Annotated in this window: 56 protein-coding genes and 1 rRNA gene (1 of these 57 cut by a window edge); 30 read left to right on the forward strand and 27 right to left on the reverse strand. The window is 51.3% G+C overall.

The features are described from left to right. The 4 genes from ACO2Q8_RS28515 to ACO2Q8_RS28530 all read right to left on the reverse strand — a co-directional run. Positions 1-119, reverse strand: a 16S ribosomal RNA gene (locus ACO2Q8_RS28515); the annotation flags it as partial. A 431-nt stretch (positions 120-550) separates the two neighbouring features. Beyond that, positions 551-1,837, reverse strand: a complete 1,287-nt coding sequence (tyrS, locus tag ACO2Q8_RS28520) for a tyrosine--tRNA ligase (protein WP_423348370.1) — start codon at positions 1,835-1,837, stop codon at positions 551-553. A gap of 110 nt (positions 1,838-1,947) precedes the next feature. Beyond that, positions 1,948-3,141, reverse strand: a complete 1,194-nt coding sequence (locus tag ACO2Q8_RS28525) for an S-adenosylmethionine:tRNA ribosyltransferase-isomerase (protein WP_423348313.1) — start codon at positions 3,139-3,141, stop codon at positions 1,948-1,950. Positions 3,142-3,152: 11 nt separating this feature from the next. After that, the gene (locus ACO2Q8_RS28530; RefSeq protein WP_423348314.1) at positions 3,153-3,662 is read right to left on the reverse strand and encodes a hypothetical protein; all 510 of its coding nucleotides are present in this window, start codon (positions 3,660-3,662) and stop codon (positions 3,153-3,155) included. Positions 3,663-3,812: 150 nt separating this feature from the next. On the opposite strand from ACO2Q8_RS28530, the gene ACO2Q8_RS28535 reads away from it, so the two are divergent. Next, complete coding sequence (locus tag ACO2Q8_RS28535) at positions 3,813-4,370, forward strand: cob(I)yrinic acid a,c-diamide adenosyltransferase (RefSeq protein WP_423348315.1); 558 nt, start codon at positions 3,813-3,815, stop codon at positions 4,368-4,370. A 159-nt stretch (positions 4,371-4,529) separates the two neighbouring features. Beyond that, positions 4,530-5,603, forward strand: a complete 1,074-nt coding sequence (locus tag ACO2Q8_RS28540; RefSeq protein WP_423348316.1) for a branched-chain amino acid aminotransferase — start codon at positions 4,530-4,532, stop codon at positions 5,601-5,603. Positions 5,604-5,760: 157 nt separating this feature from the next. On the opposite strand, the gene ACO2Q8_RS28545 is transcribed toward ACO2Q8_RS28540, so the two are convergent. From ACO2Q8_RS28545 to ACO2Q8_RS28555, 3 genes are all read right to left on the reverse strand, one after another. Then, positions 5,761-6,324 (reverse strand): hypothetical protein, encoded by a 564-nt coding sequence (locus tag ACO2Q8_RS28545; RefSeq protein WP_423348317.1) that lies wholly within the window; start codon positions 6,322-6,324, stop codon positions 5,761-5,763. Positions 6,325-6,424: 100 nt separating this feature from the next. Beyond that, positions 6,425-7,201, reverse strand: coding sequence for a ThuA domain-containing protein (locus ACO2Q8_RS28550; protein WP_423348318.1), 777 nt, complete (start codon positions 7,199-7,201; stop codon positions 6,425-6,427). 79 nt (positions 7,202-7,280) lie between these two features. Beyond that, on the reverse strand, positions 7,281-7,895 hold the full coding sequence (locus tag ACO2Q8_RS28555; RefSeq protein WP_423348319.1) for a hypothetical protein: 615 nt from the start codon (positions 7,893-7,895) through the stop codon (positions 7,281-7,283). 140 nt (positions 7,896-8,035) lie between these two features. Between ACO2Q8_RS28555 and ACO2Q8_RS28560 the strand changes: the two genes are divergently transcribed. Beyond that, complete coding sequence (locus ACO2Q8_RS28560; RefSeq protein WP_423348320.1) at positions 8,036-9,142, forward strand: hypothetical protein; 1,107 nt, start codon at positions 8,036-8,038, stop codon at positions 9,140-9,142. A gap of 63 nt (positions 9,143-9,205) precedes the next feature. On the opposite strand, the gene ACO2Q8_RS28565 is transcribed toward ACO2Q8_RS28560, so the two are convergent. Then, the gene (locus tag ACO2Q8_RS28565) at positions 9,206-10,981 is read right to left on the reverse strand and encodes a RagB/SusD family nutrient uptake outer membrane protein (RefSeq protein ID WP_423348321.1); all 1,776 of its coding nucleotides are present in this window, start codon (positions 10,979-10,981) and stop codon (positions 9,206-9,208) included. Positions 10,982-11,002: 21 nt separating this feature from the next. Then, positions 11,003-14,188 carry a SusC/RagA family TonB-linked outer membrane protein gene (locus tag ACO2Q8_RS28570; protein WP_423348322.1) on the reverse strand — a complete coding sequence of 1,062 codons (3,186 nt, stop codon included), beginning with the start codon at positions 14,186-14,188 and terminating at the stop codon, positions 11,003-11,005. Between the two features lie 386 nt (positions 14,189-14,574). On the opposite strand from ACO2Q8_RS28570, the gene ACO2Q8_RS28575 reads away from it, so the two are divergent. Next, positions 14,575-15,153, forward strand: coding sequence for a hypothetical protein (locus ACO2Q8_RS28575; protein WP_423348323.1), 579 nt, complete (start codon positions 14,575-14,577; stop codon positions 15,151-15,153). Positions 15,154-15,201: 48 nt separating this feature from the next. On the opposite strand, the gene ACO2Q8_RS28580 is transcribed toward ACO2Q8_RS28575, so the two are convergent. The 5 genes from ACO2Q8_RS28580 to ACO2Q8_RS28600 all read right to left on the reverse strand — a co-directional run bounded on the left by ACO2Q8_RS28580 (position 15,202) and on the right by ACO2Q8_RS28600 (position 20,025). Continuing rightward, positions 15,202-16,710, reverse strand: a complete 1,509-nt coding sequence (locus ACO2Q8_RS28580; RefSeq protein WP_423348324.1) for an esterase/lipase family protein — start codon at positions 16,708-16,710, stop codon at positions 15,202-15,204. Positions 16,711-17,062: 352 nt separating this feature from the next. Beyond that, positions 17,063-17,545 (reverse strand): hypothetical protein, encoded by a 483-nt coding sequence (locus ACO2Q8_RS28585; RefSeq protein WP_423348325.1) that lies wholly within the window; start codon positions 17,543-17,545, stop codon positions 17,063-17,065. Positions 17,546-17,629: 84 nt separating this feature from the next. Further along, entirely contained in the window at positions 17,630-17,983 is a 354-nt protein-coding gene (locus ACO2Q8_RS28590) for a nuclear transport factor 2 family protein (RefSeq protein WP_423348326.1), read from the reverse strand. Between the two features lie 653 nt (positions 17,984-18,636). Continuing rightward, positions 18,637-19,164, reverse strand: coding sequence for a hypothetical protein (locus ACO2Q8_RS28595; protein ID WP_423348327.1), 528 nt, complete (start codon positions 19,162-19,164; stop codon positions 18,637-18,639). A gap of 606 nt (positions 19,165-19,770) precedes the next feature. Further along, a complete protein-coding gene (locus tag ACO2Q8_RS28600; RefSeq protein WP_423348328.1) occupies positions 19,771-20,025 on the reverse strand; it encodes a hypothetical protein in 255 nt (84 codons plus the stop codon). Between the two features lie 91 nt (positions 20,026-20,116). Between ACO2Q8_RS28600 and ACO2Q8_RS28605 the strand changes: the two genes are divergently transcribed. After that, positions 20,117-22,081: a sialate O-acetylesterase gene (locus ACO2Q8_RS28605; protein WP_423348329.1), complete on the forward strand. Its 1,965-nt coding sequence runs from the start codon at positions 20,117-20,119 to the stop codon at positions 22,079-22,081. Between the two features lie 106 nt (positions 22,082-22,187). Here the strand turns inward: ACO2Q8_RS28605 and ACO2Q8_RS28610 are convergent, their stop codons facing one another. The 3 genes from ACO2Q8_RS28610 to yidD all read right to left on the reverse strand — a co-directional run bounded on the left by ACO2Q8_RS28610 (position 22,188) and on the right by yidD (position 23,387). Then, positions 22,188-22,574 (reverse strand): DUF4174 domain-containing protein, encoded by a 387-nt coding sequence (locus ACO2Q8_RS28610; RefSeq protein WP_423348330.1) that lies wholly within the window; start codon positions 22,572-22,574, stop codon positions 22,188-22,190. Between the two features lie 105 nt (positions 22,575-22,679). Beyond that, positions 22,680-23,057 carry a co-chaperone GroES gene (locus ACO2Q8_RS28615; protein WP_423348331.1) on the reverse strand — a complete coding sequence of 126 codons (378 nt, stop codon included), beginning with the start codon at positions 23,055-23,057 and terminating at the stop codon, positions 22,680-22,682. Positions 23,058-23,177: 120 nt separating this feature from the next. Then, the gene (yidD, locus tag ACO2Q8_RS28620; protein ID WP_423348332.1) at positions 23,178-23,387 is read right to left on the reverse strand and encodes a membrane protein insertion efficiency factor YidD; all 210 of its coding nucleotides are present in this window, start codon (positions 23,385-23,387) and stop codon (positions 23,178-23,180) included. Between the two features lie 136 nt (positions 23,388-23,523). On the opposite strand from yidD, the gene lgt reads away from it, so the two are divergent. Both lgt and ACO2Q8_RS28630 read left to right on the forward strand, forming a co-directional pair. Next, positions 23,524-24,351, forward strand: coding sequence for a prolipoprotein diacylglyceryl transferase (gene lgt, locus ACO2Q8_RS28625; RefSeq protein WP_423348333.1), 828 nt, complete (start codon positions 23,524-23,526; stop codon positions 24,349-24,351). Between the two features lie 101 nt (positions 24,352-24,452). Further along, entirely contained in the window at positions 24,453-25,082 is a 630-nt protein-coding gene (locus tag ACO2Q8_RS28630; RefSeq protein WP_423348334.1) for a transposase, read from the forward strand. A gap of 83 nt (positions 25,083-25,165) precedes the next feature. Here ACO2Q8_RS28630 and ACO2Q8_RS28635 read toward each other — a convergent pair whose 3' ends face one another. After that, positions 25,166-26,476 (reverse strand): MFS transporter, encoded by a 1,311-nt coding sequence (locus tag ACO2Q8_RS28635; RefSeq protein WP_423348335.1) that lies wholly within the window; start codon positions 26,474-26,476, stop codon positions 25,166-25,168. Positions 26,477-26,678: 202 nt separating this feature from the next. Here ACO2Q8_RS28635 and ACO2Q8_RS28640 point away from each other — a divergent pair, with 202 nt between their 5' ends. The 8 genes from ACO2Q8_RS28640 (at position 26,679) to ACO2Q8_RS28675 (ending at position 33,069) form a co-directional block, all read left to right on the forward strand. Then, positions 26,679-28,085, forward strand: coding sequence for a BamA/TamA family outer membrane protein (locus ACO2Q8_RS28640; protein WP_423348336.1), 1,407 nt, complete (start codon positions 26,679-26,681; stop codon positions 28,083-28,085). Positions 28,086-28,099: 14 nt separating this feature from the next. Further along, complete coding sequence (locus ACO2Q8_RS28645) at positions 28,100-29,923, forward strand: ABC transporter ATP-binding protein (RefSeq protein WP_423348337.1); 1,824 nt, start codon at positions 28,100-28,102, stop codon at positions 29,921-29,923. 137 nt (positions 29,924-30,060) lie between these two features. Continuing rightward, entirely contained in the window at positions 30,061-30,624 is a 564-nt protein-coding gene (locus tag ACO2Q8_RS28650) for a Crp/Fnr family transcriptional regulator (RefSeq protein ID WP_423348338.1), read from the forward strand. Positions 30,625-30,699: 75 nt separating this feature from the next. Then, positions 30,700-31,197, forward strand: a complete 498-nt coding sequence (locus ACO2Q8_RS28655) for a hypothetical protein (protein ID WP_423348339.1) — start codon at positions 30,700-30,702, stop codon at positions 31,195-31,197. Then, positions 31,184-31,552: an iron chaperone gene (locus ACO2Q8_RS28660; RefSeq protein WP_423348340.1), complete on the forward strand. Its 369-nt coding sequence runs from the start codon at positions 31,184-31,186 to the stop codon at positions 31,550-31,552. The genes ACO2Q8_RS28655 and ACO2Q8_RS28660 overlap by 14 nt, the downstream gene beginning before the upstream one ends. An 18-nt stretch (positions 31,553-31,570) precedes the next feature. Beyond that, on the forward strand, positions 31,571-32,149 hold the full coding sequence (locus ACO2Q8_RS28665) for a Crp/Fnr family transcriptional regulator (protein WP_423348341.1): 579 nt from the start codon (positions 31,571-31,573) through the stop codon (positions 32,147-32,149). A gap of 60 nt (positions 32,150-32,209) precedes the next feature. After that, on the forward strand, positions 32,210-32,689 hold the full coding sequence (locus ACO2Q8_RS28670) for an SRPBCC family protein (protein WP_423348342.1): 480 nt from the start codon (positions 32,210-32,212) through the stop codon (positions 32,687-32,689). Continuing rightward, a complete protein-coding gene (locus ACO2Q8_RS28675) occupies positions 32,686-33,069 on the forward strand; it encodes a hypothetical protein (protein WP_423348343.1) in 384 nt (127 codons plus the stop codon). The genes ACO2Q8_RS28670 and ACO2Q8_RS28675 overlap by 4 nt, the downstream gene beginning before the upstream one ends. Positions 33,070-33,128: 59 nt before the next feature. On the opposite strand, the gene ACO2Q8_RS28680 is transcribed toward ACO2Q8_RS28675, so the two are convergent. Both ACO2Q8_RS28680 and ACO2Q8_RS28685 read right to left on the reverse strand, forming a co-directional pair. Next, complete coding sequence (locus ACO2Q8_RS28680; RefSeq protein WP_423348344.1) at positions 33,129-34,640, reverse strand: PQQ-dependent sugar dehydrogenase; 1,512 nt, start codon at positions 34,638-34,640, stop codon at positions 33,129-33,131. Between the two features lie 106 nt (positions 34,641-34,746). Beyond that, positions 34,747-35,805: a helix-turn-helix domain-containing protein gene (locus ACO2Q8_RS28685; protein WP_423348345.1), complete on the reverse strand. Its 1,059-nt coding sequence runs from the start codon at positions 35,803-35,805 to the stop codon at positions 34,747-34,749. Between the two features lie 146 nt (positions 35,806-35,951). On the opposite strand from ACO2Q8_RS28685, the gene ACO2Q8_RS28690 reads away from it, so the two are divergent. Both ACO2Q8_RS28690 and ACO2Q8_RS28695 read left to right on the forward strand, forming a co-directional pair. Beyond that, positions 35,952-36,194 (forward strand): hypothetical protein, encoded by a 243-nt coding sequence (locus ACO2Q8_RS28690; protein ID WP_423348346.1) that lies wholly within the window; start codon positions 35,952-35,954, stop codon positions 36,192-36,194. A 49-nt stretch (positions 36,195-36,243) separates the two neighbouring features. Further along, complete coding sequence (locus ACO2Q8_RS28695; protein WP_423348347.1) at positions 36,244-36,792, forward strand: dihydrofolate reductase family protein; 549 nt, start codon at positions 36,244-36,246, stop codon at positions 36,790-36,792. Between the two features lie 23 nt (positions 36,793-36,815). Here ACO2Q8_RS28695 and ACO2Q8_RS28700 read toward each other — a convergent pair whose 3' ends face one another. After that, positions 36,816-37,865: an App1 family protein gene (locus ACO2Q8_RS28700; RefSeq protein WP_423348348.1), complete on the reverse strand. Its 1,050-nt coding sequence runs from the start codon at positions 37,863-37,865 to the stop codon at positions 36,816-36,818. Between the two features lie 175 nt (positions 37,866-38,040). Here ACO2Q8_RS28700 and ACO2Q8_RS28705 point away from each other — a divergent pair, with 175 nt between their 5' ends. The 4 genes from ACO2Q8_RS28705 (at position 38,041) to ACO2Q8_RS28720 (ending at position 40,757) form a co-directional block, all read left to right on the forward strand. Beyond that, positions 38,041-38,925 (forward strand): diacylglycerol/lipid kinase family protein, encoded by an 885-nt coding sequence (locus ACO2Q8_RS28705; protein ID WP_423348349.1) that lies wholly within the window; start codon positions 38,041-38,043, stop codon positions 38,923-38,925. Between the two features lie 82 nt (positions 38,926-39,007). Continuing rightward, positions 39,008-40,039: a hypothetical protein gene (locus ACO2Q8_RS28710; RefSeq protein ID WP_423348350.1), complete on the forward strand. Its 1,032-nt coding sequence runs from the start codon at positions 39,008-39,010 to the stop codon at positions 40,037-40,039. 105 nt (positions 40,040-40,144) lie between these two features. Then, entirely contained in the window at positions 40,145-40,507 is a 363-nt protein-coding gene (locus ACO2Q8_RS28715) for a hypothetical protein (protein ID WP_423348351.1), read from the forward strand. A gap of 97 nt (positions 40,508-40,604) precedes the next feature. Further along, positions 40,605-40,757, forward strand: coding sequence for a hypothetical protein (locus ACO2Q8_RS28720; RefSeq protein WP_423348352.1), 153 nt, complete (start codon positions 40,605-40,607; stop codon positions 40,755-40,757). Here the strand turns inward: ACO2Q8_RS28720 and ACO2Q8_RS28725 are convergent. The 6 genes from ACO2Q8_RS28725 to ACO2Q8_RS28750 all read right to left on the reverse strand — a co-directional run bounded on the left by ACO2Q8_RS28725 (position 40,751) and on the right by ACO2Q8_RS28750 (position 46,368). After that, a complete protein-coding gene (locus ACO2Q8_RS28725) occupies positions 40,751-41,167 on the reverse strand; it encodes a hypothetical protein (protein ID WP_423348353.1) in 417 nt (138 codons plus the stop codon). The two genes, ACO2Q8_RS28720 and ACO2Q8_RS28725, sit on opposite strands and share 7 nt — an antisense overlap. Before the next feature lie 12 nt (positions 41,168-41,179). Continuing rightward, a complete protein-coding gene (locus ACO2Q8_RS28730) occupies positions 41,180-41,851 on the reverse strand; it encodes an SGNH/GDSL hydrolase family protein (protein WP_423348354.1) in 672 nt (223 codons plus the stop codon). Between the two features lie 29 nt (positions 41,852-41,880). Then, positions 41,881-42,990 (reverse strand): D-TA family PLP-dependent enzyme, encoded by a 1,110-nt coding sequence (locus ACO2Q8_RS28735; protein ID WP_423348355.1) that lies wholly within the window; start codon positions 42,988-42,990, stop codon positions 41,881-41,883. A gap of 6 nt (positions 42,991-42,996) precedes the next feature. Continuing rightward, positions 42,997-43,461, reverse strand: coding sequence for a RidA family protein (locus ACO2Q8_RS28740; RefSeq protein ID WP_423348371.1), 465 nt, complete (start codon positions 43,459-43,461; stop codon positions 42,997-42,999). 230 nt (positions 43,462-43,691) lie between these two features. Then, a complete protein-coding gene (locus tag ACO2Q8_RS28745) occupies positions 43,692-45,011 on the reverse strand; it encodes a gluconate:H+ symporter (protein WP_423348356.1) in 1,320 nt (439 codons plus the stop codon). Between the two features lie 94 nt (positions 45,012-45,105). Continuing rightward, positions 45,106-46,368 (reverse strand): McrC family protein, encoded by a 1,263-nt coding sequence (locus ACO2Q8_RS28750; RefSeq protein ID WP_423348357.1) that lies wholly within the window; start codon positions 46,366-46,368, stop codon positions 45,106-45,108. A 58-nt stretch (positions 46,369-46,426) separates the two neighbouring features. Between ACO2Q8_RS28750 and ACO2Q8_RS28755 the strand changes: the two genes are divergently transcribed. The 9 genes from ACO2Q8_RS28755 to cas1 form a co-directional block, all read left to right on the forward strand. Next, the gene (locus ACO2Q8_RS28755; protein WP_423348358.1) at positions 46,427-47,173 is read left to right on the forward strand and encodes a hypothetical protein; all 747 of its coding nucleotides are present in this window, start codon (positions 46,427-46,429) and stop codon (positions 47,171-47,173) included. Next, a complete protein-coding gene (locus tag ACO2Q8_RS28760; protein ID WP_423348359.1) occupies positions 47,170-48,855 on the forward strand; it encodes a hypothetical protein in 1,686 nt (561 codons plus the stop codon). The genes ACO2Q8_RS28755 and ACO2Q8_RS28760 overlap by 4 nt, the downstream gene beginning before the upstream one ends. 131 nt (positions 48,856-48,986) lie before the next feature. Further along, positions 48,987-50,138, forward strand: a complete 1,152-nt coding sequence (locus ACO2Q8_RS28765) for a hypothetical protein (RefSeq protein WP_423348360.1) — start codon at positions 48,987-48,989, stop codon at positions 50,136-50,138. 8 nt (positions 50,139-50,146) lie between these two features. Then, complete coding sequence (gene cas10, locus ACO2Q8_RS28770; protein ID WP_423348361.1) at positions 50,147-51,856, forward strand: type III-B CRISPR-associated protein Cas10/Cmr2; 1,710 nt, start codon at positions 50,147-50,149, stop codon at positions 51,854-51,856. Continuing rightward, positions 51,843-52,988 carry a type III-B CRISPR module-associated Cmr3 family protein gene (locus ACO2Q8_RS28775; RefSeq protein ID WP_423348362.1) on the forward strand — a complete coding sequence of 382 codons (1,146 nt, stop codon included), beginning with the start codon at positions 51,843-51,845 and terminating at the stop codon, positions 52,986-52,988. Before cas10 ends, ACO2Q8_RS28775 begins: the two co-directional genes overlap by 14 nt. Next, complete coding sequence (gene cmr4, locus ACO2Q8_RS28780; protein ID WP_423348363.1) at positions 52,985-53,824, forward strand: type III-B CRISPR module RAMP protein Cmr4; 840 nt, start codon at positions 52,985-52,987, stop codon at positions 53,822-53,824. The genes ACO2Q8_RS28775 and cmr4 overlap by 4 nt, the downstream gene beginning before the upstream one ends. Before the next feature lie 2 nt (positions 53,825-53,826). Further along, the gene (locus ACO2Q8_RS28785; RefSeq protein WP_423348364.1) at positions 53,827-54,225 is read left to right on the forward strand and encodes a type III-B CRISPR module-associated protein Cmr5; all 399 of its coding nucleotides are present in this window, start codon (positions 53,827-53,829) and stop codon (positions 54,223-54,225) included. Continuing rightward, complete coding sequence (gene cmr6 / locus ACO2Q8_RS28790) at positions 54,222-55,499, forward strand: type III-B CRISPR module RAMP protein Cmr6 (RefSeq protein ID WP_423348365.1); 1,278 nt, start codon at positions 54,222-54,224, stop codon at positions 55,497-55,499. Before ACO2Q8_RS28785 ends, cmr6 begins: the two co-directional genes overlap by 4 nt. 24 nt (positions 55,500-55,523) lie before the next feature. Continuing rightward, positions 55,524-56,488, forward strand: partial view of a CRISPR-associated endonuclease Cas1 gene (gene cas1, locus ACO2Q8_RS28795; RefSeq protein ID WP_423348366.1) — the 5' portion only. It continues 25 nt past the right edge of the window; only the first 965 of its 990 coding nucleotides appear in the window; its start codon is at positions 55,524-55,526; its stop codon lies off the right edge, out of view.

Consider the following 56,488-nt stretch of genomic DNA (forward strand, 5'->3'; position numbering starts at 1 on the left):
TAGGTTGCTTACGCGTTACGCACCCGTACGCCACTAATGCCCGAAGGCATCCGTTCGACTTGCATGTATTAGGCCTGCCGCTAGCGTTCATCCTGAGCCAGGATCAAACTCTCCATTGTAAATAAGAATCTAACTTTGTTTGTCAGGTCCCTTGTGTCTAGTCGTGGTTGCTGTACTGTCCACTATGTCAAAGAACGTATTTTCCGCGTTTGGAAAATCGGATTGAAACCAGAACCTGAGGTTCTCCATCAATCGTGTCTGTTTGCTTCCCTTAATTTGGGACTGCAAAGGTAACGGTTTGGTTTGAAGTTTCAAAGAAAAACAGAAAAAATATTTTCGAGACTCTTTTTCTTTTCCACCCCGTAAACACCTGAAAACCAGTCGCTTACTCACCGTCCCCGTCAGGGCCTTCCCTGATTTGGGACTGCAAAGTACCGCTTTTTTTTACCCTTTGTCAAGTATTGATTTTAAAATAATTGGGTAACTTCTTTGAGTCCTTTAGTATGCCATTCGTTCTCAGGAAGTTACCCAATGAAAATTTTTGAAAATTTTACACCAGCTTAATCAGGTGGTTTTTCTTGCCCTTGGCCACCACCAAATAGCGTTCCTGGAGCCATTCCAGTTCCGACAAAGCCGTACTGTCCGTAACTTTCTGTTTATTAACGCCAACGGCATTCTGAGCCAGCGCCCGGCGGGCTTCGCCCTTGGATGCATAGATTTCACCCCGGGTAGCTACGGCCAGCAAATCCACGATGTCTTTGCTCGCTTCCCACTCGGCCCGACTGATTTCGGTTTGCGGCACGCCTTCAAAAATAACCGCAAACTCGTCGGCCTGGATGGTTCGGAGAGTATCAATGGTGGCTTTTCCGAACAAAACTTCCGAGGCTTTCACGGCCAGTTCGTAACCCGTTTGGGAATGGACCCGAATGGTTACGTCCTTCGCAATGGCTTTCTGCAAAATCCGCAGGTGCGGAGCTTCGTTGTGCTGACGCTCCAGGTCTTCAATTTCCTCCCGCGACAGCAGCGTGAACACCCGAATCAGCCGGGGGCAATCGGCATCGGTGGCGTTGAGCCAGAACTGGTAAAACTGGTACGGCGAGGTCATGGCCGGATCGAGCCAGACGTTCCCACCCGCCGACTTCCCGAATTTGGTTCCGTCGGCTTTCGTGATTAGGGGCGTCGTCAGGGCAAAAGCCTGGTATTCCTCGCGGCCTTCTTTCCGGCGGATCAATTCCGTTCCGGTGGTGATGTTTCCCCACTGATCGGAGCCGCCCATCTGGAGCCGAACCCCTTTATTTTTGTAGAGCCAGTAAAAATCGTAGCCCTGTAGTAACTGGTAGGAAAACTCGGTAAAGGACAGCCCGGTTTCCAGCCGCTTCTTGACCGAGTCTTTCGCCACCATATAATTAACAGTCAGGTGGGTTCCGGCTTCGCGCAGAAAGCTCAGGAACGAAATGCCTTTGAACCAGTCGTAATTATTGACCATCTCGGCCGAATTTGGGCTGTCGTCAAAGGTCAAAAACCGGGTCAGTTGCGCCCGAATACCTTCCTGATTATACCGCAGGGTTTCTTCCGACAGAAAATCCCGCTCGGTCGACCGGCCCGACGGGTCGCCAATCATCCCCGTAGCCCCACCGACCAGCGCAATCGGTTTGTGTCCGGCCCGCTGAAAATGCACTAGCAGCATGATGGTCGCCAGGTTTCCGATGTGCAGCGAGGCCGCTGTGGGGTCAAAACCGATATACCCGGCGGTCGGTTCTTTGCGGAGTTGTTCTTCCGTTCCGGGCATCATGTCCTGCAACATGCCCCGCCAGCGTAGTTCTTCAATAAAATCAATCATTATTAATGGTGAATGAGTGAATGAGCGAATGAGCGAATCGGCAACCCGGGTGGCGGAGCCTATTGTCACTCATCCATGACTATAAATCAGGGGGCAAAGATAGGGTTTCAGGGTAAAAGCAGCGAGGAGTCGCCGTAACTTAAAAACCGGTAATCGTTTTCCAGGGCTTCTTGATAAATAGTCCGCCAGTTTTCACCGACCAGGGCCGATACCAGGACGATCAACGTTGAACCGGGCTGGTGAAAATTGGTGATCAATCCGTCGCAAAGCCGAAACCGATAGCCAGGTATACAATAAATGCCGGTATGGGCCACGATCTGCTGCTGGTCGTTTTTTTGCAAATAGTTTAAAACCGCCTTCAGGGACGTTTCTCTCGTCGGCAACTGCTCTTCTACGAACGAATACGGATACTGTTGATCCAGGTAAAAGGGCTCGGACTCCTGGTGGAGCAGCCGAACGCCGAACCAGTACAGGCTTTCGAGTGAGCGCATGGACGTCGTGCCGACCGGAATCACCGGCCCGGTGTGCCGCACCAGATTCTCCAGATTCTGACGCGAGTAAACGACTTGCTCGGTGTGCATGGCGTGCTGGCGAACGTCCGCCGATTTGATCGGCTGAAACGTTCCGGCCCCGACATGCAGGGTCAGAAAGTCGGTTTGGATGCCATGCCGGGTCAGCTCCGACAACAAGGCGGGCGTAAAATGCAGGCCCGCCGTGGGAGCCGCCACGGCACCTTCCATGCGCGAATACACGGTTTGGTACGTTTCCCGGTCAGCATCCGTCACCTCGCGGTTCAGGTAGGGCGGCAACGGAATGTTACCCGCTTCGTGCAGAACGGCCGCAAAGGAGTCGTCGGAATCCCATTCCAGGCGGATGTGCGCCTGTTCGGCATTCTGCCAGTGGGCGTTCAAGGGCACGGTTTGCTCGCCGATCCGCAGCGTTTGCGTCAGGACTTCGTCCGGTTTCCAGCGCTTGCGGTTGCCGATCATGCACTGCCAGACACTCTGCCGGTGATCCTGCATGGCTTCGGTCACCAGCCGGTCGGTGGGCACCGGGTTGAGCAGAAACAACTCGATAACGGCTCCGGTCAGTTTTTGAAAGTGCAGCCGCGCCGGGATCACCCTGGTATCGTTGAACAGCAGCAGCGTGTTGGTCGGCAGCAGTTCCGGCAGTTCGAAAAACGTGCGGTGTTCGATCCGGCCCCGGCGATAGGTAAGTAATTTGGAGCGGTCGCGCTGCGCCAGCGGAAACCGGGCAATACGCTCATCGGGCAAGTCATACTGAAAATCAGTGAGTAGCATCGACTCCATAGTTACTCATCAACAGCGGGTTTCATCGCCAGCCGGATCGGCAGCGACACGACGACAATTACAATAATGGCCGTACAAACCGGCAATAGCCACTCGTGGCCGCTCAGGCTGGTCGAGCCCAACTGCCGGTTCAGTTTGCCGAGCACAAATAAGGCCAGCGCCATGACCGTATTGACCGCAGCCATCAGGCAATAAAACCAGTTCTGGAAGATCTCGTTCAACTGTGTCCGGTTTTGTAACCACAGTTGTTGATTTGGAATCGGCAAAGCGGTGCCGGATGCCTTCGGAAACAGTTTGGTCAGCGTGTTGATGAGCGTGTTGTTAATCAGGAAAATAGCCACGCAGCCGTAAAACAAATAATCACGGCTAATGAACACATCGGGCCGACTATCGGGCGTAAAGCCCACGGCGACCGTGGTTTCCAGCGAAACGTAGGTATAAATCAGTAAGGAGGCAAACCCAATCAGGGAGGCCAGTCTCCATAAACGAATAGCAAAAGTGGTAACTTTCATGCGGTAAATTGGTTGACCTGGAAACAGGCTTTGGGCCGCAAAGGTACGGGCTACGGCGCTGTGTTCCCAAACCCGCCGGAAAGTAGCGCAAGAATTCTTGCCGAAACAGCGGTTTTGGTTCCGATCTTTGCCCAAAAAGACTCGATACTCATGAAAATTTATACGAAAACCGGCGACAAGGGCCAGACGGCGCTAATCGGCGGACGGCGCGTGAGCAAGGCGCATCACCGAATCGATGCGTACGGCACCATCGATGAACTGAATTCCTGGATCGGTCTGGTTCGGGATCAGCCGGTGAACGAGAACCGCAAAGAGTTGCTGAAGGAGATTCAGGACCGGCTGTTTACGATTGGGGCCGAATTGGCCACCGATCCGGAAAAAACCGTAAAAAAACCGCTGCCCGCCATTCAGGCGTCGGACGTAGAATTGCTCGAACAGGCCATGGATGCAATGGATGCCGAACTGCCCGAACTGCGCGCATTTGTGCTACCGGGCGGCCATCAGGCGGTTTCGTTCGGTCATTTGGCGCGCACGGTTTGTCGCCGGGCCGAGCGGTTGGTCATTGGCTTGAACGAGGTAGAACCCGTTGATCCGCTCGTGATTCAATACCTGAACCGCCTGTCGGACTACCTCTTTGTTTTATGCCGAAAAATGACGCAGGAACTGGGCGCCGAGGAAATCGCCTGGCAACCGCGCGTCCAGCAATAAGGCCGTTCATCCCGGTTTTTTGGATTTTCGAAAACCGCTGAAAAAATAATTAGCATAACAACTATTTTTTACTGGACACTTGCGGGAGATTTCTCTACATTTGCTGACTATCAACTTCCTGACGGCTTTTTTAGTTGCTCAGATTTGCCTTATACCATCATGACTACCGATTTAGTAACCATCGCGCTGAGAAAAGCAGAACGCTCCCGGATTGAGGAGGTCGACTTCAACAACCTGCCGTTTGGCAAGCATTTTTGCGACCACATGTTTGTGGCCGATTTTGTGGATGGCCAATGGCATAACCTACAGGTGGTGCCGTTTGGCGATTTCGTGTTCAGTCCGGCGCTATCGTCACTCCACTACGGGCAGTCGATTTTTGAAGGCATGAAAGCCTACAAAAGCCAGGAGGGCGAAGTGTTGCTATTTCGGCCGACAGCCAACTGGGAACGGATGAACGAGTCGGCCAAACGGATGTGTATGCCCACGATTCCGGAGGATGTATTCATGGGTGGTCTGGAAGCGCTGCTTCGGGTCGATGCCGAATGGGTACCAAGCACGCCCGATAGCTCGCTGTACATCCGGCCGTACATGTTCGCAACGGATACGTACCTGGGTGTGGCACCGTCGAAAACCTACCGGTTCTGTATTTTTACCTGTCCGGTGGGCGCGTACTACACCAAACCGCCCAAACTGAAAGTCGAAACCGACTACATCCGGTCGGCGCCGGGCGGGGTTGGCTATGCCAAGTGCGCGGGCAACTACGCGGGTTCGATGTACCCGACAATGCTGGCCCAGCAGGAAGGTTACGATCAATTGATGTGGACCGACGCTACCGAACATAAATACATTGAAGAATCAGGCACGATGAACATCATGTTTGTCATTGATGGCAAACTGGTAACCCCGGCGACTTCTGATTCAATTCTGAAAGGTGTTACCCGCGACAGCATCATTCAAGTCGTCAAAAGCTGGGGTATTCCGGTGGAAGAGCGGAAAGTATCGATTCAGGAAGTGATTGAAGGCATTTCAAACGGCAACCTGACCGAAGCGTTCGGAGCCGGAACTGCCGTGGTGGTATCGCCTTACTCGCTGATCGGTTTTGAGGGCAAAGACTACATGCTGCCCGAAATTGCGAAAGAAAACGCCCTGGCAACCCGTATTTACAACTACCTCAACGATCTGCGGACCGGCCGGATTAACGATATGTTCGGCTGGATGCACAAGGTCCAGTAGTTCAGTGGTTTATAGTTTTTAGTTTACAGTTAAAAGAAGTCTGGTCTAGCTAATAATCAACAGTTAACCCACACAACTTTAAACTAAAAACTGTAAACTGACTCTACGGACTACAATGCAGGAAGGCCCGGTCTGGTTAGATCGGGCCTTCCTATTTTCAGGCGTTGATCATCCGGCCGAACGTCAGCTTCAGGCCAAAATCCTTGCCTTTGGAAACATCTTTTAGCACAATTGGCTGGTCGCCCGGCCCTTTCCAGGTCTGCGCGCCGGAGGGGCCAAACCGGCGGTTGAAGTACGCTGTCAGTTCTTTCAGGTGTTCATCGACCGACGGGCGGTTATTCAGGTAAATATCGACTTCGATGCGGCTTACAGTTTTGGCTTTGTCGAGAAAATACTGAATGTCAACCGATTCCAGGTTGGGGTATTCAATTGTATAACCGATGTGGCTGGCGTCTTCTTCGAAGGGTTCGGCCTCTTCCTTTTCTTTCACGACGGCGACGGCGTCGCCCAGGTTGACGCCCCGAAACAGGCCTTCATCCGAGCCTGCCAGCTTTTTCATCCAGTCGCTCATCGGTGCGTCCGGGTCAGTACCCGGCCGTTCGGCCAGGATTTCGGTCGAATCGGTGGGCGAAGTCGACTCCGCGTTTTGTTGTTTGGTTTGGCAGGCATTGACAAAAAGTGCTGACGCCAACAGCACAGCGTACGTAAAGCGGTTTTTCATCCCGTGCAGGCTAGTGATTACTACAAAGAAAAGCACAAGCGGCCTTTAATGCTATCCTAACCCGGTTTTCCTTTGAAAAGAGAGGAACCGCCCCCGGCTTTTACCGAACAAGATGCTTCTTTTTACAGGTTACCATGTTGAGGATCACCCGGGCGTAGTGCGGGTTTTCGAAATCGCTGACGGCGTGGCCCGGCTGGCTGTAAAAAACCCAGCCTTTCTCCGTCGGCATGTACCACGTCGCCCGGTCCTGCATCCAAAGCTTCCCCGTCGCATCCCGGAATTTGTAACCCATCAGCACGGTTTTCGGGCTGGAAAGCTGGTGATTCAGAAAGCCTTCCGTTTTGTGCAGGACAATGCCGGGATACGCGGTCATCGCGGTTTGTTCCTCGCGCTGGTAGCTCAGCGTCGTGTCGTACCGGATCTGGTGCGTGGTGATAAAATGCCGGGGAGCCAGATTGACCACTTCCATGCTGATGTCACCAACGTATTTGTAACCGCCTTCGTTGACGTCTTTTTGGGGTAAAGTCACGCCCAGAAACGGAAACCATTCGGCGTTTTTCCGCTTGGCCGAGCTAATCGAATGGTGCAGCACCACCAACCGTCCACCATTTCGTGCATACTGGATAAAGGCCCGTTCCGGTTCGGGGTTCAAGTCTTTGTGAATGTACACCAACACGGCTTTGAAAGGGGCCAGCGACGCCGGAAGCTCGGTTTGGGTCACGATTTTGCAGTCCAGTTTTTCCTGCGTCCGGAAGGCCGAAGCGAGTACTTCCATCGCCGGAATTTCATCGGCTACGATCAGAATGTCCTGCGCCTGGAGCGGGTTGATGCCCAAAACCGCCCCCATCAGGATCATTAATACCCAGATTCGTTTCATTTTCTGCTTTGAGCTACGTATCCACTAAAGCAGGAAAACCGGCATTACTAATCGTAAGCAGCGGACCGTTTTTTGCTCATTAAGAGGAAAAACCACGCGAACGACTCCCACCGAAAAAACCGCTGCGTCCCCCGGACGGCCGACTAATGCGTGAACTTCGTACAGTTTCACCGATTCGGCTGGCCCGTTCGTAGGTCTGCGGATTGGTGTAAAAACCGGAGCTGTACCGCCGTTCGTCGGCGATGCGCGGGCTGGTCGAGCGGCCGAGCATGTAGCCCAAACCGCCCCAGAGCAACGCACTGGATAACCCGCTGTGGTGGTGATAAGCGGCCGGGTTGTTGAAATACTGGCTTGTCGACGGATCGGAATGCACCATTTGGCGGGCAGCTTCCACGCTGAGCGTATCGCGGTGGCCGTCGGCGTAATTGACTATGGCCCCAGCCTGCTTCGGGTCTACTTCCACCTCGTCGGTGATTTTGAATTTACCGGGGCTGGTTTCAGTAATGTACGTCCGAACGCCTTTCCCGAACTGCTCCGACGAGCCTGAACCTTCAGCCTGTTCGTAATCCGCGTTGCCGGAATTCCCGCAACTTTGCAAAACCGCCGTTCCGTTTAGCAGGGCTAACCCGAGCGTGGTACTAAGCGTAATATCTTTTACCCGGCGTAAAATGGTGTGTTTCCGAAAGGGTGTCATTGTATTAAATTGGCTATTGTCTTAACGAAACTACGCAGAACCGCAGGTGGTTGCAAGAAGTTAGCGGATGAAAGGTAATCGGAACGCCGATTTAACGGAGTAGACTGATGTTAACGGATTCAACCGTATTTTTGGGCCTTATGGTTTCGTCAACTTCGTTACTAGCCGGGTTCCTAAACCGGATTGCTGCGCTTCAGTCGGAACCGCAGCCTTGTTTCCCGGCGGGGCTGGTTCCCTCCTACCGGCGCAACCCGTTGGTGCTGGGTTATTTGCGGCCGGACACGAATGTCTTTTTTACGGCCAGTACGGTTTTTACCCTTCAGCAGATCAAAAACCGGCTTCCCGTCGATTTACAAAAAACCGTCGACCGGATGGCGGAACAGGCGGTCCGGCATTATCCGGATTTTCAGAACAAGGACGGACTCCAGACGTACAATTTTTACGTTACGCCAAAAAACGGCCGCCCTTCGGGGCATTTTCCCAACGGACGGTTTTTGCACCGGATCGAGCACTTCCGGCTCCCCGACGATGCCGATGACACGGCCATGATTTACCTGACCAGCCAACCTTCGGCGGAGGATCTGCGTTGGTTCAAACACAAACTAACGCTCCACGCCAACCTGGCGACCCGGCAGGTGCAGGATTCGTTTCCGGACGTGGCTCACCTACGGGCGTATTCGACCTGGTTTGGCAAAAACATGCCCGTCGAATTTGATGCCAGTGTGCTGTGCAACATCCTGTTTTGCATTTACCGGTATGATCTTCCGCTGAACGAGTACGACGCCGACAGCCTGATGTTCATCCGGTCGGTGGTTGAAAAAGGCCACTACCTCCGCGATCCGTTCCGGTGTTCGCACTCCTACCCGCGCCCGGCCCTGATTCTGTACCACATTGCCATGCTGCTGGCGGCTTTCCGCCCCAAACCGCTCGAAACCATCGGGCCCTTGCTGATCCGGGATGCATACCAATTACTGAGTGGTGACTTATCGCCACTCGACCGCGTTATTGTTTCGACCTCGCTGCTGCAACTCGGTGAAAAACCGCCCCGGCTGGACGTTGCGGCCATCCCCGAAAAAGCCATTCGGGACTACTCGTTCTTCATTGCCGGAATGCTGACGGCTTCGCAAAACCCGTTGCTGAACCGCATGGCCCAATCGCGGCTGGTGCGGATGGACTGGACCTGCGAAGCGCACTCGTTGGCGCTGCTGACGGAGTATCTGGTGTATGCGGAGGAAATCAGCGAATAATCAACCCGTCCGGCCGTCGAATCAGGACGGCGCAGACGGGTTGATAACACAAGTGAAGCCAGCTTACCAGCCCGGATTCTGCTTGATTTCCGGGTTCTGGGCCAGTGTATTCAACGGGATGGGCCAGAGGTAATGCTTGTTTTCGTCAAAAACCGGGTTGGCCCAGTCGGTGCCTTTGTACACGTCGATGTAGGTTTGGCCCGAAACCGGGTCGACAATGGTCTGGACGGTCGCTTTCGGGTAACGCGCAATGGCGGCCGCATCCCAGCGAATCCCCATCGTCGGGATCAGGAGTTTTTTGCCCTGCTTCCAGCGTTTCAGGTCGTTGTACCGGAAGCCTTCCATGAACAACTCGACGCGCCGTTCACGCCGAATTTCGGCAATCAGCGGAGAAACACCGTCGGCCGTATAACGCGGGTCGACCGGCACTTTGCCCAGTTCGAGGTTCGGCATGGCTACGCGGGCGCGCAGTTTGTTGATGCTGGCGTCGAGATCGGCCTGGGTGATTTTACCCAATTCGGCCTGGGCTTCGGCGTAGTTTAGCAGGGCTTCGGCAAAACGCAGAATGATGGCGGGCGATTCGGCGGTATCGAACGCTTTCCCGATCATGTCATCGGCGTTATAATGCTTGATGATGTGGTACCCAGTGGTGGATAGATAACCGCCTTCCATGCCCTGAATCCGGGGATAGGGACGCCCGTCGGCCAGATGGTACTTGTAGAAAGCCGCATCCTCGGGGTGCAAAACCGTCTGCCGCAGACGCGGATCGCGGTTTTCAAACACATCTTCAATCTTGGCGTCCCCTTTGTAGAGGGGTGACAACGTGATGGGCAACCCGTCGGTACAGAGATAATCTTCGACCAGGCTCTTGGTGGCCCCACCGGCGTACTCAAAATACGATTGTACATGGTTGGTAAAGACGCCCAACTGGTATCTCCGCCAGTACATGACCTCCGGGTTCCCGGCCAGATTCAGCACCCGGTGGAAGGCGTTGTAGTCGGTTTTTGGATTACCGGTACTGTAAAGCCGGTAAGGGCCTTTGTCCATCAATTCTTTGGCGGATTTGGCGGCTTCTTCCAGCCACATCGTGGCGTTGGCTCCCCCGTGGTATTTCCGCCAGGTTCCTTCAAACAGACACACCCGCGACTTCACCAGCAGGGCGCACCAGCGGTTCAGGCGGCCCGGCGCATTGCCGTCGCCCCAGCTATCGGGCAGTTTCGTGGACGCGAAGTTGAGGTCTTCCAGGACTTTGTTCATCGCTTCCTCGCGGGGGGTGCGGGCCGCGTACAGTTCGGGCGAATCGACGTTCAATTCTTTCTCGACAAACGGCACGTCGCCAAACTTCTGCACTTTTTCGGCATAAAACCACCCTCTGAACAACCGGGCCTCGCCGATGTAGCGATCTTTAATAGCCTGCGAGACCGCGGCTTTGTCGTAATTGGCCAGCCCGACGTTGATGGCCCGGACAAAATTCCAGCCCTTGTAGCCAAACTGTTGCGGATCGGTCGGCGTGGTGTGTTTGCCCGACCGGACCTGCTGGAAAAAGGTATGCCGGGCGTGACGCGGAGCCATGTTATCGGCAAATTCATCCTGAAACCAGACACTGCCCCAATGGCTATCGAACCCGTTGAAATGGGCGTGCAGAATGGGCACATTATCGTCGTTGCGGGCCAGGTCATATAGGCTGTTGTTGTACACCCGCAAATCGTTTTCGGTATTCCAGAACGTCTGGTTCGTGATCCGGTCGAGCGGATACCGCTCCAGAAATTCGTCGTTGCAACTACTGAAGACAAATGCCGTCCCGAAGATCAGGCCAGCAAGCAAATTATATCGTTTCATAGTCAATTTCATTTGGGGTTATTAGAACGAGAGATTAAGGCCCAGTGTGCCAATGCGCTGCATGGGATACTCGATAGCCGCCGACTGAATGGTTTCGGGATCGAGCGGTTTGCGCATCTTGGTGTATTCCCAGAGGTTCATCCCGGTGGCAAATACCTGCGCCCGGCTGATGCCGATTTTTTTCATTAGGTCAAACGGCAACTCGTAGCTTAACGTGATGTTTTTCAGCCGAACGTAGGCTGCACTCTGGATGTAGCGGGATTGCACCTGCACGTTCTTTTTGTCGTTCGTGGAAATGTGGGCTGCCGGGAAATAAGCATCCCGGTTTTCTTCGGTCCAGGTGTCGGTGATGTAGTATTTCTCGACGTGTCCGGCGTTGTAGGGGAAAAACCAGGTCCAGTTATCCGAGGTTGGCCAGTGGTCTTTTTTGCCGATGCCCTGGAAGAAAACCGTCAGCCGAAAGCCTTTGTAGCCCACTCCGCCATTCAACCCAAACGAATAGCGGGGCGTCGTGTTGCCGATTATTTTCCGGTCGCCGGGATCGCTGAGGGTGTTTTTACCAAATGTAATGTTGCCATCGCCGTTCAGATCCGCATACCGGATATCGCCCGGACGCCAGTTGGCCCCGATGTTGGTCTGCTTGGCCGATTGGGCTACCTCATCGGTCGTCTGGAAAATACCGGCGGTTTCGAAGCCCCAGATTTCGCCCAGTTTCTGACCCACGTAGTAAATGTTGCTGTTGTTCGGCAGGGCTCCGGTCGGGTTGTTAAATTTGGTGATAGTGGCCGTCCAGTCCGACAAGGCCAGGGTTACATCGTAATTCCAGTCGCGCCGGATTTTGTCCCGCCAGGTCAGCGACAGTTCCCAGCCGTTGGTCCGCAGATCAGCCGCGTTCTCTTTCGGTGCCGCCGTGCCGAGAATGGCCGGGTACGACACATCCATCAACATGTCCTTGGTATCGCGCGAATACACATCAAGCGACGCATCCAGTCGGCCCCGCAGCATCGTAACATCCAACCCGATGTTTTTTGAAACCACTGATTCCCAGGTCAGTGATGGACTCACCAGCCCGGCGGCCGACACAAAGGGAATCTGGGCGTTCGAGAACATGTATGGCGAGAGACCCGTTCCCATCGTGGCCACGTAGGGGTAATAATTGGTACCCAGCAACTGGTTTCCCAGCGTTCCGTACGACGCCCGCAGCTTCAGGTTGTCGAGCCAGGAGCCGGTTCCGGCCATGAAGCTCTCGTTGCTGATCCGCCAGCCCGCCGAGACCGACGGAAAAAAGCCAAACCGGCTGTCTTTCGGAAACCGGGAGGTACCGTCGTAGCGCCCGTTGAATTCGATCAGGTACTTCTCTTTGTAGTTGTAATTCAGGCGGTAAAAAGCCCCGCGCAGCGCCACGTGGGACTTGCTGCCGAAGGTCTGCTGCGTTCCCGTCGTCGCGTTCAGGTCGACCACCTGGGGCGTAATCAGCGCCCGGGCCTGGGCGCCCGTGTAGTTATACAAACCGCGTTCCTGGTTGAAGCCCACCATCGCCGTCAGATTATGACTCACCGGCAGCGGTAATTTGTATTCGGCAAAGGCATTCAGGACGTAATACTGGTTGTAGTTGTTCTCGTTCCGAATCCAGTCGTCCCCGCTAAAACCGTTGCTGACCAGGTTAGCGGCCAGCAGGTTCGCATCTACAATGTCAATTTTGCTCTGCACATCCTGGTAAATCCGGTTGAAGATGTTGTAGGAGAAATCCCCGCGAATCTTCAGTCCTTTGACGGGGGTCAGGGTTACGCCCTGCGTCAGCCAGAGGTCGTTGTTCGTGTAAGTAGTGCGCCCCCCGTCGAGCAGGTACGGGAAGAAGTTGGTCCCGCCGAAATACTTCCCAATGTAGGGCGCGTATTTCTCGCGGTCGCCGGGCGTGATGTAGTATTCCAGATCCGGAAACTGAATCGGCATGATGGGGTTAACGCGGGCCAGCGAGTTGATGTTCACATCCCAGTTGTAGAAGTGCGGTTTATCGCTGTTCTGCGAGTTGAAGATCACTTTTTCGTCCAGACTCAGCCAGTTGTTGACCTGAAAATCTGCCTTCATCATGATGTTGTAGCGCTTGAACTTTTCGTTGTTGTAGCGCAGGTAGCCATCTTTGGAAAAATACCCGAGCGACACCAGGTATTTCGATTTCTCGGAGCCGCCCGATACCGACAAATCGTGCTGACTCGTCGGCGCGTAATTAGTCATGATCTGGTTCTGGTAGTCGTTGTAGCCGTAAAACCGCAACACCCCGTTCACAACCTTCCACTGGGGGGCCGTCGCCGGATTTTCGGAATAGGCTTTGGTACCCGCCACCATATCATCGTCGTAGGCCGGAACTCCGCTGGTCCGGATGTTGGCCTGGTTCCGGGCCGTCACAAACTGATAGGGATCGGTCACGACATCCATGTTGAAAATCGGTTTGGCGAGCGAAAACTGGCTGCTCAGCGAAACGTTGATTTTCCCGCTCTTGCCGCTTTTAGTCGTCACCAGCACCACCCCGAAGGCGGCCCGTGCGCCGTACACCGCAGCCGCCGAAGCATCTTTCAGGACGCTAATGCTCTCGATGTCGTTGGGGTTCACCCGGTTGAGGTCCATCGGTACGTTATCGACCAAAATGAGGGGGGAACCACCATTGATCGACTCATAGCCCCGGATGTTGAAGGTAATCGGCTGGGCCGGGTCGCCGTTCCGGACGTTGACGTTCAGGTTGGGAATCACCCCCTGTAAACCTTCGCCTACCGAGGCAATCGGGCGGTTTTCGAGCCGTTTCCGGTCGGCCAGCCCGACCGCCCCCGTCAGGTTCACTTTTTCCTGCGTTCCATACCCCACAACGACGACTTCATCCAGCGACTTGGTATCGACTTCCAGCACCACATCCACCGTCGACCGGCCGTTGACGGCCACTTCCTGCCGCAGGTAGCCAATAAAGCTGATGACAAGCGTCGCGTTGGGGTTCGGCAACCGAAGCGTGTATTTTCCGGTATTGTCGGTGTTGGTACCCTGCGTGGTTCCTTTAATGACCACACTCACGCCCGGTAGGGGTTCTCCGGATTCGGCGGCTGTGATGCGGCCGGAAACACTCTGCGCCTGGGCCTGGCCTGCCAGGCAGGTTAGCAGCATACTGACCAGCAGCATAGTACACCTGACCCGATGATGGAATGGTAGAAGCTTTTTCATAGAGAAAAAAGTTAGAGATTGGGAATGAAACGGATGAAATGGTACGCGGTACGGCACTCAAACGCACTTGAAACTGCCTATCAGCGAGAAAACCGCCCGGAGAACGACGGGCTTACCATCGCCGTAGGAAAGGAAGCAATGGGTATTCGGATGAAATTTGTATGGAGAAAAGATTAATTTGGCTTGAACCTACTTGAGCTCTCGTCAAAAAAAGTCAATTTATTCATCGAATCAACACATTAGCATTTACAGATTGATTGACTCGCACCAAAGCAAATTAAGTTTTTGCCACTGGATACGGCCGAAGGCAGACGAGTAATTCAGAATCTTGTTAGCTTCGTGATCGATAAATTCATAGCTATCCTTACAAATAGACCTGATTCCGTATGAAAAGGTATTTACGCCTGGTGACGACGATGCTGCTAATGAGCTGGATAACAGCGTGCCAGAGCCTGGAGGGACCGGCCGGACCGCAAGGCCCCCAGGGACCCGCCGGAGCCACGGGCCAAAAAGGCGATAAAGGGGACAAAGGCGATAAGGGTGCCGACGGCACGGCCAATGCCCAGCAGATCAACTATTCGGCCCGCAGCCACGACGGTCAGAACGATTTGCTGCTGCCATTACCGCAGGCCATCAACCGGGATGTGGTCGAAAAGAGTATGTTCTATGTGTACGTCAAGCAGTCGGCCCGGAATGCCAACAACGTGGAAGAACCGTACTGGTTTTCGATCCCCGGTGAAACCATCCGGGGCAACGGCTACACGCATTTCATTGCGCCCGGTGGTGGGCAAACGCTGGCGGGCCTGTTCCTGCGCCGGACGGTCAATTTTCAGACGGGCAGCGAATACTTCGAAGCCATTCGCGTCGTGATGGTCACGGCCAATAATGTCATCAACGGCCGCCGGGCCGCAATCGACTACAGCAATTACGAGGAAGTCCGGAAAGCGTATGGATGGGTTGACTAAGAGAAAATTGATATGAACCAGCCACAAGGTGAATCCTCGGCGTTTTCATTAAAGCGCTTTTTCCCGGAATTCCGTCGTGGCGCCAACATCCGGGTGCGCTTTACCCTGGTAGGTTTGTCCATCCCAGCGGTAGGTTTCAATCCGGGTCAATGTGTTCCTTTCGTCGAGGAAACCCGTGTCCCAGAGGGTATAGGATTTAGGACAAACAATCCGAAACTTCTCTTCTCGGACCTGATGCGAAATCTGTCCGGTTTTGCCCGAAATACTAAAGGGTAATTCGTATTGAATTGAGTATACGCCGGGCACTTTGCACGTAAAATTCATGGCAAACAGTTCAAATTCACCGGGTTGGAGCGTGTAGAATTGGTGTGCATTAAACGAAACCGGAATTCTCTTTTCCGCATTCGCCGGATCAAGTCCGATGACTGTTTTGGTGTAGCGCGGATCTCCACCGTCTCCACATTCTCCCATCAGCACCACATCGACATCCTTCGGTGCAGCCGCCGTGTCGACGCTGAAGGTAATGGCAAATTTATTCTCTAATTTGATCCAGCTATTTTCGATTCCTTTTAACGTACTCTCGATGGTTACAAAGTGATTGTATACACTGTGGATATCGGCAATAATGGGCCAGGTGGGATACCCGGAAGGATGATTATACAACTGATTATTGCTTTGCATTGACCCTTCGATTAGCGGAATGTCGGTCGGCGGAATGTAGTAATCGGGGCATGTTCCGCTCGTTATGCGTACGTCCATGTACCGTTTCCAGTCATTCAATGCCTGTGTTTTTTGCGTAAACACTTCCTCAAACGCACTTTTAAACGCTATATAAGGGATACTCCCGGTATTGGCGGGCTTCACGATATCGATATGGTTGGCGTCGATCGGGTCTAACCGTTTGTTGCATAAATTCGTGGCGCTCTGCTGCTGAACAATCTTCTGTCCATAGGTTTCCCGGACTTCGTAAGCACAATAACAGGGAAATGTAATTCCGGCCGACTGCCAGTCTCGTTGTTTGTCGGCCAAATAGCTATCCGAATCCATCGAAAGCATTTTGCCAAATTGCGGATTATTGCTCAGAAGTTTGGCGATTCCGGCTACTTCACTGCCGGTCGTAGGTGTGGCAAAAAAATAGGCCATGGCTACTTTGGGGATCAAATCCCGGTTTTTCAACAAATAACTGCGGGTAACCAAACCGCCCATGCTATGGCAGAGAAAGACAACCTGCTTATGGTTAAATACTTTATCGTTACTCAGGACAAGCCGCATATTTTCGGCAACCTCGTCGATGTTATAACTTTTTCCCAAAGCGGGGGAAGGATAATTATAAACGTAAACATTAAACCCGTTAAACGCGCTGTCGTTGGCAATCAGGTTAGGCCAATAAGCGCCCGAAACCGGATGAGTCCAGGTGTCTTTGCTGTTGCCCGTAACGCCGTGTACAAATACGATAACGCCCGGATTTTCGGCTTCATTCCGAATGTATTCGGAGGGCGGGCTATCGGATTCCTGGGCTGAGCCTGAGCAACCCAAAAGCAGTATGTGAACAAGCAAGAGAAGAATTACTGTACAAATCCGGGATTTCATAACTGCCGCAGCTTTTGGTTACTGGTTGAGGAGTCAACAAGAATAACCATTTTTTGCCATAAACAAATGCAGTTGACTCAAAATACTGGCTATCAGTATTTTGAACGCTCTAATTTAAAGTTCTTATCTTCAAATCTGACGCGTGCAGCAGCCATGAAAAGAGTTGTAACCGGATCCCTTATCAGATCGAGTGAGCGGCCAACAGAAGCTCGGCAACTCAGCCTAAACCTACGGTTTAGTTATTTTCTTTAGTACCATAAACTGCGTAAGAAAACCGCTGTAAGAACTAAGGTTATACGGACGCCGAAAACCGCCCCTATCATAAGTTCACCGGATTTGTATTGATTCGCAGGTTTTCCAGGCTCCAATCCATTCCGCGTAGAATAGCTTTGCGGTTTGTCTGCATCGAAAAGACCTGGTCTGTATTCCACGTTTTACTTGTTAACTCCGACAGTTTTGTGTGTTTTGTCAGGGACCAACCCGTCAGTTCCGGCGTCGATTTTTTGGTAATTCTTAAATATTTTCGGCCTTTGAAATCATAGTCTTCCAGATGAAAGCCAGCAATGAACTGATCCGACAAATCATAAAGCAGAAACACCTCACTTGTGTCTTCGCTTAACAGCGCCTTCCAATAGTGTAACAGCTCGGCAAATAACTCTTTGATTGATAAATCATATTCACCGTCCTTGTTCTTCTTTATTTCAAGAAAATCGGCGATAAAGTAGGAATCGACTCTTTGAATTGAATTATCCGTAATGACAATAATGTCGGTAGTCTCAATATCCAGCAAAAACCGTATCATGGTAAACGTACAATCGATATAATCAAGAATACTGATGTGTCGAAAATTCGGTTAAAGTTTAGTTTTGCGCTGATCGCAGGCCGTTTAAACCCCGGTTTTAATCACGAAAGCCCGTAACCCGGCGAGTTTGCCATCGCGAAAACGCCAGACATCGCAGTAGTTGTAAAGAGCCTTCTCGCCGTTTTCATCCCGCATGGTTACGGTGCCGACGGCGGTCAGGAAGTCACCCTCTGCAATCAAGTAGTCGACCGTCACCGTTGGCGGCTCGGTGTATGTAGTGGCCATCCATTGGCGCACGGCTTCTTTGCCTTTCAGAACCGTATCGCCGACAAAGGTCCATTCGGTGTCGTCGGTGCAGAGCGCAAGGAATTCTTCATAGTTGCCTTCCATAATCGCGGCATTGCCCCGGAGTAAACTCGCTTTGTTGTCCTCGGTCATACGATCGTGTTGATTGAGCAAACTTGACTATAAAATACTGTCAATCAGTATAGTAAAATGAAATTTTTATAAAATTTGGATAGTTACCTGTCTCCCAAAAAGGTGGCAGCGCAATGCACCATTAAAGCCGTTAATTTCGGTTTGGAGTTCCTTTTTCATGGCCCGTACCGTAGCCAGGTTGATAAAGATAATGGGAGACAGGGAAAAGCAGGTGATGAGAAAAGGGAGTCCAGTGGCAACCTTTGGTTGATGCATAAGTAGATGACAGCAATCAGCAGGACGATAAACATGCCAGCCAGCGTACCCGTTGCGACCTCGGTGGTTTTCTTCTGTTTTCGCAAAGCTCGTTGCTCAACTGTTGAATTTTCTCGCTTTTCATACATACAATTTAGTACAAAAAAGCAAAAGGTGCATCCCGCGTCGGCTGGGATTCTGAATTGGAAGCAGAGGGTCTGTTAGCCGAATGCTTACAATGATAGAAGGGGTCGGGAGGTTTTTGCAGCGTCAACAAGTGTTGATGGTGGGCGGAAATCGGACTAAACACTCGTACCTGCGACCTTTACGCATCCGTGCAGTTGGGCTGAAAACCGTCCTACGTGACGTGCTGCCTGTCGCCCGACAAGCCGTCTGCGCGGAACGAATACTTTTTTGTATTATTCATTCTCGGCGAACTGGTCGGTTAATACTAATTTCATAACTAAGTAGCCACTAATGAATCCCCAAGTTATGAAATACAAAATAATGGCTACACTCACAGTGGTTGCAGCGTCTATTGTCTCAAGTGGGTTTGGGGTTTTTCTAATACCCTGCCCCATAACTTTACCAATTTGTAGAATAAATTTTGGTGAATCTTTAATTTCCACTAACCCTGCGCCTATTAATATTTTGGTCAACCAATCGGATATTTGAGTGAGATTTGTATTTTCTTCTACTCTTCTGGATCTATTTTCGGCAGATAATGCTACTGGTTGTTGGGAAGGTTCAGATACTATTTTCGGGACACTAAAAATAAATCCGATTAATGCTCCGATCACTAAATAAGCAGAAGACCAAAGCAAAAGAAGGAAGTAATTAAATTGCTCGAAAAACGAAAAGGAGACAACAAAGATAAGGCCAATGGAAATGCCTGCTATAATCCATATAGATGTCCATCTGTATCTCAAAAAGTTAGAACTTGGCATTTTGAAAAAAATATTGAAGTTTGTAAAATAGTTTGAAATTCAAAGATTGAGGATGTACTTCAACCGCTTTGTCAGGCCGCAACTATGGAGCGTTTGCCCTGTCGCTAACAAGCCGCCAAACCTTTCCAAGCCCGACTTGTGGGGCGTCTGGTTGTCAACCGGAGCCGCTACCCAAAACCGCTACCCTGTTTGAGCCATGCGACCTGTCGCCGAGACGATGGCAAACACACTATTCTGTTTGCTCCACCCAACCTATCATTGTAGCAAATCCGCCTAATACCAAATCGCTCACAATCAACAAGAACGTATTAAGCGGACTGAGTAAATACTGTAACTTTGCCCACAAAAATGATTTGGTTGCAATCATAGAAAATACCCACAATCATTGCAATCTCAAGGGCTAAAAAAGTTTCTGTTATTCAGCGCATTGAACGGATTTAGGACATTGAAGGTTTTCCCAACTATTTCTTTGGACACGGTAAGCATTTATACCGCCAGGACGCTAGAGGGCCGATCAAAAGCAACAAACGGATTATGATCGGCTGTACCCAGTCAATGCGTGGCAAACGAATGACGCATTCCGTATAAAATTGGCTGAGTTAACACTCACCCCAACTCCTCCAGCAAATCATCCGGCAGGAGCGGCAGATACGGCGTGAGCGGTTCGGTGGAGGTGAAGGCCGACATGCGGAGGAGTTTGCTGTCGAGAGCGTCGTACTGAAGCTCCACGAAGAAGAGGTCCAGGGCGTAGAGTAGGAAAATGTGGGCGTCTTCGTACCGGTTGGCCAGCACCGAGCCCCGGAACCAGAGTTGCTCCTGCTGGTGGCTGTGCGGGAGCCTCAGAAAATCGTCAAGCTTCATGAAGGGGAATGACACGTTCGGCTAAATATCCGTATTTTTCCGACCGATTCAAGCATTTTCGTGAAAAATCCTTCTTCCAAACCCGTTTCGTATGTTCCGCACATTTCGTCAGATTCCCCTTATCGGACTCATCCTGATGACCTGGGCCGCCTGGGCCGACGTTCGCTTACCGAAAGTCTTCGGTTCGCACATGGTGCTTCAACGCCAGAAACCGGTCCCGGTCTGGGGCTGGGCCGATCCCAACGAAAAAGTAACCGTGCTGTTTGGCCCCCAGACCAAAACCGCCAAGGCCGACAAAACCGGAAAGTGGCGGCTGCAACTTGATCCGCTCGAAGCCGGGGGGCCGTTCGTGATGACCGTCCGGGGCCGGAAAAACACCGTCACCTTCGGCGATGTGCTGGTGGGCGAGGTCTGGGTCTGCTCCGGCCAGTCGAACATGGAGTGGACCGTGAAGGCGTCGCGGGATGCGGCCCAGGAAATCAGCGCAGCCGATTACCCACAAATCCGGCATTTCAAAGTACCACACGACCTCAGTCTAACGCCCAAAGACGACATCAAAGGGGGCGAGTGGAAGCTCTGCACGCCCGACAATGCCGGTGATTTCACGGCCGTCGGCTATTTCTTCGCCCGCGAATTGCAGAAGAACCTTCCCAACGTGCCCATTGGCCTGCTCAACACCTCCTGGGGAGGCACGCAGTCGGAGTCGTGGACGAGCCGAGAAGCGATGGAAAGCTTCGAGGAGTTCAAACCGGCGGTGGCGGCCATGCCCAAAAGCCTGGAAGACATCGCGCGCCAACGGCAGGAACAGCTTCTAGCCCAAATCACTAAAGTGCAGGGTGGAGTACCCGCCCCCGACGAGGTGAAACAGTGGTCGTGGACAGACTTTAACGACGCAGCCTGGCCGACGATGCGCCTGCCCGAGTTGTTCGACCGGCGGGCCATCCCCGGTTTTGACGGCGTGGTCTGGTTCCGGCGTGAAGTCACGGTGCCCGACGATCTGGCCGGGAAAGAACTGGTGCTGAATCTGGGGCAGGTCGACGATGCCGACGAAACCTACCTCAACGGCGTGAAGGTGGGCGCTACGGCGGAAGTCGGGCCGACGCGCGCGTACACCATCCCCGCCGGAACGCTGAAACCGGGTCGGAACGTCATCGCCGTGCGCGTCGAGGACACCGGCGGAGGGGGCGGTTTTACGGCCAAAGACGATCAGTTCAAGCTGGCCGGTTTTGGCAAGGAAATCTCGCTGGCGGGCGACTGGAAATACCGCATCGCCGACTACAGCCGGAATGCTGCGCTCGTGAATCCGAACCTGACCGGCACCATTCTGTACAATGCGATGGTGGCTCCGATCATCCCCTATGCGATGCAGGGCGTGATTTGGTACCAGGGCGAAACCAACGCAGGCCGGGCGCATCAGTACCGGAAAGCGTTTCCACTGATGATCAACGACTGGCGCAGCCGCTGGGGGCAGGGCGATTTTCCGTTTCTATTCGTGCAACTGGCGAGCTTCAACGCCGGGAACGGCAACAGCGCCAAAGGCAGTTCCTGGGCCGAACTGCGGGAAGCCCAAACGATGACGCTCACGCTGCCGAATACCGGCATGGCCGTCACCTCGGACATCGGCGAACCGAACGACATTCACCCCAAAAACAAGCAGGATGTCGGCAAGCGGTTGGCGCTCAACGCGCTCAAAACCGTCTACGGGCAAAATCTGGACTATTCAGGGCCGGTTTTCAAGTCAATGCAAATCAACGGCAACAAAGCCCTGCTGACCTTCGACCACGTGGGGAGCTGGTTAATGTCGACCGACAAATACGGTTACCTGAAAGGCTTTGAAGTGGCCGGAGCCGACCAGCAATTCCATTGGGCCAAAGCCGAGATTCAGGGTGATAAAGTAGTGGTGTACGCCAATACAGTAACCACGCCGGTCGCGGTGCGCTACGGCTGGGCCGACGACAACGGCGAGGTGAATCTGTACAATCAGGCGGGATTACCGGCAGTCCCGTTCCGCACCGACACCTGGAAAGGCATTACCGAAGCGGCTCGGTTTAAATGAGAAGTTTGTGGTTTACGGTTTATAGTTTACAGTCTTACTGAGAGCTACACATCTTCTTTTCAGGGACTTAAACTGTAAATTAGAAACCGTAAACCATAAACTATTCCTACTGCTTCTTCGCTTCGGCCTGGCGCATGGGCATGCTGTCGATGATCCGAAAGAGTTCTTTCGGTTCGAGCGGTTTTGAAAACTGGTGTTTCACCCCGCCGTCTTTGCCGATCAGCCAGCCGCGAAAATTGTCGGAGGGCATCAATTCAAACGGTTTGTGCATCATAAACTGCCGATCCGGTTCGGGCAGGGTCGAGGCCACGAGCACAATCACATCCAGGTCGCGTTCGGCAACGCCGTCTTGCTCGGCATGTAATGCTTCCTGTTGTTCAATTAAGAAATGTTGTACGTCGTCGCGGCCATACAGTACCAGCACCCGCCGGTGATCGCGCTTTTCGTCCAAAACCGCTTTCAGCGATTTCGTGATATTCCCGATACTTTCCATCGTTCCTATAAGGGTTATACTAATCAGTATACCTAACAACCATCCCGTGTGCATAGTGTTTACCGGAAGTTTTGAGTTTACGCCGTATACCCTCTAAACCCGTTGTTACTCAAAGAGGTTTTCAGAACGTTCCAGCAACAGAATCGCCGACTGCGGCACGATGCAATACGTTTCGTCTTCGTATTGCAGTTCGACGGCGTTACGTTGTAGATACAGCGCCAGATCACCCTCCTGCGCCTGCAACGGCATGTATTTCACTTTCTCTTCAGTTTCTTTCCAGGGTTCGTCTTCCGCCGGGGCCGGAATCGGGTAGCCGGGCCCTACTTTGATCACGTAGCCACTCTGCACCTGTTCCTTTTCATGAACCGTCGGGGGTAAATATAGCCCGCTGCTGGTGCGGTCGCTGGGGTTTTTGGGTTTGATCAACACCCGGTCGCCCACCACAATTAGTCGTCTCAATCGGTTATCTGCCGTAATTTCCATGTCAATACGTCAATCGTCGTGTGTTTATTCCATTCGGAGTCCAGAGGCAAGAATCAGGCAAGCCAGACCGATGCACATTGAGTCCGCCAAAATGTCAGTTTTTACCCAAAACCGATCTACTTAAGGCACCGGATCATAGCCACTGCCGCCCCACGGATGGCAGCGGGCGATTCGCTTCAGGCCAAGCGCACCGCCTTTGGCCGGGCCGTATTTCTGAATGGCTTCGATCATGTACTGCGAACAGGTCGGCGTGTACCGACAGGCATTCGGCAGGTAGGGCGAAATAGCGCCCTGGTAGATGCGGACAAAACCAATCAGCACGGTTTTCATAGTCGGTATCCAACTCGTTCGTTAAATCTTTTCTATCTTTGCTCGCCTGCCGACGCGTTTTAGCGTTGGCCGTTTGAAACGATTCAAACCTTAAACCACTTGCGCGGGTCTATTCGTTAACTCGTCCATCACTCGAATGCTTTCCTACATCATCTGGGACGTCAATCCCGAACTGTTTTCAATCGGTACATTCTCCGTTCGCTGGTATGGTCTGCTGTTCGCCCTCGGCTTTTTGCTGGGCCAGCAGATCATGATTTACATCTTCAAACGCGAAGGTAAACCGCTCAGCGACATCGACGCGCTCACGCTCTACATGGTTATTGCCACGGTTCTGGGTGCTCGCATCGGCCATTTTCTTTTCTACGAACCCGAGGTTCTCTTCAAAAACCCGCTGGAGGTTATTTTGCCGCCTTACCGTGGACTCGCCAGCCACGGCGCTACCGTCGGAATTCTGACCGGCCTGTGGCTGTATTCGCGCCGGAAATCCAGCCAGGCTACCAACCAGACCTTCCTGTGGGTGACGGACCGCATCGTGATCGCGGTCGCACTGGGTGGCTGTTTCATTCGCCTGGGCAACCTGATGAATTCCGAGATTGTCGGCCGACCGACCGACGTTCCCTGGGGCTTCGTGTTTGTTAACAACACCGAGTACCTGCAAATTCCCCGCCACCCCGCGCAGTTGTACGAAGCCATTTCGTGCCTGATCATTTGCCTGTTTCTGTTCTGGTTCTGGAGCCGCTACAAGGCCAACACCCCACGCGGCAGCTTGCTCGGCATTTTCCTCATCGGCGTTTTCGGCCTGCGGTTTTTCTACGAATTCCTGAAAGAAAATCAGGTTGAGTTTGAAAATTCGCTGGCCTTGAACATGGGCCAGATTCTGAGCATTCCGGCGGTTTTGGCAGGCATTTTCCTGCTGGTTATCAGTTTCCGCCGGCAACCGCCCACACCCGCATCCGGAAAATAACAACCGGGCCGGTTTGCTACCGATGACTCAATAATGGATACAAAGCCGGGAAATTCTGCTTACTTTTTGCCCCACATTCCCGACTTAACCCCGATACCTGCATGAAACTGGTCAAATCTGTATCCATTTGTCTTCTGGCTACCACCCTGCTGACAAGCTGCGGAGGAAACAAAGAAGAAGAAAAAGCGGAGTCGTCGGACGACGGCACGTCCATTTCAGCCTCCGAGAGTGTTGATGCGCTGAAAAAGATGGCCGATCAGGCCGAAGAAATGTCGAAAAACGGCCCGGTCGAAACCGTCGATTTCCGAAAGCTGAAAGACCTGCTGCCCGCTGATGCCGCCGGGCTGGCCCGGAAGGAAGCCTCCGGTGAAAAGAACGGCATGGCCGGTTTCAACATTTCGACGGCCCAGGGCGAATACCGCAACGACGACGGTAGCCAATCCGTCGAGATCAACATCGTCGACGCGGGCGGCACCGGGGCCTTGATGGGTCTGGCCGCCTGGTCGATCATCGAGGTAGACAAGGAAACCGAGAACGGCTACGAAAAAACGACTAAATACGGCGATTACAAAGCCTATGAAAAATACGATAACGCCAGCAAGGATGGTGAAATTGCAGTTTTGATCAACAACCGTTTCATCGTCACGGCCAAAGGCAACGGCATCGAAATGAGCCAACTCAAATCGACACTCGAAGAAGTCGACCTCGATAAAGTAGCCGCGTTGAAGTAACGTACCCACGGACTTTAGTCCGTGTTTTTACCTTGCAATCCGAGTTGATTACTAAAAAACACGGACTAAAGTCCGTGGGTACGTTAGTGCCCGCCCGCGCCGATCGGAAAGGCGGTTTTTTCGGCCTGCTTCGATTCTTTCACCAGAAAACAGGCTCCGGCAGCCAGCAGCAGACACACGCCACACAAAACCAGCGCGTTCCGGGGGTCTCCGTTTAGCAGAGTTTTATACAAAAACGGCACCGTAATCATGTTGACGATTTGCGGTACGACGATAAAACCGTTGAACAGCCCCATGTAAACGCCCATTCGCCCCTGCGGCACCGAAGTCGACAGCATGACGTAGGGCATCGACATGATGGAACCCCAGGCCAGCCCGACCAGCGTCATGCCCACCAAAAAGACGTTTTTGTCGCTGGAAAACAACATCGAAATAAAGCCCAGCCCCCCGATGGTCAGGAACAGGGCGTGCGTGCCCCGCCGACCCAGCCGGGCGGCAATCGGCGGCAGCAGGAACGAGATGCCGAAACAGCCTACGTTGAACAGCGCAAAGCATAAATTGCTCCATTCCAACCCTTTCGCAAACCCCGTCGGATTCGCCGTCGCATCCGGAGCATTGAACGAGTGACGGGCAATCGCCAACGACAGGTACTGCCACATCAGCGGCAGGCCGTACCAGGTGAAAAACTTCACCCACCAGAGTTGTTTCATGGTGGCCGGCATCTCGCGCAGGGCCGCAAAGACTTCTGTAAAAGCGTGAAAAACGCCCTTTTTCTCCTGCTTCATCCGTTCGAACGCTTCCGGGTCGTCGGGCGGGTATTCATCGGTGGTGTACATCGTCCAGAAAACCGCGCCCAGAATCGCTACCGCACCGATGTAAAAAGAATACTTGACAAAGTCCGGAATGGCATTGGCCCCGGCGGTTGCGATGGTAATGCCAAAAACCGGCAGGATAAACGGCATCAGGTTCGCCAGTGTTTGCCCGAAACCGACAAAAAAACTCTGCACGGCAAAACCAAGATTGCGCTGCTGAACGTTAAGCTTATCGCCGATGAACGCCCGAAACGGTTCCATCGTGACGTTCAGACCGGCGTCAAGCAGCCACATCAGGCTGGCCGCCATCCAGAGCGCCGACGAGTTCGGCATCAGAAACAGCGCCAGGCTGGTAATCAGCGCGCCGGTCAGAAAAAACGGTTTTCGGCGTCCCCAGCGCGGTGACCAGGTCCGGTCGCTCAGGGCGCCGATGACGGGCTGAACGAGCAAACCGGTTACGGGACCCGCCAGCCACAGCGCTGGAATGGCGGATTCGTCGGCGTTGAGGTAGCGGAAAATGGGACTCATGTTGGCTTGCTGCAAGCCAAAACCGTATTGGATACCCAGAAATCCGAAACTCATGTTCCAGATTTGCCAAAAGCTGAGACGGGGCTTTTCTTTCATGAAGAAAACAAAACGTGAGATGATAGTAGGTTAGCCTGAGGCCCAAAACCGGGTCTATTCTGACAATAATAAGGATTTTGTTGCAAGATTTGAAGATTGTTTTTACCTATTTTTTTATTGCGGTACTTTTGAAAACGCGTTGGCCGAACACCTTGATTGAATGCTACTTTCCCTGCTTTTCTGTGCTTTGTCACTGACGGATTCAACGGCCAAACAGACCGTCGTTGCCGATTCGGTCGCACCCAGTTACTGGGTGGTGCGTTCGGTAACGATCCAGGGCAACCAGCGAACCCGGGAACGCATCATCCTGCGGGAAATGGAGCTCCAGGCAGGCGACACCATCCCGCGACTGCAACTGACCGAAAAACTGGCCTGGGATCAGCGGAAAATCTCGAACACCAATTTGTTCGTTACTGTCGACGTGCTGGCGAAGGAAGTGGGACCGCAGGAGATTGATCTGGAGGTCAATCTGAAAGAACGCTGGTACTTTTTCATCATCCCGGTGTTCGATCTGGCCGACCGGAATTTCAACGAATGGTGGTATGAACGAGGCCGCAGCCTCCGGCGAACAATCTACGGTGCGCGACTGAGTTACAAAAACGTCACCGGCAACGCCGACCGCATCAACGGGATTTTTGAGCTTGGTTTTACCCGCCGAACGCAACTGGTGTATACCCTCCCCTACCTCGACCGGGCGCAGAAAACCGGCATCAGCGTCGGCGCGTCCTACCAGACTAACAAAGAAATGGCCTATACATCGGCCCGCGACAAGCTCGTCTACTTTCGGAGTGAGGACCTGATGCGCGACCGGTTTTTCGCGAATGTGGTGCTGACACGCCGGAACCAGTTTTACAACTTCCACCGGCTCGAACTCCGCTACGTCCGCAACACCATCGCCGATACCATCGCCCGGCTGAACCCCAACTATTTTCTGAACGGTCAGAACCGGCAGCGGTACTTCCTGCTCAGCTACCTGTTCACGCACGACCGGCGCGACGCCGTGGCCTATCCGTTGCAGGGCCATTATTTCAATGTGACGGCGAACCAATACGGTTTGTTACCCTCCGACAATCTGCGGTTATTTGAGGTAAACGCGGGTTACACCCGCTACTGGCCCCTCGGTGCCAAATTTTACGCCAGCAGCAGCCTGCGCGGCAAACTTTCCTGGCCCGACCGCCAGCCGTATGCCAACCTGCGCGCGTTGGGCTACCAAACGGATTACATCCGGGGCTACGAGCTGTATGTCATTGATGGTCAGCGATATGCCTTATTCAGAAACACGCTCAAATACCAATTGCTGAACATCCGAAAAGAATTTAACTGGAAGCGATTAAAACATTTTAATACGCTTCCGTTGGCACTATATTTGAACCTATTTGGCGATACGGGCTATGTCAACAACACCCGGGCAGAGGAGTACGGCAGTCGGCTGGCTAATTCGTGGCTATACGGGGGAGGAATGGCATTGGACGTGGTAACTTTTTACAACATGGTCGGCCGGATCAGCTACTCCATCAACCGGCAGGGACAGACCGGTCTTTTCTTTACATTTACGTACGATCTATAACCACCGTAACTTCCATGCAAAACCCCTACCTGGCTTTGCTCCGCACAGCCTGGCAATACGCACGTCGTGAAAAACGGCAATTCGTATTGGTGTATGTTCTTTTCATCTTTGCCAACCTCGTGGCCGCCCTACATCCGTTGCTGTTCGGTTGGTTCGTAAATGCCATTCAGGAGAAAAACGCGACCGTTCCGTCCATTATCCTCTGGTATGCCGGGGGTTACCTGGCCCTGCGGCTGGTCGAGTGGTGTTTCCACGGCCCCGCCCGCGTGCTGGAGCGGGAACTGGCCTTTACCCTGAGCCGGAACTTCCTGACCGAAATGTACCACCAGACCCTCAGCCTGCCCGTTAGCTGGCACAAAGACCACCACAGCGGTTCGACCATCAACCGGATTCGGAAGGCCAACGACGCGCTGAAAAATTTCTTCCAGAGCGGTTTTGTCTATTTGCACACGATTTTCAAATGCACGTTCTCCTTTGCCGCAATGGTCTATTTCTCCCCGGTTTTCGGGCTGGTCGGTGTGCTGATGGGCGGTCTGACGGTCTGGATTATCATCCGGTTCGACAAACCATTTATCAAGGCCGTCGACGAATCCAACGAACGCGAACACGAAGTGTCGTCCACACTCTTCGACAGCCTTTCGAACATCATCACCGTCATTACGCTCCGGCTGGAGAAGCAAATGGAAGCCGGTTTGTTGGGCAAAATTAGCGCCGTGCTGCCGCCCTTCAAACGCCATGTGCGCATCAACGAATGGAAGTGGTTTGTCGCCAGCATGATGATTGCGCTGATTTACTGCGTCATCACGGTCGGGTATGTTTACCAGCATTACGTGCCGGGCGAAGTGTTTCTGATCGGTGGACTCGTAACCTTGCTGGGCTACATCAACCAATTTAACAGCGTGTTTACGGATGTGGCATTTCAGTATACCGAAATTGTGCAGTTCAACACCGATGTGCAAACCGCCCGTAGCATTGGTCAGGCCTATGCGCAGCACCACCGCCCGGAAGCCAGCGAAACGCTGCCCGCCCGCTGGCAGTCGATCGAACTCCGGAACCTGAATTTCGAGCACCCGCAAAACTTCGACCTGTCAGGAACCGCCCCCCGTTTCCGGAAAGCTGGTCTGCACGACCTTAGCCTCCGCATCCGGCGCGGGCAACGGATAGCCCTCATCGGCGAAAGCGGCAGCGGGAAAAGTACCTTGCTGGCCCTGTTGCGAGGATTATACAAGGCCGAACCCGGTTTGGAGTTGACCGTCGACGGAAAACCGTATCCGGATCTGAGCCTGATTGCGGACGCCGTGACATTGATGCCGCAGGAACCGGAAATTTTCGAGAATACCATTGCGTACAACATTACGCTGGGCCTGCCCTTCGAGGAAACCGACATTCAGCAGGCTTGCCACACCGCCCGGTTTTCGGACGTGTTGAAGTACCTGCCGAATGGGCTGGAAACGAGCATTCAGGAGAAAGGCGTCAACCTGTCGGGCGGGCAAAAGCAGCGGCTGGCGCTGGCCCGGGGCGTATTGGCAGCCCGCAGCAGCGATATTGTCCTGCTCGACGAACCCACCAGCAGTGTCGACCCGAAAACCGAGTACGAGATTTACCAGAATCTGCTCAACCTGTTTCCGGGCAAGGCCGTCGTTTCGACGCTCCACCGACTGCATTTGCTGACGATGTTCGATTACATTTACATCCTGCGCGATGGCCGGGTGATCGACGAGGGCCGGTTCTCGGAGCTGATGCAACGCAGCCCGGTTTTTCAGGATATGTGGCAACACCAGAAAGTGCAGCAAGCCGAACCGGAACAGGAGCCGGTGGTGATCCCGATGGCGTTGTGAAGCGTGGCTTACGAACGGCCTTCTCCAAGCAACCTCCCCGGCAAGCGACGGCTTTAACCAGGGAGGTTGCGGTTTTTAAAGCGTATCTTACTATTTTTCAACGACTCCGCAGTGTTGTAAACTAGCTGTAGCGTATTATGGACGAATTAGCCACCCTTATCCGATCACAGATCAGCGTTTCCGAACCGGATTTGACGCTTATTCTCTCTCATTTCAAAGAACATCGCGTCGCCAAAGACCGGTTTTTATTGCAGCGCGGCCAGATTGTTACCAGCTATTACTTTATCCAATCAGGCGGTTTGCGGATTTACTTCGACAAAGACGACCAGCAAATCACGGTCTGGCTGGCGTTCGCCAACGAATTTTTCACGGAATTAGGCAGTCTGAAAACCGGCAAACCGTCCCCGTTTACCATTCAGGCTCTGGAAGATACGACGCTATTTCTGATTAGTTCGCAGGATATGGATGCCCTTTACCGCCAACTTCCGGCCTGGCAGCAATTTGGGCGACAAGTCTGGGAAAATGCCTTTCTGAACCTGATCGAAGCCGTCATCAGCCACCAGACCCTGTCGGCCGAAGAGCGGTATCGGCAACTAATGCAGCAGTCTGACCTTCTCCAGAAAATACCGCTGAAACAGTTATCGACTTATTTAGGCATTACGCCAACTTCGCTGAGCCGGATTCGGAAAAACATCCGGTAAATTCGTTCTTGCCAAATGGCAAGTCGGCCCGTTGGTTTGTTCCGGACCTTTGTCGGAAACAAACCAACCAATATCATGTCAGCCAAAATCACCCATCGACTGCTCGTGTTTGCTCTCTTTTTTCTGGCCCACTGGTTTTTCGGAAACCTCTACGAAGAAATTGTGCTGGCCCCCAACCAACTGAGCAACAGCTACCAGGCCCTTCAAAACTGGCAGGAGTACTTCACGATCACCAACCAGATCTATTATTACGTCCCGTTCACGCAATTTGCCGTCATTGCGCTGATTGTTTTGTTTCTCAAATCGACCCATCAGCCGGAGAAAGACCTTCTGAAAAAAGCCAGCATTCACGGTATTCTGGCGATCGTCCTGACGGTGCTGATCGTGACACAACTCAATGTCAAATTATTTTTCGGCGACCTCGACAAATACCGGCAGCAGATTCACACACTTTCCGTAATTTGGCTCATCGGCAACGCCATCCGGTTGTATCTGGTCGGTAGTAGCCTCTATTACACCCTGAAAGTCTGGACGATCCGACAACCCCAACCCGCTTCCCATGAACACGCTTAAACCCGCTACTATCGACGAGTACATTGCCGGTTTTCCGGCGGATGTTCAAACCGTTCTCGAACAGGTTCGGGCGACGGTGAAAGCCGCAGCACCGGAAGCCGAGGAGGCCATTCGGTATGCCATGCCGACGTTTCGGCTGTACAACCAGAACCTGGTACACTTTGCCGCTTTCAAAAACCACCTCGGTCTGTACGCAACGCCGACCGGCCACGAAGCGTTTCGAGACGAGCTTTCGGTTTACAAATCGGGCAAAGGCTCCGTGCAGTTTCCGCTCGATCAGCCCATGCCGCTGGAGTTAATTACGCGTTTAGTCAAGTTTCGGGTTGAACAGAAGCAGCCAAAACCAGCAGTCTGACCACTTTTTCGCTGTTTGATGGAACCTTTCAAACGGTTTATTGAAACGTATACCGAACTTCCCGATGCAGACTGGAACCGGATTGTTGGTTGCTTTGAAAAAACCAGTATCCGGAAAAATGAATTGCTGTTGCGGGAAGGTCAGGTTTGTCGACACCTGTATTTTCTGGAAACCGGTCTGTTGCGGTACTTTCTGATCAAGGACGGCGACGACATTACCAAGTTTTTTACGGTGGCCCCCTACTGCTTTACCTCACAGGTCAGTTTTACCTCGGAAAAACCCGCGAAAGAAAGCATTCAGGCCCTAGAGCCTTCGGTGGTGTGGCTGACTACGCTCCGGCAAGCCAACGAACTGCTGGCCTTGCCTTCCTGGAATACGTTTGTGCGGAAGCTCATTCAGGAAGTGCAATATTTTACGGAAGAACTGTTGCAGGCCCTGCAAACCGAGACCGCCGAGCAACGCTACGAAAAAATGCTTCGGACCAATCCGGCTTTGCTCCAGCGCATTCCGCTCAAATACCTCGCTACCTACTTCGGCATTGCCCCGCAATCGCTGAGCCGGATTCGTAAAAAATTGAGTCAGGCCGACCGAAGTTAACCTGGGTGCAGTAGTTTTTGGTGCCCGACCAGGAAATTTGCTTCATCAACTTTGACCATCATGAAGCTCATTTTCCCAGTCTTTTCCCTACTACTCGCCATGACCGCAACTGCGCAGCCAACCGACCACCGGTTTAGCCAAACCGACAGCACCTCCGCCAGCCCGGACCGAATCTGGCGCATCTGGACCGACGTTCCCAACTGGAACCAATGGGACACCGGCCTGAAAGAAGCCCGGTTGGAAGGTGATTTCGAGTCGGGTACAAAAGGCACCCTGATTCCCGACCGGGGTCCGAAATCCCGGTTTGTCATCAGCCAACTCGTACCGGGGCAATCGTACACCTTCAAAACCCGGATTCCGTTCGGCTGGCTCGTCGTCAAACGCAGCCTGAAAACCGCCGGGGGCCGGACGTATTTTACCCACGACGTAGCATTTACGGGTCTGCTGAAGCGGTTTTGGGGTCGACGGCTGGGTCGGTCCTACCGGGCCATGCTGCCTACGGTTTTACAAACCATCAAACAACTTGCCGAAACCCCATGATACTGCTGTCGGTCGTTTATGCCGCGAATATTCTCGTCGCGGGCTGGATTGGGGTGGTTTCGCTGTTCGCGCCCAAAACCGCAGCGGTCACCATTTTCTCCTATGCCTACCCCGCGACGGACACGATCCGGCTGGTCGGCTGTCTGTGGCTCGCCATCGCCATTTTATCGGCACTGGGGCTATGGCGACCGCTGACGTTTTCGCCGGTTTTGCTGCTGCAACTGCTCTACAAAGGCACCTGGCTGCTGGTGGTTGCACTCCCGGCCATCCGGGCGAACCAGCCGTATCCGGGCGGCATGGCGGTTTTCTTCCTGATCTGGATGCTGGTTTTGCCGTTTGTTATTCCCTGGAACAGTTGGGCGAAATGTGAGCATACCTGATCTATTCATGTAACCCATTGCTCAACGGAGGTCTTTACATCACATCGGGTAACGTACAACTACTGAACCGACGCATTTTTGATTCGAATCAGTTTGCCGTTTACTTCATCGGTAAGCAGGTACAAGTTGCCCGCCGGACTTTGAACCACTTTTCGTATCCTGACCCGGCTGTCCGTAAATAGCTCCTCGGCGCTTTTTATGGTCTCACCCTCCACCACCAGACGCCATAAACTACCTCTGGATAAGCCCCCTACCAGCAGGTTGCCGTTCCACCCTCTAAACTCGCTGCCTGCGTAAAAATGTAACCCAGTTGGCGCTACGGTTTGCAGCCAGTACCACGCAGGATCGGTATACCGCATGGCCGAATCAACTGGCGGGGCGTAGTCCGGGTAGCGGTATTTGCCGGTAGTTTTTACCGGCCAGCCATAATTGGCACCCGCTTTCAACACATTAATTTCATCACCCTGATGCGTACCATGCTCACTGAACCAGAGCTGGCCCGTAGAGGCATTCAGGGTGATGCCCTGGGCGGCCCGGATACCCAGGGCATACAATCCCGGCGCGGCCTTGTCACCAAAAGCAGGGTTATCAGCCGGAATCGTTCCATCGGGGTTGATGCGGTAGATTTTCCCCCGCCTGTCCGCCCTGTTCTGGGCAATCGGAATAGCCGGTTGGTCTTTTTCGTTGAATAACCGTTCGCCGATCGTAAAATACAATTTGCCATCGTTCCCAAAAACTATCCCGCCCCCGTAATGATAGCGCTCGGAGGTATAGGGGTCGGCTACAAACAACGGTTTGATCTGCTGCAACGAGTTTTGGTCGAGCACGGCACGGATGATTTTGGTCGTTTTCAAGCTTCCTTTTTGAGCAGCATAAGATAGATAGATAAAGTGGTTGTTTTTGAAATTGGGATCCAGCACCACCTCGAAGAGCCCCGTATTATCGCCGAAGCCGAGTAAGCTGTCTGCCCGATCGGTGGGAAATCCGCTAATCGCTATTTTCGCTTTCGTGCGTAAATTGATACGCACCAGCTCGCCTTCCTTCTCCGATACGAGGGCTTCCTCGTCCGTGAGAAAGGCAATGCTCCAGGGACGCTTCAGTCCATCCAGGATTATCTCTTTTTCGGCTCGTATGGCCTGGCTTTCGACCGTTCGGTGGGATGAATGAGTGGATACCTTGTCGGCAATTACCCAGCCGTCAGCCGTCTTCATCAGGTTGAAATAGTCGGTAAACAGGTCTCGTTCCGTACTGATCTCCACCTTGGCACTGGCCATGTTATTGGTGATGTCAACCGAGACAATGCGGGTGATTAGGTTTTTGGGCCTTGGATGGGGTTTGAATAAGCCCAGATACTGGCTTCGGGAATAGTCGATGAACTTACCGTCGCGGTAATTTTTCAGATGGCAGGAGGCATGCATGGCTTTTCCTACCTGGGTGGTATCGCCAGTGGCCCATCCCTCGAAATACCACTGAATTGTTGTCTCGATTAATTGCCTTTCGGTGGGCGGGTTCTGGGAAAAGGCAGCGGTGTAAGCCGTAAATAGCCCGATGAATAGACTCAATTTTTTCATGTTGGATCTTGTTTGGCCAGCCGAAGCGGATTCTCACTCCGGCTGGCCAAAACTAGCAACGACCACCCGACTGAACGTTGAATAAACCAGATTCCGTCGTACGGATTTATAAATCGGGAGTCATGGACTGCTGATAAACGCTCGGCGTGGTACCTTTTATCTTTTTAAAGCTGGCAAAGAACGTAGACTTGGAGTTGAAGCCCACTTCGTCACCGACCGCTTCAATGGTCAAGTGGGTTGGGCGAGATAGGATATGGCAGGCTTCATGGATGCGGTATTCGTTGACAAAACGGGTAAAATTCTTCCCCAGCTTGTCGTTTACCAGGCGGGATACATAGTGCCCTGACACATTAAGCTCCCTGGCCAGGTCATCAACCTTAAGGTCCGGATTTTTAAAGAGTTTTTTTTCGGACATAACCGTCAGCAGCCGCTCCAAGAGCCGTTCCGCTTCAGGCAGGTCAGACATCGTCTTAGCGTATTTAGTAGCCGCAGAGAAAAGGTCATGTGTTTTTCGGCGATACAGCAAGGTAAACACGACCGTATAGATGATCAGCGAAAACCAAAGCGCCCCCTGAATATAGCTGCCTTTGCTGATGTTAAGAAGCGCACAGACATACGATCCAAACAATAAAGCGACGGTTCCAACGATGGTCAGAACCCCTTTCTCAAATGGTTTAATGGATTCGCGCAGGGTTATCTTTTTCAGAAGCGGAAGTACAGAACCTACGGACAAGAACACATATACTCCCCATTGGAGGTAGATCAGTGGAATAATTTGTTCCCGCCAACGTTGCGGATAATTTACATACGGGTAAACGATGCCCACCCCGCCGATGATAAACGCCCAGAGTATAAGCTGCCAGCGCCAGGAGCCGGGTAATTTTCGGATCTGGCTGGTTTCTGCCTTTGTATAAAAGTAGGTGAAGGGCCCGATGAAAAAGCAGGCGGTCAGGCCGATTTGCAGGTAGGTTTTGGGTAAATTGTAATCAAAAAAATAAACCACTGATTTGCCGACCCTTATACTGAGAACCAGCAACAGCGCAGCCAACAGATACCCCGACAAGTGTTTTTTAGCGGTCAGAAAAAGAAAGTAAATACCCAACAAGAGGCCATTAAAAGCCCCCAGACAACCGAAAAAGAATACGACTTTGTCACTGGCATTCATACGGACTTCTGGCTTTCTATTCCCAGACAAAAGAAAAAAGAGAATAGGCAAGCGACTGGTTTATTGAAAATCAGAACGTTGATCTCCTGTCTTTTTTCTATCGTCCAGCAGTCTGCTAGATAATGCTAAACGAGCAATTACACTACATGATGAAATTTGAAATCAAGAAAAAAGCTGGAAATTTGCAGCGACCAAGCAACAAAAAACCAGCCCTCGTAATGATTGCGCATTACTCACCAAAGGTAGAAAATATCTTTCGACCACCCAACAAGTCGGTATTCGCCAGCACCTGGCCCCCGCCAGAAAATGACCTTTGCTCTCTTTTTCAGCCTGATAGTTTTACGAAACTTGGTTACTGCCCCCTGAACAGTAGCCGGGTTGTTAACTAAAAACCTTTTTCAGCGTTTCATCCTGAAGACGAACAACAAATACAGAACTATGCGGAAAATCATCCTGGATTTGGCCGTCACCCTCGACGGTTTTATCGAAGGCCCCAATGGCGAAATCGACTGGTGTATCATGGACGATGATATGGGGTTTGACCAGTTTCTAGCCAGCATCGACACCATTTTTTACGGCCGCGTCAGCTACGACCTCTGGGGAAATTACCAGCCCGACGAACAGGCTTCACCCGCCGAACAACACCTCTGGCAAGCGGTGCACAGCAAAACCAAGTACGTTTTTTCCCGCCACCCGAAACCGGGCGATCCGGTTACGTACATCGGCTCCGATCTGGCCGAGCGCGTCCGGGAAATCAAGCAGCAGGAAGGCAACGATATTTGGCTGTACGGCGGAGCCAGCCTGATCACGACGTTCATCGACCTCGGGTTGATCGATCTCTACCGCTTATCGGTTCACCCCGTGGCGCTGGGAGCCGGCAAGCCGTTGTTTGCTTCTCTAAAAAACCGACTCAACCTGAAGCTCAATGAGGTTAAAACGTTTCGATCGGGCGTTACATTGCTGACTTACAGCCCGGCTAGCCAATAAACTAGTCCCACGAAAAGCCGGAATCATTGCCCGATACCGGCTTTCTCGATCAATCCTATTTGCCGGGAGTGGCGGATGGCTTCGGCGCTGTGTCTGAAGTAACAGCACGGCACCCCAGCGGCCACAATCTGGTCGACAAACGCCTGCGTCCGGGCTTCGTTTTCGGGATGAACCCGGCGCAGGTACACGCACCGAATTTGCTTCGGGAAGTGCGACACCAGTGACGTATAAATGTTAGGGTCTTCCTGCGTGTCGTCGCCGAGCAGCACAAACTTCATCTCCGGAAACGCGTCCAGCACCCGCACGATGCGGGTAAACTTCGTCATGTGTTTATTCTGGCCGGTTTTCCAGACCTCCCTGAACCGCTTGATCTGACTCAGCAGGTAAACGCCGTCGGGAATGCTGTTCCTCTCGCAAAAGGTCAGAATGTAATCATACAGATTCCATTCACTACTCGATACATAAAAGAACGGATTAGGCGCATTCTCATCAGTCCCGGCCCGGGCCAGTAGTTGATAATGCGTCACCACTCCTTCAAAGGGATCGCGCGTATAGGCATTTTGGGTCAGCAACACGTGAAGTCGTTTGCGCAGGTCGGCCGAATGTGAAATCAGGAACGTATCGTCGATGTCGGAGATAAACCCGTACTGCGTTGCGTGTGCCCGGAAAACCTCGCCTTCCCCACTGGCAATCGGCGTTTCTGGCCCGATGTTGGCCGTGATCAGATCCACCTTGACGGGATGCCAGCCGGGGGACAGGGGTTCGTCGGGGGTCCATTCCAGCCGAAAAAAACCGTCCTGCTCGGTGACATGCCGCACATCCTGCCGGATACCACTGACTTTGACGGTGACACCCGCCACGGGCTGCGTCATGAACAACCGCAGCAGTGCAAACGTGTTCAGCCAGAAATTCTGCCGGTACTTCTTCCGAGGTAACGGGCTCATTTTCAAAACGTGACCAAAAACGATCACCTTGTTCTGGTGTACATACCCCCGGTAAACCTTGACCACGGGCCGGTCGCTGATCCGCAGCCAGGTGAAGATTTTGTTTTTTATACCGCCACTTGCTTCCATTCTTTGTTTATAGGGTAATGATCCGTTTTCTTCACAACTTCGTTATTCGCAATTCGGTGTTCAATATTCGATATTGAAGCGGCATAATATCGAATAACGAATAATGAACACTGAATATCGAACACCGAACACTGAATACCGAAAACTGTAAACCGTCTACAACAGAATCAGGAACATGCCGGAAGCAAAAAAGTTAAAATTTCTGTTCGCGATCAACCCGATTTCCGGCGGACAGGATAAAACCGAATGGGAAACGGGGATTCAAACGTTCTTCGAAACCCAACCACACTCTGCCGACCTGTTCCTGCTCGATGGCAAAAACGACGACAACGAATTGCCCGCCCGCATCGCTTCCGTCAAACCGGATCGGCTGGTGGCCGTGGGGGGTGATGGCACCATCAAGTTTGTGGCCGAACACGCTCTGAACGCCAACCTGCCACTGGCAATTCTGCCGGCTGGTTCGGCCAACGGCATGGCGAAAGAACTGGGCATCCCGACCACGCTGGAAGAAAGCCTCGCAGTGGTGGTGCAGGGCGTTGAAAAACCGATCGACCTGATTTGCATCAACAACACCGAGCACTGCCTGCACCTGAGCGACATTGGTATGAATGCGCAGTTGGTCAAATACTTCGAACAGGGCAAAATGCGCGGCAAACTTGGTTACGCCCGGGGCGTATTGCGGGTGCTGATGCGCCGACGCCTTTTGCAGGTTCGGATCAACACCGGCCGGGAGGAAGTGCTCCGGTCAGCGTTCATGATTGTGCTCGCCAACGCCCGGATGTACGGCACCGGGGCTATCATCAACCCCGATGGCGACGTGGCCGACGGCCAATTTGAAGTGGTGGTCATGCGCCGGTTGCCGTTTTGGGAGATCGTTAAGATGTTCTTCCGCTTCCGGCCGTTCGACCCCAAGAACATCGAGATTTATTCGGCCACCTCCGTCCACATTGTCACCAAACGAAAAGCCTATTTTCAGATCGACGGCGAATACCGGGGGAAAATCCGGGAGATTACCGCCGAAATCTGGCCGGGGAAGCTGCGGGTGGTCCTGCCCGCCTAGCGTATTGTTAAAAAATCCTAACAAACGTTAAATTGCTTTCAGAAGAACACAATGACGCGCTCTTTTGCGAAAAAAAACCTGCATGAGAGCCTGTTTACTGCTGTACTTTTTGATTTCGGCCCCGGCGGCCTTTTCCCAAACGACCCGACTGGAGGACCTATGTCAGGTATTTCATCTACCAGACGGCAAGGATACGACTACGTTTATCATCTTTGGGTCAAAGACCGACTTAAACATCAAAAAACCGCTGTTTCTGTTTCGGCAGGGTTCGCTGCCCATGCCTTTTATTCATTTCGTTGATGGCAAGTATTATCTGACCGCGCCTTTCCACTTCCGCGACTACAGGGATGAATACCATTTCGTGGTCATTCAAAAACCGGGTGTCAGGCTGGTGGCTGATTCAACCTTTCTCAACGCGTATCCTCAAGCGATCCAGCAACCCAATCCACCGGAGGAATTTGTCAGTAAAACCTACCTGGCCAACAATCACCTTGACCGGTACACGGCTCAATGTCGGCAGGTTCTCGATTATTTAGTCAAACAGCCCTGGATCGACTCTCAGAAGGTGGTTTTTTGTGGCGGTTCGGAAGGATTTACCGTGGGCGCGAACCTGCTTGCCAATTACCCAGCGCCGGTGACGCATGCCATTCTATTTTCAGGGCGCACCGGTCGTCGGTTTGAGCATTTGATTTGGCAAACCCGCCAGCAAATCGACCAGGGCCTGCTAACGTCCGAAGAAGGTCAACGCGAAATTGACAAGTGGTATGCGGTTTGGGAAGACATTTGTAACCATCCCACTGCCATTGATAAAAAGATCGGTGACACCTACTACGCCTGGCACTCGTTTTCGCGCAACAACCTGGCGAACTTACTGAAAATCCGGATTCCGCTGTACATCGCCTACGGCACTGCGGACGAAGAAATGGCCCGCGAACTCGATATGCTTCCGCTGGAATTCATCGCCCAGGGCAAGAAGAACCTAACCCTCAAACCGTACCACCAACACGATCACCAATTTTTTGAACTGAAGAAAGACGACAAAGGATCTGTCGTCGATAAAATTTACCGAGGAGACGAAGTGACCAAAGATTGGATGGAGTGGCTGCGTCGCTAACACCAGTTATTAGCCAATTCCCACCAGTTATTAAATCCGGCTGGTCCGAGCGGTTTTCCCGGCCTACTTTTAAGCCATCGTTTAACACAAACCAACACAACAACAATGGCTAATGTCAAAACCGTCATCGATGAATGGGCAGTCAAAGATCTGGAAGATGGGTCATCGCTCAAAGTGGCCGTGCTCGGCTGTACCGAACTGGGCAACGAATCCCGGCCCGGCATCCAGGTAATTTATATGGGGAACATCATCAACTATGAGCCCTTGTTTGTGGAACGACTGGCCTACCAGGCCCACAAAGCGGGCGTCGATGAATACCTGCTTGAAAGCTATTCCTGGATGGTTCATGACGATCAGTACATCAAAAACTCGCTGGTGCTGGGCTTCCCGCTCAAGGCCAAAGTCGAAGTTAAAACCCGCTCGTCGAAACCAGTCGTCAAAGAATACGAATTACCGTTTGACGTATGATTTTTTACCCCCAACCTCTAAAGGGGCATCACCCGGATTGCCAAAGCCCCTTTAGGGGTTGAGGCTTTTAACCTGGCCACTCCGCTCAACTACTCCTTTGAAACCGCTGTATCCACACCGTTCTAAAAAACAAACCCGGTTGACCACCGTCTGGCGGTCGACCGGGCCTTTTCTGGTCACGCGCGTCGTGGCACCCTTGTATTATTTTTCGCCCACGATCAACTCCTGCCTGGTTTCGGCCATTTACTGAACCGCTTCAAACGGTTTTCGCTGAAACGTAACCTGGCTCATGGCGTCTTTTTCGTACATCGCCAGACAATATGGTTCAAATTTTGCATCAAAATGCGGCCGCCTGGGCGACAACTCCGTTGGTACCGGTTTTCCTTCCGGGAAGAAAAATACTTTGGTGGTTCCGTATTTGGTATAAAGCATCAAATCGCCGTATTTCTGCATGTCTTCCCAACGCGTTGTGTCGCTGACCGTCACGGCATAAATCCGGATGATCGGCCCGGTGTTGTTCTCATTCCGAAACAGGGCCACTTCTTTGTATTGTCCCTTTAGGTCGTCGATACCGGGTTCACTGCCTGCATCGTAAATGATGTAATCAATCAGCGCCACCACCAGTCCGATGAGCAGGTATTTTACGCGTTTACTGAACATGCTCTCTATTCGCTACTTCGCAGCCACCATCAACTTATACATTTCGTCGGCCACCAACTGATTCCCCGCGTCGTTGAGATGGACCCGGTCCGTGGTCAGAATTCCTTTTTCGGCGTTTGTCGGGTTGTTTTTCAGGTTATACTCCAGAAACGCTTTCCGCAGATCGCAAAGGGGCAGGTTGTTGCGGGCGGCCAGGTCTCGAATCAGCTTGGAGTACTGTTGCAAATCGCCGTCCTGATCGTTGGAGTAGTCGGTTTTTTCGCCGATCACAGCGGGCGTACACAAAATCACCTTGCTTCCGGCAGCCTGCAGCTTTTTGATTACCGCTTCGTAAAACTTCACAAATTTGTCCGGATCGGTGCCGGTGCCGTAGGTCCGTTTGTGCCAGACATCGTTGACACCCACGTACACAAACGTGATGTTTGGTTGTTTGGCCAGCACGTCCTCGTCCATCCGCAGAAAAAGATCATAGATCTTGTTCCCACCAATACCGGCTCCGATCAGTTCGTAGTCGTTCGCCCGGTTTTGCGTTTTGAGCATATCGCCGATGCGGGTGATGTAACCGCCCGGTTTTACCGCAGCCTGCGTGATCGAATCACCGAAAAAGACTACCCGAATGGGTTTAGAAGGCGTCAGGGCCATTCCTACAATCGCAAAGATCAGAAAAAGAAGTACTGTACGCATGATAAAAGGTTCAGGAATTAGGGTTCTCGTTAGTATGTAATCCGGCGTTTGCGGGCGTCGATGGCCCAGCGCTCCACCACCTCGCCGTTCAGGATGACCTGGGCTTCGTCGTGCAGGGCCACGGTCGGGCAAATGTGGTACGGAACCCCATACAGCACCTCCCCGATCCGAATGTTGTTCCAATCTGCAACCTGTAGGACCATGTGTTCTTCACTTTGTCCGACAACCTCGTACCCGCTCAGGTTCAGAAACCGGATGCGTTTGTTCAGCGGGTTTTCGGCCGCGACGGCTTTGTGGCCCAGATCGGTCGTGATCAGGCCGGGGGCCGGTTTGGAAATCACCCGGGTAATCAGCAGAGCCGCCCATTCAAAGTGTTGTTCGGGTAATCCATCGCTGTAACCCCAGTCCCAGAGCAAACACGTCCCGGGGCTGCACCAGACGTTCGGACGCCGGGCGTGGTTGGTAAACGTCGGCGTACCACCCACAATGATCACCGGCCGGGGCTCTCCTTCCTGTTCCAGCCGGTCCGCGAAATCTTCCAGCGGTTTCAGGGCTTCGTCGGCCTGACGCTGCCGAACCGCCACATCCGGATCGCGCAGGTGGCCGTCGTAGGCGTGAAAACCGCGCAGATCGAATCGTTCGTCGGCTTTCAGTTCCCGGTAAAACGCTTCCAGACCGGCATCGACCGCATGGCCCGTCCGGTTCATACCTAGATTTACGTCGATGTAAACGACCGGTTTATAAGCAGTTTTCTCGAAACCGGCGGCCAGCTCTTCCGCCGACACCCAGTTATCGATCAACGATGCCCACTCGACCCAGTTGTAGGCCTGCACCAGTTCGCCGAACCGCTGGATTTTAGGGCCGGTTAGTTGGTAAGCCAGCAGGACATGCCGCGCCCCGGTATCGGCCAGCATTTCAGCTTCGGCAATGGTGGCACACTTGAATTTGGTAATACCCGCTTCAACCTGCATTTTGGCGACTTCCGCCATTTTGTGGGTCTTGACGTGCGGAATCAGCTTGTCGGCCTCCCCATCGACCATCGCCAGCATCGTCCGGATGTTGTGAACAATGCGTTCGGGGTAAATCACCAGCGCCGGGGAATCAATCGAGGACGCGTTTTGAATCAGGTAGTCATCCATAAACCCCTACTCGGCCAGTTCGAACATCACTTCAATTTCGACCGGGATGTTTTCGGGTAAGGTGCCCATGCCGACGGCCGATCGCACGCCCACCCCGTTTTCTTCCCCCCAAATGGCCATAAACAATTCGCTGCACCCGTTGATGACGTACGGATGACGCTCAAAATCAGACGTGGCATTCACCATGCCGAGCGTTTTAACAACCCGCTTGATCTTGTTCAGCGTCCCGAATTTGGCTTTCAGCGTTGCCAGAATCGTCAGGCCGACCTGCTGCGCGGCCAGTTTGCCCTCATCAATGTTCATATCGGCCCCGATCCGGCCAATGATCCGGCTTCCGTCGTTTTTGACCGGTCCGTGTCCGGATACGTACGCGAATTTATCGACAATCAGGCAGGGTTTGTACACCCCCATCGGTTTCGGTGCGGGGGGCAGGGTCAGGCCCAGTTGGGCAAATTTTTCGTCAGGAGTCATAGCATTGGGTTCGGGAGAATGTTCGGGTTCTACGTCGGATTCGAGATCAAATTTCAGGTTTTTGTCCGGCTCAAACTCGAAGCCCAGGTACATGTGCGAGGTGTATTCCATACGGTTAAAAGTGGATTTTCGGTTTACAGTATACGGTTTTCGGTTGGCTGACGCATTCCGGCAAGTATAGGCAACCCACCGAGTATTGAAAACCGTAAACCGAATACCGCAAACCGGTTTTACACCACCAAATTTAAGGCTAAAACGCCGAACAGACCGACAATCGAGACAATTGTTTCCATCACCGTCCAGGTTTGGAGCGTTTCCTTTATACTCAGGTTAAAATATTCCTTGAACAACCAGAAACCGCCGTCATTCAGGTGCGACATCATCAGGCTACCCGACCCAATGGCCAGCACCATCAATTCAGGTTTGACGTTAGTTTGGTTCTGAATCAGTGGCAGGATGATGCCGACGGTCGTCAAACCGGCCACGGTGGCCGAACCGACACAGACCCGAATCACGGCCGCAATGCCCCAGCCCAGCAGCAGGGGCGACATATCGACGCCCTGCAATTGTTCGCCGATGTATTTGCTGGTGCCGCTGTCGATAAAAATTTGCTTCAGCGCTCCGGCCCCGGCAATCACCAGCAACACCGGCGATGCGGCTTTGATGGCTTCTTCGAGGTCTTTCATGACGGCTTTCATCGTCAGCCCGCGCCGAATCCCCAGAAAATAAACCGCCACCAGCACCGAAAGCAACATGCCGATGTACGGTTCGGCCAGCAGGGTTACGATCGTATGACCGAACGAACCGATGGGTAACACCGACTTCAACGGTCCGGTCAGCGTCAGCAGCAACACCGGCAGCAGGGCGACAAAGAAGCTAATGCCCGCGCCCGGCAGTTCCTCGTCCGGAATCTGGCGAATTTTGAACAGATCGCGGTCGATACGGGGCTGGTATTTCGTCAGCGTTTTTCCGAAAATTGGTCCGGCGATGATGATGGCCGGGATGGAAACAATAATACCGTAAATCAGTGTACGTCCGATGTTGGCCCCGAGTTGCCCGGAAATGGCGGCCGGTGACGGGTGCGGAGGCAAATACCCATGCGCCACCGACAGAGCCGCCAGCATCGGAACCGCCACGGTCATCATCGGCAAGCCCGACGAAGCCGCAATCGTGATGATCAGCGGAAACACGATGATAAAACCGGCGTTATAAAACAGCGGAATGCCGATGATAAACCCGGCCAGCGCCAGGCCCCAGCGTAGGTTTTTGACGCCAAAGATTTTGATCAGCACGTTGGTGATGCGCATGGCGGCCCCGCTTTCGGCCACCAGACGGCCCAGCATGGCCCCAAAGCCGACAATCAGCACCAGTTCGCCCAGTGTTCCGCCGATGCCGATCTGAATGGACTTCCCGACCGCCGTAACTTCCATGCCCGACGCCAGCCCAATAGCCAGCGACACCAGCACGAACGAAATAAACGTATCGATTTTAACAAACGCAATCAGGAAAATCAGGGCCAGAATGCCCAGAAAGGTGAGTACAAGTGGCATCGAAGAATGTCGACGGTTTAGGTGTTCGGGCTGTAAGATAGCAATGAATAATGAACAATGAATAATGAACGAGCCGCTTTAACGTGTTCATTGTTCATTCTTCATTCTTCATTACTCCCAAAACCGCCTGCTCCAAGGGTACGTTTAACTCGAACGGCACGACGCGCAGGTGGAGGGTTTCGTCGTAGCCGAAGAGGTCCAGCGGTTTTTGGAATTGTTCCGTAGCGGGGTAAATCAGCACCAGGTTGGTCGCTTCGTATTTTTTGCCATACGCATACAACTGATACAGATCGGCCTGGTCGATTCCGTAGTTCCCGGCGGTATGGGCGGCATCGATTTGTTTCCATTTGGTATCCAAAACCGTCGTAATGCCGTTTCGGCGCAGGACAATGTCGGGGCGCAGCCGAAATTTCTGCAAACCACCGTGGTCATTGATCAGGTGCTCGGTCGACTCCTGAAGCACGACTTCGCCCTCAGTTACATACCGGCGAAAACCGGCGGCTACGTAATCTTCAAACACCCGTTCCATCGGAAACAGCAGGGTCAGCGTCAGGTACCGACCTGGCGAAAGACTAAAAACCCGGCCCGTCAGCAAGGCTTCGGCCCAGCGGAGCGCCGGTTGGTAATGTGCAAAAAGCCGGTTGTCGGTAGCCACCGCCCGAAAGTCTTCCGCGATTCGGTTGGATGGGGGAACGTCGTCCAACGCAAATAGCAACTGGCGGATACGGCTTTGATTCGGTACCATTCGGGCCCGTTCCTGCACATAGGTCAGAGCGGTTTTCAGCAGGCGATTGGCGGGCAAATCGGTCGTTTGTTCGTCAAACGTCGTCACGACCCGCTCGGCATGATAGGTGTTCCGCCGGAGGTGTTCGGTATATTCCAGCTTTCCTTTCCAAAACCGCTGATTTTCGGTCTGTGGCACGTACGCCTTTTGCAACCCGCGGGTGACGACCGGCACGACCTCGTCCAGAAACAGCGTGATAAAGACTTCCCATAACGGCAGCCGACTTGTCGCCAGCCGGGCCGATTGAATCTCTCGAAACGGACTGTTTTGCAAATGGCGCAGCATTCGGAGCAAGATTTCCCGGCCCTCTCCGGCCGTAGCGGCTTTCGGCAGAATTTCAAGTTGGGTGCCGTCGCGGGTTTCGAGCAAACCGACGTAATTTTTCACCCGAATGCACTCCCGTCCTTTTTGCAGAAAAAAAAACAGCACCGCATCGACCTCGCTTTCGGTCAGAAACTCCCGGAGCGCATCGAAAGCCCGGTCCGGCAAATAAATCTCCGTCAGCGCGTTGACCGCACCGGGAAAATCGCGGGCGCGCCGGATCAGGCCGTATTCGGTGATGGAGAAAAGCATGGAACGATTGATCGATGACAAAATACGCGAGAAATGAAAATAATTGTTACTTGTCATCATGAAACCATATCTTTTCTTACTCGGCGGACACGACCTCGAAATGGTCGAGATTCGGGCACTACTCGAAAAACACCAGCTTGCCTATGTAGACCGTCAGTTGGCCTGGGGAGCTACTTGGTCCGATTATCAGGATATCATCAATGAATTTGACTGGGAAAGTCGACACTTAGTCGGTATTGAGTTGAGCGGGCCAAAGCCGGAACAGGCAATTTTGATCGATCACCACAATGAACTGAGTGCGCAACCGGCCTCTATTGAACAAATTACCAACCTGTTAGGAATTTCATTATCACGTCATCAACAATTAGTTGCTGAAAACGACAAAGGCTACATCCCGGCAATGCGTAAATGGGGTGCAACGGAAGAAGAGGTTCAACGCATCAGGCGACTGGATCGAAAAGCCCAGGGTATCACGGAAAAAATGGAGCGGATCGCCGAAGCCGATTGCCGAATAAAAAATTATTGTTCTAATGTAACCATTATCAAAACCAAATTAACTAAATTCTCCCCGATTGTTGATCGGTTACAAGTGTCTCGCTTATTGATCTACAATGATTCGGAACTGACGTATTATGGGGACCGTTCGGCGGAGTTAGCCCAGGTGTTCGCTCTGGAGGTAGCGGAGGGGAAAGCATATTATGGTGGTGGCGCGAACGGTTTTTTCGGGGTGGCCAGGGGATGGTTTTCGGAGGAGGAGATCGGGCAGTTTGTGGAACGTATCTGTACTTACTTTTATACTTTATGACAGCCCAGGGAAATAGAAGCTCTCAGAAAGAAAACGCTGTTAGCCACCACATTTTTTTATTTCCATTCAAATGGGACTGTCGAACGAATATTGCGGCTCCTAATCTATCCTCATTTGATGATTGCACGAATTTAGAAGAATTTGAAAGACTGCTCTTAACTAATAATCAATGGCGCCGGAAATTCTATTCCCTTGGTGCAGATATATCAAAAATAGGTTCGAACTATAGCGAATATGTATACTTCTACGATTTTGTACGAAGGACAATTTATGATATTGAAAATTCCGAAGACGAGCCAATCCGATATTTTGAGTATACAATTGGAGAAGACGCCAATTATACAATCATGGCTAACCGTTGGAATAAGGAAACTGAACTAACAGAGGAAGATACTTATAAACTTGACCTATCCGCGATTTGCGCCCATGCCTTTGACACAGGTGTCGGTGTATTGTCGTTTCATCTGACAAACTATAAATACAAAGAACCAGAAAAAATATTACGAATTAATGAATATGGCCGTAGGATATACCCACAGTTTCTAGCTAATAATGACCTTCTAACTGCCACAAAAAGCACTTTTTTAGCCAATTCTATCTGTGTAGATGTTAATGATGGTTCGCCAATTATAGTTTCTGATTTTAATGTATATACTGATCCTGCGAAAATTTGGCCTCAAGTTTTTCATCTCCCTGAACACATAAAATTCTTATTTCCAGACTGCTTTACCGAAACAAATTATCAAAATTATAGGCCATTTTCTGAATGTGTTCACATAAGGCCTGTCATGGATGACCGAATGTTCACCATCTGTTGGTACGGAAATAATGAACTTGCCAATGAGCTTAAGCTTTACAATGAAAACAAACAGGAATACACCTATGAGCGCCATACTTTTTGGTATGCTTTTCTTTTCGGCGACAAAGATTCAAATTATCCTACTTGCCAAAATAGAGAAATGTTATATGAAAGTATCCGTAAACATACATATGGACGCTGGGCCGAGTATAGCACTTTTTTCGGTGTAACAAGAGACACTCTGATGGTTCTAAGCAATGATATATCTACTCTTAAAAGAGAGTATGCTCCCCCTATTAATGAGCATGTACAATCTATGTACTATCAGATGGTCAACCTCTGTCTAGTACAACGAGCTTCCGTTTTAAGGTTTATGGATGAAATAAATAGAATATCGCGTTTAGAGGGATCAGACAATCTGTTTTTTGACCGGATTAACAATCTATATAAAAACTATATAGAATTTAATAATCGTATTTATTTTCGTGAAATAACATCCCAAATCCAAGGAATTGAAATTTATGATATACTTCAAAATGAGATGCGCATTGAGAAAGAAGTTATCGCTTTAAAGGAACAAATGAGTGAATTAAATCAATATGTTGAACTTCTACGGCAAAAAGAAGATGCTATTAAACAGAAAAAAATCGCTGAGGAACAAACCATTCAGGCTCAACAAGCAACAAAACTCTCAAAAATAGCAACAAAATTCTTGCCAGCTACACTCGTAGCCAGTGCTTTATCACTACTGGCTGGGCAAGAGTATAACTTTGGCTATGATTGGAATATATCAGAGATTATTGTTCTTGGACTCATGTTAATAATTCTATTTCTGAGTTTTTGGTTTTCTGATAAGATACTTGAAAAACTTAATATAAAATAGCCATGCCTAACCCTTTTCAACTTAAATTCCTTTTAAAGCAGCATACGCCTTTGCTGCATTTCCAACATGATCAGGACGGGGCTACGTTGCGGGCTTCCGAAGTAAAGCCGAAGCTAGATCGGTTTCTATTAATGAAAAAACAGTTACGTCCTGAATTAAATTGGAATCAGTGGATAATTAATACTCGTCCTGATGACCCTATAGAAGGAGATGACTTTTTAGACTACAAGATTTCAATTCAAGTCTCAGCGGGAGCTAAAGAAGATAAAAGTTTTACCCGAAAAGTATCTCAAAATAATAAACAATTGTATGAAACAGAAAAATACCCCCTTCTTATTTCAAATATGGGAGGAAAAGAAAACAAAGAAGACTTAAAAAACTTAGTATTTCACCAATGCAATAAGGATGGATTTTCACATTTGCTAATCATAACCTGCTTTGATGATGAATTGAGAAATTTTATAGGAGAAAATATTGCTTCATTTTTATCTCAAAATAACTTTGGCAACCGTCAAACTAAGGGATTTGGCTCATTTTACTTAACTAAACCTCCTAGTGATTCTATTGAATATCGTTTTTGGCGAACTTTCCCTGAAAAGGAGCAATACTATTTTAGAATAGATGTTTCTCAATTATCTTACTCTGAATCTTGTTATCAGACTTTTGAATACATTGATTGTCTATATCGAGCACTTAAGTCAGGTATTAATCATTGTGGAAAGGATGGAAAATCCGTTTTTTATTTTAAATCTTTACTCTATCAATTTGCAATAAACAAAGGATGGACATGGGACAAAAAGGCTATAAAATCAGCTTTTTTTAACAATGAACCATTTGGCAATTCGTCTTATCTTGTACGCGATATTTTAGGTTTATCTACACAAAGTGATTGGAAAAGTCAAAGATTTTCACTTAGCAAAACAAATTCATTACCTGAAAACAACAGATTAATGAGAATCACTTCGCCAATCCAATTCAAACCAATACGGAAAGGTGCATTTTTTTTTATCTATATTCAGTCTAAACCTATATCAAATGAAATATGGAATCAAGCATTTGAAATTAAAACAAACAAAAGAGAGTATGAATCTTTAACTCTTTTTACACCTCCAATTACTCAAAAGTTCACTATAAGAGAATATCTAAGATTTGCACTTATGGATTTTTGGGAAATGAATAATGTAGAATCATATGCTGAGTATCCGGATAAAAACCATAGGGATGTAATAAAGTATAAAACCATTCTTTCTCACATAATTGAAGAAATTCGAAAAAATTATTAACACATTTGATGACTTCTCCCAACACCACCTACCTGGCTCTTACCATCGGCCCGATTGAAAAAGCATCCGAAAAGGCGCGTTCGACCCGGGGATTATGGGCCGCAAGTTTTCTCTTCTCAGCCTTCATGCGTTCGGTTTGTCGTCAGCTTACATACAAAGGGTTTTCTTTTGTAATACCCTATTTAGACCCAGACGGTAAAATTTTTGACCCGCATGGAGGAGCAGGTCTTTTTCCGGATCGACTTATTGTAAAGGCAAAGGCCGGCGATGAGTCCGTTTTATTGGAAGTTGTCAATACCGCTATTTCCGAATTGATTGATAAACAAACTACCTGGAAGATTAATGAACGTTTACCCCTTGAACAGAAACGAAGAGCGATAGGGCATGAAATTACCCCACTACCGGATACCGAAACGCTCCGCCAGCACTTTCGGCGCTTTTTGAAACTGCGAGCGGTAAGCTTCTCCGTCCCGGTTAGTAAAAACCCCGTTGAAGTCTGTTATCCAATACTGACAGCTTTAGAATTTATGCCGACTCTGGCTGGAGTCGAATCGGCTGATTGGCTGGATATGCTTTTCCAAGCCATCCACGAAACCCCCGTTGCGAAACAAGATCTCGGCACAGGCGGACGGTTTCCTTCTCTGATTGAAATCGCTACCTGTGAGTTGGAAAGCGAAAAATGGTTGGATTATCAGGCGATTTGTCAATCCGCTTTGAACGAAAGCCGTAAGAAAACGGATGAATGGCTGAAAAAGGGAAAAGATGAGGAAGAACCGACTGAAGAGGATAATCTTCTGGAGCTTCTTCGGAAAAAAGCCCGGGAAACCAGAAACCGACTTCGCCGGTACCACAGTTACATTGCCATTGTTAAAGCCGATGGCGACAACATGGGTAAAACACTGGCAGCAGTGGGATTGCATACGCCTGCTTTATTAAATTCCCTTCAGCAAGCTCTTTTTGAATTCAATCAAAAAGCTATTCCTATTATAAGCCAGCAAGGAGGACGAGCTATCTTTTTGGGTGGTGACGACTTGCTGTTTTTTGCTCCGGTGTTATACAAAAGTCAAAGCGTATTTGACTTAGTGAATCGATTGCATGAGCAATTTACGGCAGATATTAAACCAATTTATGAGCAGTTTAAAGCCAAAGTAGTCACCGTTTCCGACATTCCCGATTGTCCGACTCTTTCTTTTGGTATATCCATCAGCTATCATAAATATCCACTTTTTGAAGCGCTGGAAACCGCAAAACAACTATTAGAAGATACTAAAACGGGACAAAAAAACGCCGTGGCCTTCCGACTCCTTAAACACAGCGGTTCATATTTTGGTGAACAATTCAGTCAGGCTGATGGCAGTTTTAAACGAATGTGTAGTTTACTGGATGCGATTGCAAAACCCGTAAAACAGGAAGAAGAGGAGGAAAAAGCACGGTTTCTGAGTTCGGTACAATTCCGCATCCGTGAACTTAGCCCACTATTGCAAGCAATTGCCAACAAGGAAGGTCAACTAAAAGCCTTTTTCGACAATCAATTCAATGAAGCTATTCATCATCAGATGCGTGAGTTTATCGATCTGGTATGGCAAACGATTCACGAAACGTATAAACTTCAGGCTAATTCAGCAAATGCCTGGGAAAGTACGTTGCACACGGTGTACAGTTCGCTGAGAATGGCCCAATTTCTAACCCAGCCCGATAGTTCTGATGAAAATGACTGATGCTTCTCATACTTACTTTGCCAGACTCATTCCACAGGGTAAATTCTTTTTTGGGAATGAACGTACTTTCGGACAGGGAAGTAACGTCAACTACCTGATCCGTTCCAATCCATTTCCACAGCAGACCACACTGCTCGGTATGCTGCGGTATGAGTTGCTGAGACAAGGTAACAAGTTACTTCCTATTACCGCTGAAAACAGTAAACAGGTAGCGGAAACGATTGGCACGGAAGGATTCCATCATGAGCGTATGGGTACGGCGGACTTCGGATATATCACCGAGTTGTCTCCGGTATTTTTCATTGAAAATAGTAAAGCTTTCAGAGCTGCCCCCCTTGATTTGGCAAGTAAAGACAAACCGAATGAAGCCGTGCAAATTTCTTATTCGTCGGGAGCAGGTCAGGCATTTCTTTTTAGTGAGCAGAGCAACGATGGGTTTGTATTAAAAATTCTCCCCCCCCCCCAACTGGCAAATTTCGATTATAAAAGCAAGGCAACACCGCTTTTGGTACCACTAAACGGGGCAGGATCTTGCCGGTTTCAATCTGAATTTCTTATCTCTGACGCCCGGACGGGTAATCAAAAAACGCTCCGGGGGGAAATCCCAAAATTACCAGGAGGGAATACCACGAAAAACCGTGCTTTATTTCGTCAGTATTTTTACCAATTTGTTCAGCCCAACCAAGGCTTTGGCTTCTGGTTTCGTACCCATCAGAAAATTAATCTTGCTCCTGCTATCGTTACGCTGGGTGCCGAACGGTCAGCTTTCCGGCTTGAAATCAAAACCGCCGACTGGACAGACTACAGCCAATACCGGCAACTCGACCTTTCCGAATCCATACAGAAAATCGTACTGCTTTCGGATACGTTTGTTTCCGAAAAAATTTATGATCATTGTACGTACGCGTTTGCGGAAACAGGCGACTTTCGGCACATGAGCCAGGCTATTCATACTGACTCCCATCGATACAAAACGGCTTTTCAACGCAAAAGTCATCGGCTATCGGTTCTGGTTCGTGGTTCGGTTTTATATCCTAAATCAGAAAAAGAGAACCTGATTCAACTCAAAGAATTACTTGACCAACCTGCCCTGCAACAAATTGGCATGAATCATTATCGCATCGAACCATGACCCCAACCCTTTTTTTACTAACGGCCCATACCAATCTCCACGTTGGTAGTGGCGATGCCAATTTTGGCATTATCGACAACCTTGTCCAGAGGGATGTATTGACAAAATACCCCACCATTCACGAATCCGGATTGAAAGGAGCGTTAAAGGAGTATTTTTCACACCTCATCAAGGTTCGTGATCAACTCATTAAAATAGAAGACGTTCACAAAAAAGATGAAATAAAGAAAACCTTTGGCAACAGCGACGACGCCGGCAATTATCGCTTCTACGGTGCCCACCTGCTCACGTTTCCGGTCCGGACCAATCAAGAACTCTTCCTACATGCCAGCACTCCCCGTTTGCTGGCCGATTTTCTGTCCTTCGCAAAGCTCTTTGAAATCAAGTTAGTCGATGAACAAGCCATTCAGAATCTGATTAGGGAAGAACCGGCCGTAGGGAAGCCCTTTGTTTTCACCCCGAAGCTGGCAGGACGTAAGGTTGAACACCGGGACATTCTGACGCAATTAGCGCCAAATACGCACACACTGCCTCAGTGGTTGACCGGCAACGAGGGGTTCGTTTTATTCCATGATACCGACTTCAGTCAGCGGATATGTGGCCTGAATCAATTGCCCGTTGTGGCCCGCAATGCCTTGCAGGATGGTCGCAGTGTCAACCTCTGGTACGAAGAGATGGTGCCCCGTCAAACCCGGTTTTATGCCCTGATTCAGCCACAGGACAAAACTATCTATGATGATTGGTTTTTTGATAACCTGAAAATAGTCCAGGTAGGGGCCAATGCCAGCATTGGACAAGGCCTGCTGGCATTTTCCAAACTCCAAACCCGCCCCTGACCATGCGAACATCCCTTACGCCCGCGCGAATCAATCAGGCTATTGAAGCCATTACTCAAGCCCGTATTCCCAACGCCGACGGAACGGTTACGGATGAGTTTACGGGTTATATAGCCTCTTTTGCGGCTGCCTGCATTCAATCGGGCCTGTTACCCGCCGTTGCGTTTTTTGAGAATAGCGATAGCCAGGCGCAGCAGGATCGGTCCAAACTCGTAGACGCACTGAAGCGGATGCTCCCGCAGCCACCTCCCCAGACACTCTTTGCTTATTTGCGCGACCTTGGGAGCACTGATTTGCGGGAGATTGAGATCGACTTGCGAGAAGCCATAGTGGCTCTCAAGTTGGCTTTGCGAACGTTTCCAAAACCTGTTTCTCAACCACAAACGTCTCCGCAAGCATGAAAAATTTAGGCTGGTATTTTTATCGAAACTATTACGATTTTCAGGAACTGGACCGGCGGCAAGAAGACGAATTCAGGCAGCAACGCCTGAAAAATCCCCGGATAGACCGAACGAAAACCGATGGTGATGCCCAGACAACATTTTATCAACAGCAAAATAACGAACTGACCCGTGTTGTTTTTTCGGCCGAAGCTGCCAGCTTACTCCGGCAACCCCATGCTGAACAGCGGTTTCAGCTTATGACAGTTTACCCCGGTTTGGTAACCGGAAGTGGAGTGGCCCATCAAACGAAAGCCCTGGGCGAGTTTAAACTTGGATTTAGTTTTGACCATACGACAGGTCAACCCCTACTCCCTGGCTCTACGATCAAAGGAGCCTTGCGCGCTGCCTTCCCTAACCGACTTCGTCAACTGGCTTTCTCTGAAAAAACACTCCGCATCAAAGAACTGAATCTGAAAAAAGCGGCCAGTCTGGAAAAATACCTCATTGAGCGTATAAAAGATATAACCCAGGGGCATATGCTCAACCCGGCGGAATTATTTCGATTGGAATGGGCGATTTTTGAAGGAATTCTGTTACCCGAAGAAATAAGCGTCCCAACCAGTAAAGCCGGGTTCGACCAGCTTCCTCATAAAGAAATAAGTACTTATGAGTCGGATGGATTTCATGATGCCTTTGTGGTGGAGGTCAAAAGTAAGGATAAAAAATTGCTGGGTAGCGACTTCATCACTCCCCACAAACACACCGATCGACGATTACGTCATCTTGATCCTTTCCGCGATCCGACTCCCATTCAGTTTTTGAAAGTATTACCCAAGGTTGTCTTTGAATTTCAGTTCGAACTGCGGAATTCGGTTATCCTTTCTCCCGAAGAAAAAAGGCGGCTTTTTCGGCTCATCTTACTCGACTTCGGAATCGGAGCCAAAACCAATGTCGGCTACGGCCAGCTCGCAACCTTACCCAACGATTCAGAACCTGCTTATCCGACCCCAGTAACACAACTGAAAGAAACGCAACCCAAAAGAACCATTGAACCCTACAAAGGGAAAATTAAACTGGGGGCCGAACTTGATGCCGAATACCTGGAGCCGGTCCCGAACACCAAAACCCGCCACCGGTGCAAAGTCTGGTTAGCCACTGGCGGGTCGGAGGTGAAGGAGGTTTCGGTGGAGTGTATCTATGCTAGCCCATTAAAGCCCGGGCAAACCGTTCGAATTCAGGTAAGGGAGGGCAAAGACAACATTAATCTGGCGGCTATCGTAAAAATTTATTGATCTCCATCCCTCCGCTCCGTGCTGATGCAACTCCTGCTCGACACCCGTGGCCTCGTCGTCCGGCTTCGGAACCGGTGTTTTCACATCCGGCACAACGAAACCGAGCGGATGATCGCGCCCCACCGCATCAGCAGCATCGCCGTTACCCAGCCCTGCCTGATCTCATCGGGGGCCATCCGGCTGGCCGCTCAGCACAACATCCCGGTTTATTTCTTCAGCGAAACCGGCGATCCCAAAGCCGCGCTGCATAGTCCCCGGTTTGGCAACCTGGCAACCCTCCGCCGACAACAAGTCTACTTTGCCGACAGCCCGGCGGCTACGGCCTGGGTACTGGAACTGTTTGCCCTGAAAGCCCACCAGCAGGCCGAACTGCTCCGCTGGCTCGGCAACCACCGGAAAACCGCTGCGGTACCGGTCGCCGACGCCCTGGCGCAACTCGCCCCCGCCGATCTCTTGCCTGAAACCGAACAAGCCCTGCCCCTTGCGGCCGTCCGACCCACCCTCCTGGGCAAGGAAGGCAATCGCGCCCGTGCCTATTGGCAGGCCATTGCCGCTGCGCTGCCCGAAGCCCTCAACTTCGACACCCGCACCCGCCGACCCGCCACCGACCCCTTCAATGCGGCCCTGAATTACCTGTATGGCATGTTGTACACAACCGTCGAACAGGCGCTGTGGGCCGCCGGGCTCGACCCCTACCTTGGGCTGTTCCACGTCGATCAGTACAACGCCCCGACGCTGGCCTTCGACCTCATCGAACCGTTCCGGCCCTGGGCCGACCGGTTTTTGATCGAACGTTGCCTGAATCAGGAATGGCAAGCTGATTTTGTGGATACCCGGCCGGAAAAGGGGTGTACTCTGAACCGGGAAGGCAAGCGTTTTCTGATTCCAAAATGGAACGACTACCTGATGCTCCGCGAACCCTTTCACACCTACCAAACCTCCCGAAAAGGAAGCATTTACCGCTATGCGACCGAATTGAAACAACACAT

The sequence above is a fragment of the Larkinella sp. VNQ87 genome (assembly GCF_049445795.1).
GTDB lineage: Bacteria > Bacteroidota > Bacteroidia > Cytophagales > Spirosomataceae > Larkinella.

Excerpts from the sequence above, each read along its gene's own strand:
- ACO2Q8_RS28750 (WP_423348357.1), bottom strand. The coding sequence starts at position 46,368 with ATGCTTTTCTCCATCACCGAATACGGCCTGATCCGGCGCGCCCGCGAT.
- ACO2Q8_RS28535 (WP_423348315.1), top strand. The coding sequence starts at position 3,813 with ATGAAAATTTATACGAAAACCGGCGACAAGGGCCAGACGGCGCTAATC.
- ACO2Q8_RS28695 (WP_423348347.1), top strand. The coding sequence starts at position 36,244 with ATGCGGAAAATCATCCTGGATTTGGCCGTCACCCTCGACGGTTTTATC.
- ACO2Q8_RS28680 (WP_423348344.1), bottom strand. The coding sequence starts at position 34,640 with ATGAAAAAATTGAGTCTATTCATCGGGCTATTTACGGCTTACACCGCT.
- ACO2Q8_RS28610 (WP_423348330.1), bottom strand. The coding sequence starts at position 22,574 with ATGGAAAGTATCGGGAATATCACGAAATCGCTGAAAGCGGTTTTGGAC.
- ACO2Q8_RS28565 (WP_423348321.1), bottom strand. The coding sequence starts at position 10,981 with ATGAAACGATATAATTTGCTTGCTGGCCTGATCTTCGGGACGGCATTT.
- ACO2Q8_RS28710 (WP_423348350.1), top strand. The coding sequence starts at position 39,008 with ATGAGAGCCTGTTTACTGCTGTACTTTTTGATTTCGGCCCCGGCGGCC.
- ACO2Q8_RS28775 (WP_423348362.1), top strand. The coding sequence starts at position 51,843 with ATGAAAATGACTGATGCTTCTCATACTTACTTTGCCAGACTCATTCCA.
- ACO2Q8_RS28550 (WP_423348318.1), bottom strand. The coding sequence starts at position 7,201 with ATGAAACGAATCTGGGTATTAATGATCCTGATGGGGGCGGTTTTGGGC.
- ACO2Q8_RS28555 (WP_423348319.1), bottom strand. The coding sequence starts at position 7,895 with ATGACACCCTTTCGGAAACACACCATTTTACGCCGGGTAAAAGATATT.
- ACO2Q8_RS28725 (WP_423348353.1), bottom strand. The coding sequence starts at position 41,167 with ATGTTCAGTAAACGCGTAAAATACCTGCTCATCGGACTGGTGGTGGCG.
- yidD (WP_423348332.1), bottom strand. The coding sequence starts at position 23,387 with ATGAAAACCGTGCTGATTGGTTTTGTCCGCATCTACCAGGGCGCTATT.
- ACO2Q8_RS28760 (WP_423348359.1), top strand. The coding sequence starts at position 47,170 with ATGACAGCCCAGGGAAATAGAAGCTCTCAGAAAGAAAACGCTGTTAGC.
- ACO2Q8_RS28615 (WP_423348331.1), bottom strand. The coding sequence starts at position 23,057 with ATGGAAATTACGGCAGATAACCGATTGAGACGACTAATTGTGGTGGGC.
- ACO2Q8_RS28715 (WP_423348351.1), top strand. The coding sequence starts at position 40,145 with ATGGCTAATGTCAAAACCGTCATCGATGAATGGGCAGTCAAAGATCTG.
- ACO2Q8_RS28530 (WP_423348314.1), bottom strand. The coding sequence starts at position 3,662 with ATGAAAGTTACCACTTTTGCTATTCGTTTATGGAGACTGGCCTCCCTG.
- ACO2Q8_RS28595 (WP_423348327.1), bottom strand. The coding sequence starts at position 19,164 with ATGCCAAGTTCTAACTTTTTGAGATACAGATGGACATCTATATGGATT.
- ACO2Q8_RS28590 (WP_423348326.1), bottom strand. The coding sequence starts at position 17,983 with ATGACCGAGGACAACAAAGCGAGTTTACTCCGGGGCAATGCCGCGATT.
- ACO2Q8_RS28560 (WP_423348320.1), top strand. The coding sequence starts at position 8,036 with ATGGTTTCGTCAACTTCGTTACTAGCCGGGTTCCTAAACCGGATTGCT.
- ACO2Q8_RS28730 (WP_423348354.1), bottom strand. The coding sequence starts at position 41,851 with ATGCGTACAGTACTTCTTTTTCTGATCTTTGCGATTGTAGGAATGGCC.
- ACO2Q8_RS28670 (WP_423348342.1), top strand. The coding sequence starts at position 32,210 with ATGAAGCTCATTTTCCCAGTCTTTTCCCTACTACTCGCCATGACCGCA.
- ACO2Q8_RS28570 (WP_423348322.1), bottom strand. The coding sequence starts at position 14,188 with ATGAAAAAGCTTCTACCATTCCATCATCGGGTCAGGTGTACTATGCTG.
- ACO2Q8_RS28675 (WP_423348343.1), top strand. The coding sequence starts at position 32,686 with ATGATACTGCTGTCGGTCGTTTATGCCGCGAATATTCTCGTCGCGGGC.
- ACO2Q8_RS28690 (WP_423348346.1), top strand. The coding sequence starts at position 35,952 with ATGATGAAATTTGAAATCAAGAAAAAAGCTGGAAATTTGCAGCGACCA.
- ACO2Q8_RS28705 (WP_423348349.1), top strand. The coding sequence starts at position 38,041 with ATGCCGGAAGCAAAAAAGTTAAAATTTCTGTTCGCGATCAACCCGATT.
- ACO2Q8_RS28655 (WP_423348339.1), top strand. The coding sequence starts at position 30,700 with ATGTCAGCCAAAATCACCCATCGACTGCTCGTGTTTGCTCTCTTTTTT.
- ACO2Q8_RS28635 (WP_423348335.1), bottom strand. The coding sequence starts at position 26,476 with ATGAGTTTCGGATTTCTGGGTATCCAATACGGTTTTGGCTTGCAGCAA.
- cas10 (WP_423348361.1), top strand. The coding sequence starts at position 50,147 with ATGACTTCTCCCAACACCACCTACCTGGCTCTTACCATCGGCCCGATT.
- ACO2Q8_RS28575 (WP_423348323.1), top strand. The coding sequence starts at position 14,575 with ATGAAAAGGTATTTACGCCTGGTGACGACGATGCTGCTAATGAGCTGG.
- ACO2Q8_RS28630 (WP_423348334.1), top strand. The coding sequence starts at position 24,453 with ATGAAACTGGTCAAATCTGTATCCATTTGTCTTCTGGCTACCACCCTG.
- ACO2Q8_RS28540 (WP_423348316.1), top strand. The coding sequence starts at position 4,530 with ATGACTACCGATTTAGTAACCATCGCGCTGAGAAAAGCAGAACGCTCC.
- ACO2Q8_RS28600 (WP_423348328.1), bottom strand. The coding sequence starts at position 20,025 with ATGAAGCTTGACGATTTTCTGAGGCTCCCGCACAGCCACCAGCAGGAG.
- ACO2Q8_RS28640 (WP_423348336.1), top strand. The coding sequence starts at position 26,679 with ATGCTACTTTCCCTGCTTTTCTGTGCTTTGTCACTGACGGATTCAACG.
- ACO2Q8_RS28735 (WP_423348355.1), bottom strand. The coding sequence starts at position 42,990 with ATGGATGACTACCTGATTCAAAACGCGTCCTCGATTGATTCCCCGGCG.
- ACO2Q8_RS28525 (WP_423348313.1), bottom strand. The coding sequence starts at position 3,141 with ATGCTACTCACTGATTTTCAGTATGACTTGCCCGATGAGCGTATTGCC.
- ACO2Q8_RS28660 (WP_423348340.1), top strand. The coding sequence starts at position 31,184 with ATGAACACGCTTAAACCCGCTACTATCGACGAGTACATTGCCGGTTTT.
- ACO2Q8_RS28585 (WP_423348325.1), bottom strand. The coding sequence starts at position 17,545 with ATGATACGGTTTTTGCTGGATATTGAGACTACCGACATTATTGTCATT.
- ACO2Q8_RS28740 (WP_423348371.1), bottom strand. The coding sequence starts at position 43,461 with ATGACTCCTGACGAAAAATTTGCCCAACTGGGCCTGACCCTGCCCCCC.
- ACO2Q8_RS28605 (WP_423348329.1), top strand. The coding sequence starts at position 20,117 with ATGTTCCGCACATTTCGTCAGATTCCCCTTATCGGACTCATCCTGATG.
- cmr4 (WP_423348363.1), top strand. The coding sequence starts at position 52,985 with ATGACCCCAACCCTTTTTTTACTAACGGCCCATACCAATCTCCACGTT.
- ACO2Q8_RS28650 (WP_423348338.1), top strand. The coding sequence starts at position 30,061 with ATGGACGAATTAGCCACCCTTATCCGATCACAGATCAGCGTTTCCGAA.
- ACO2Q8_RS28685 (WP_423348345.1), bottom strand. The coding sequence starts at position 35,805 with ATGAATGCCAGTGACAAAGTCGTATTCTTTTTCGGTTGTCTGGGGGCT.
- lgt (WP_423348333.1), top strand. The coding sequence starts at position 23,524 with ATGCTTTCCTACATCATCTGGGACGTCAATCCCGAACTGTTTTCAATC.
- ACO2Q8_RS28765 (WP_423348360.1), top strand. The coding sequence starts at position 48,987 with ATGAAAAAACAGTTACGTCCTGAATTAAATTGGAATCAGTGGATAATT.
- ACO2Q8_RS28755 (WP_423348358.1), top strand. The coding sequence starts at position 46,427 with ATGAAACCATATCTTTTCTTACTCGGCGGACACGACCTCGAAATGGTC.
- cmr6 (WP_423348365.1), top strand. The coding sequence starts at position 54,222 with ATGAAAAATTTAGGCTGGTATTTTTATCGAAACTATTACGATTTTCAG.
- ACO2Q8_RS28645 (WP_423348337.1), top strand. The coding sequence starts at position 28,100 with ATGCAAAACCCCTACCTGGCTTTGCTCCGCACAGCCTGGCAATACGCA.
- ACO2Q8_RS28700 (WP_423348348.1), bottom strand. The coding sequence starts at position 37,865 with ATGGAAGCAAGTGGCGGTATAAAAAACAAAATCTTCACCTGGCTGCGG.
- ACO2Q8_RS28545 (WP_423348317.1), bottom strand. The coding sequence starts at position 6,324 with ATGAAAAACCGCTTTACGTACGCTGTGCTGTTGGCGTCAGCACTTTTT.
- ACO2Q8_RS28745 (WP_423348356.1), bottom strand. The coding sequence starts at position 45,011 with ATGCCACTTGTACTCACCTTTCTGGGCATTCTGGCCCTGATTTTCCTG.
- ACO2Q8_RS28665 (WP_423348341.1), top strand. The coding sequence starts at position 31,571 with ATGGAACCTTTCAAACGGTTTATTGAAACGTATACCGAACTTCCCGAT.
- ACO2Q8_RS28785 (WP_423348364.1), top strand. The coding sequence starts at position 53,827 with ATGCGAACATCCCTTACGCCCGCGCGAATCAATCAGGCTATTGAAGCC.